Here is a 57,671-nt window from a genome sequence, read left to right as displayed (position 1 = left end):
ATCGCGTCAAGGGTGTCGAGGGCGCGACTGGGCGCCCCGCCGTGCAGCGGCCCCGACAGCGCGCCGACGGCACCCACCAGGCAAGCCGCCACATCCGCCCCGGTCGAGGTGATGACCCGGGCGGTGAATGTTGACGCGTTGAACCCGTGGTCAATGGTGGAAATCAAGTACTGCTCAATGGCCCGCGCACGTTCGGTATCCGGCTCCGAACCGGTGAGCATGTAGAGGTAGTTGGCCGCGTACGACAAGTCGTCCCGCGGTTCCACGGGTTCGAGGCCCTGGCCGAGCCGGTACAACGCGGTGAGCAGTGTCGGCACGACGGCGCACGCGGCGAGGGCGTCCGCGCGGCGCCGGTCGTCGTCGATGTCGTACACCGGGCGGAAGCCCTTCGATGCCCCGAAGAGCGACAAGGCGGTGCGCAGCCCGGAGAGTGGTCCCGACAGCGCGCTGGCGCGGGCGATGGCGGGCAGCGCGTCGCGGACCTCCCTGGGGAGGTGCCGCAGGGGCACGGTCCGCTCGGCGAAGGCGGCGCTCCGCTCGGCGTCCGGCAGCTCTCCGTAAAACATCAGGTGCCATACGTCCTCGAAGCCGCGGCTCTGCGCGAGGTCGACGGCCGAGTACTGCCGGTAGTGGTAGAAGCCCTCATATCCCCTCACGTCTCCGAGTTCGGTCTCGGTGACCACGACACCCGCGAGTCCTCGTGGGACGTCGACGGGCTCGGCGGGGGTGGCGGGGGTGGCGGTGGAGCCATTGATCGGCATGTTCTTCCTCGACTTCCTCCCAGAACTTGATTTGACTGTCTATGCTTGACTTAGTCTCTGTCAATATTGATTGCATCAATATGAAAATGCAGGCGTCGTGATGCGGATACGGTGTCGCCCATGACGGATCAAGGAACCGAGCACGACGGACGGCGGCGGCTGACCACCAAGGAGGCCGCCGAGCTGCTCGGTGTGAAGCCCGAGACCGTGTACGCGTACGTGAGCCGCGGGATGCTCAGCAGCCGCCGCGGCCCGGGGACACGGGGCAGCACGTTCGACACCAAGGAGGTCGAAGCGCTGGCCCGCAGGAACAGACGCGACTCCACCGCCCCGGCCACGGCCAACGAACTCTCCGTGCGCACCCGCATCACGCTCATCGACAACGACCGCTACTACTTCCGAGGCGTCGACGCCGCCGCGTTCGCGCTGGCGCACTCCTACGAAGAGGTCGCCGAGTGGCTGTGGACCGGCGTCCTGCGCCCCGGAGTCCGCTTCACCGCCCCCAGGGAGACCGTCTCCGCGGCCCGCCGCGCCGTCAACGCCCTGCCCGAGCACAGCGGACCGACGGACCGGCTGCGCGTGGCGGCCATCTCAGCGGGCGCCGCCGACCCCCTCCGCTTCGACCTCTCCGAAGACGCGGTCATCGGCACCGCGCGCACGCTGATCCCCACACTCGTCGCGGCGCTCCCGCCGGTCCTGCCGACCCACCGGGACGAAGGCCCGCTCGCCCGGCGGCTGTGGGCCCGGCTGAGCGGCGTCAAGCCCGACGAGGCCGCGCTGCACGCCCTGGACACGGCCCTCGCGCTGCTCGTCGACCACGACCTCGCCGCCTCGACGCTCGCCGTGCGGGTGGCCGCCTCGGCCCGCGCCCACCCCTACGCGGCGGTGTCGGCGGGACTCGGCGTCCTGGAGGGGCCCCTGCACGGCGCGGCCAGCGGTCTCGCCCACCGCATGCTCCTCGACGTACTCGACCGGGGCAGCGCGACGCCCGTGGTCGCCGACGAACTGCGCGCGGGCCGCCGCGTCCCCGGGCTCGGCCACCGCCTCTACCCCGGCGAGGACCCGCGCGCGCAGGCACTGTTCGGCCTCCTGGAGACGATGCCGAAGGCGGGCCCCGCCCTCGCCGCGGCTCGCGACGTGGTGGCCACCACCGCCCGCCACACGGACCTGCGCGCCAACGTCGACCTCGCCCTCGCCGTCCTGACCGCCTCGTCCGGTATGCCGGCGGAGGCGGGCGAGACGATCTTCGCGGTGGCCCGCACCGCGGGCTGGATCGCTCACGCCCTGGAGGAGTACGACGAGCGCCCGCTGCGCATGCGCCCCAGCGGCCAGTACGTCGGACCGCGCCCGCCCCGGCCGATGCCCGCGGCTCCCCCCGCGGACTCTTCCGAAGAGGTGTAGACCGTTCGGGCCTGAGTGCGGTTAGGCTCGCCTATGTGAGTACGTGCGCGACCGCCTCGCGGGATATGGACGAGCCTCTCGCGGGGACCGCGGCGACCGCCAGGACGTGGCTCCTGGTGGAGCAGCCGGGCCCCTGGGGCGCCAAGGCGCTGACGTCCAGCCACCTCCCTCCCGAGGTCGGCCGCGCCCTGGAGAGGGCCGCCGAGGGCACCGGCGTGCGTGTCGCGCTGATCCGCCGCCCCGGGCGCCATGCCGACTGCCACGCATCGAGGCGGCACGAGGTGTACGTGGCGCACACCTCCCCCGGGCACACCTGGGTGCGCTCCGAGGTGGTGGAGGACCCGCGGCGGTTGCTCGACCTCGACTTCACGGCTCTCGGCACGGGCGACCACGGCGGTTTCGGCATCCCGCACACGGGCGCCCCGCTCGCGCTCGTCTGCACCAACGGCAAGCGCGACCGCTGCTGCGCTCTTCTGGGCAGACCGCTGGCTGCCGAGCTTGCCGCCTCCGGCGAAGAGGGAGCGTGGGAGATCACACATCTGGGTGGCCATCGTTTCTCACCCACCCTTCTGGTCCTGCCCTACGGCTACGCGTACGGCAGGACCGGGACACACGCCGTCAAGGAGATCCTCGAAGCCGTGCGGGCGGGCCGTGTGATCGCCGAGGGCTGCCGGGGCAACTCGGCATGGGAGCGGCCCGGCCAGGCCGCCGAGCTTGCGGTGCGCACCACGACGGGCGAGGACGCCGCGGGGGTGTTGGCCGTCGTGGCCACGGAAGGCGCGGCTCCGCGCTGGGAGGTGACCGTGGCGCACACCGACGGCCGCCGTTGGCGGGTCACCGTGGCCCAGGGGACCTCTCAACCGCCCCGCCCGGAGAGCTGCGGCGCCGCTCTCGGGACCCCCGCGCGGATGGACGTGCTGGCGGTACGCCAGGCCCCGGAGGGCACTGCCCAGGAGGACTCGACCGGCCGCCCCTCTGACCTCGCCGCGTCTCCGTACGAGATCCCCACCACACTCACTTCGGAGTAGCCCGCCGGCGGCCGTACCGTTCGTACACATGAGCCCGACCTCCCGTGTGCGACGCCTCCGTCTCGGCCTGCCGCGGCGCGTGTTCTCGCAGGTGCTGTTGATGCAGCTGGCCATCGCCGCCGGGGTCGCGGTGCTGGCCACCGGGCTCTTCCTCGCGCCGCTCAGCGATCAGCTCGACGACCAGGCGATGCGCCGCGCGCTGGCCATCGCCCAGACGACCGCCGCCCACCCGGAGATCGCCGAGGACCTGGCGTCCTCGCGCCCCACGGGCGACGGCCCCGTGCAGGCTGAGGCCGAGCGGATCCGCCGGGCCAGCGGCGCCGAGTACGTCGTGATCATGAACAAGGAAGGCATCCGCTGGTCCCACACGGACCGCACCCAGATCGGCAGGCTCGTCTCGACCGACCCCAGCGAGGCGCTCGCGGGGCGCGAGGTCATGGAGATCGACGACGGCACGCTGGGCCGCTCGGCCCGCGGAAAGGTGCCGCTGCGGGACTCCGGGGGTCACATCGTGGGCGCCGTCTCCGTAGGCATCGAGTACGACAGTGTGCGGGCCCGTCTGATCCACTCCATCCCCGGGCTGCTCGCCTACGCGGGCGGGGCGCTCGCCGTCGGCGCGATCGCCGCGTACTTGATCTCCCGCAGGGTGCAGCGGCAGACCCGCGACCTGGCATTTTCCGATATCTCCGCCCTGCTCGCGGAGCGCGAGGCGATGCTGCACGGCATCCGCGAAGGCGTTGTCGCGCTGGACAGCGGCGGCCGGATCCGGCTGCTCAACGACGAGGCGCAGCGCCTCCTCGGCCTCGGCACGGAGGTGGTCGGTCGGCCGCTCGACGAAGCGCTCGGCGCGGGACGTACGACCGACGTCCTCGCCGGCCGGGTCACCGGCACCGACCTGCTGACCGTCCGCGGGCAGCGCGTCCTGATCGCCAACCGCATGCCCACCGACGACGGAGGCGCCGTCGCGACCCTGCGCGACCGCACGGAGCTGGAGCAGCTCGGCCGTGAACTCGACTCGACGCGCGGCCTCATCGACGCCCTGCGCGCCCAGGACCACGAGCACGCCAACCGCATGCACACACTCCTTGGCCTGCTCGAACTGGAGATGTACGAGGAGGCCGCCGAGTTCGTCGGCGAGGTGGCGGGTGCCCATCGGGTGACCTCCGAGCAGATCACCGAGAAGATCCGCGATCCGCTGCTCGCGGCGCTGCTGGTCGGCAAGGCCACAGTGGCCGCTGAACGTGGCGTCGCGCTCTCCGTGCCGCGCGAGACCGCGCTGCCCGACCGGCTCGTCGACCCGGGCGGTCTCGTCACGATCGTCGGCAACCTCGTCGACAACGCCCTCGACGCCGCCGCGGGCACCCGCCACGCGCGCGTGGAGGTCGCCGTGCGCACTGAGGAGCGGGCCGTGGTCCTGCGGGTGCGCGACACCGGCCCGGGGGTTCCCGCCGAGCAGCGGGAGACGATCTTCACGGAGGGCTGGACCACCAAGGAGCCGCCGGCGCACGGCAAGCGCGGGATCGGCCTCGCCCTGGTGCGCAGGCTTGCCGAGCGCCAAGGCGGCAGCGCCCGCGCGGGGGAGGCGCCCGAAGGGGGCGCCGAGTTCACCGTCGTCCTGCCCGAAGCGCTCACGGAGCCCGCGTTCTCCACCACGGAGGGATACACATTGATCAAGGGCACGGAGGCGACGCCATGATGGAGGGGTTGGAAGGGACGTCATGATTGAAGTCCTTGTCGTCGACGACGACATCCGGGTCGCGGACGTCAACGCCGCCTATGTGGCGAAGGTGCCCGGCTTCCGCGTGGCGGCGAAGGCACACAACGCCTTCGAGGCGCTGCGGCTCGTCGAGGCTCTCCACGTGGACTTGGTGCTGCTGGATCATTACCTGCCGGACGAGACAGGTCTGTCGGTCGTACGTACATTGCGTGAGCGCGGCCACCAGACCGACGTGATCATGGTGACCGCGGCCCGTGATGTCGCCACAGTCCAGGCCGCGATGCGGCACGGCGCGCTCCAGTACCTGGTCAAGCCGTTCTCCTACGCGGGTCTTCGCGCCAAGCTTGACGCGTACGCGAGGCTGCGCCGCACGCTGGACGGCGGAGGCGAGGCCGAACAGGCCGAGGTGGACCGGATCTTCGGCGCGCTCTCGGCGACTCCGGTGCCCGAACTGCCCAAGGGGCACTCCCCCACCACCGCGGAGCTGGTCCGCAGGGCCCTGATGGCCGCGGAAGGGCCGCTCTCCGCCCAGGAACTGGCGGACCGCACCCGGCTGAGCCGGCAGACGGCACAGCGCTATCTGAAGCTCCTGGAGCGCACGGGCCGCGTCAGGCTCAGCCTCAAGTACGGCGACACGGGCCGCCCGGAGCACCGCTACGAGTGGGCCGCGAGCGTCTAGGCGGCCCTTGGGCGCGGCCCCCGTCCACTGCGGGGGAGCAGCCGGGGAGGGGTCGGGGAAGACGGGGAGAGGCCGGTGAGGGGCCGGAAGAATAATCGTTACGCCGCCCCGGCGCCGGTCAGCGACCGCACTTCCGTCTCCGCGTGCTTGGCCTCGTCCGCGGGTTCACGCGAGGTCACCGTGCCCAGCCAGCCCGCGAGGAACCCCAGCGGGATGGAGACGAGACCCGGGTTCTCCAGCGGGAAGTACTGGAAGTCCACGCCCGGGAAAAGGGAGTTGGGCCCTCCGGAGACCACCGGTGAGAGGAGCACCAGCGCGAGTGCGGGCAGCAGCCCTCCGTACACCGACCACACCGCGCCTCGCGTGGTGAAGTTTCGCCAGAACAGGGAGTAGAGCAGCATCGGCAGATTGGCGGACGCGGCGACCGCGAAGGCGAGGCCCACCAGGAACGCGACGTTCAGGTCGCGGGCCAGCAGCCCGAGACCGATCGCGACCACACCGATCCCGGCCGCCGCGACGCGCGCCACCGCCACCTCGCTGCGCGGTTTCGCATTCCGCCGACGCAAGGAGGCGTACAGGTCGTGGGCCACCGACGCCGAGGAGGCGAGCGTGATTCCGGCGACCACGGCGAGGATCGTGGCGAAGGCGACTGCGGCGACGACGGCGAACAGAACCGTTCCGCCAGTGGAATCCGCGCCGCCGCCCAGGTCGAGCGCGAGCAGCGGCACCGCCGTGTTCCCCGCGGCGTTCGACCCGCGTACCACCTCTGGGCCCACGATCGCCGCCGCGCCGAAGCCGAGCACGATCGTCATCAGGTAGAAGCCGCCGATGAGACCGATGGACCAGACGACCGAGCGCCGTGCGGCCCGCGCGGTGGGCACGGTGTAGAAGCGGGACAGGATGTGCGGCAGCCCGGCGGTACCGAGCACGAGTGCGAGGCCGAGGCTGATGAAGTCGAGCCGCGCGGTCCAGTCACCGCCGTACTTCAGGCCGGGTGCCAGGAACCGCTCGCCGTGACCACTACGGTCGGCCGCGGTCCGCAGCAGCTGGTCGAAGTCCCCGTGGAAACGCACCAGGACGAGCACGGTCAACGCGATTGCCCCGCACATCAGCAGGACTGCCTTCACGATCTGGATCCAGGTAGTGGCCCGCATCCCTCCCAACGACACATAGATCACCATGAGCGCGCCGACACCGACCACCGTCCAGGACTGCGCCACCCCGCTCGTCCCACCGAGCAGCAGCGCGACCAGCGAGCCCGCCCCCACCATTTGCGCCACCAGATAGAGAACGGACACGGTGACCGAGGAAGTTCCCGCCGCGATCCGCACCGGTCGCTCCCGCATCCGCGAGGCGACGACGTCGGCGAGCGTGAAGCGCCCGCAATTGCGCACCAGTTCGGCCACGAGGAACAGCACGATGAGCCAGGCGACGAGGAAGCCGACCGAGTAGAGCAGCCCGTCGTACCCGAAGAGCGCGATCAGTCCGGAGATGCCGAGGAAGGAGGCGGCCGACAAGTAGTCACCCGCGATGGCGAAACCGTTCTCCATCGGGGAGAAGAGCCGCCCGCCCACGTAGAACTCCTCGGCCGAACCGTGCCGGTTGCGGCTCACCCACGTCGTGATCGCGAGCGTGATGGCCACGAAGCCGGCGAACAACAGGAGAGCGAGGGTCTGGTGATCACCGGTCATCACTCGGCACCCCGCCCCTGCCTGTCGACCTGTCCCTGCTCCTGCTCCCGCTCCCGCTCCCGCTCCGCGACCTGCTCCCGCACCCGCTTCTGTTCGACCACGGTCCACCGCAGATCAAGGGCCGCACGGTCCCGTCGCAGGCGCGCGTGCCGGGCGTACGCCCAGGTCAGCAGGAACGTCGTGAGGAACTGGCCGAGCCCCGCCAGCATCGCCACGTTCACCGCTCCCGTGACGGGACGCGCCATCAGGCCCGGCGCCGCCGTCGCGGTCACCACGTACGCCACGTACCAGGTGAAGAAGACGGCGACTACCGGGAAGGCGAACCTCCGATACCGGCGGCGCACCTCCTGGAAGGCCTCGCTGCGCTGCACTTCCAGGTAGATGTCGGCCGCACTCGCGCTCCGCCGCTGTGTGCCGCCCCGGGGCGGCACCACGGAGGCCGGCGCGCCCGCGCCGTCCGGTTCCCCCCAGCCGGAGGCGAGCGCGTCGTACCAGGGATCCCTCAGATCGCCGGGGCGACCCGGGCCCGGGTCGGCCCGGCCCACCCCGGTGTGGGGCGCGTCGTGCATCTCCACCGAACTCTCCTTGTCCGCAGCCCTGTTCGGCCGCGTGCCCAAGGATGGGCAGATCGGGAAGATCTCTGACACGTCTCTCGGTGCTCTTCACCCCATCAGGTGAAGCCACGTCAGATATGAGCCCCTACGCGTCGATACGCGAGCGGTCCAGTGTCGCCGCGGAGCTGGTGATGAACTCCTTGCGCGGCGCGACGTCGTTACCCATGAGCAGATCGAAAACCTGCTCGGCCGACTCCAGGTCGGAGATGTTGATCCGACGCAGGGTCCGGTAGCGCGGGTCCATGGTGGTCTCGGCCAGCTGATCGGCGTCCATCTCGCCCAGGCCCTTGTAGCGCTGGATCGAGTCCTTGTAGCGCACGTTCTTGCGCTGCAATTCGAGCAGCGTCTCCCGCAGCTCGCGGTCCGAGTACGTGTAGACGTACTTGTCCTGGCCCTTCTTCGGCTGGCTCAGCTCGATGCGGTGCAGCGGCGGCACCGCGGCGAACACGCGGCCGGCCTCGACCATCGGCCGCATGTAGCGCTGGAACAGCGTCAGCAGCAGGATCCGGATGTGCGCGCCGTCGACGTCGGCGTCGACGAGCAGGATGATCTTTCCGTAGCGCGCCGCGTCGATGTCGAAGGTCCGGCCGGACCCGGCTCCTATGACCTGGATGATCGCGCCGCACTCGGCGTTCTTCAGCATGTCCGTCACGGACGCCTTCTGAACGTTGAGAATCTTGCCGCGGATCGGCAGGAGCGCCTGGAACTCGGAGTTCCGGGCGAGCTTGGCGGTGCCGAGCGCGGAGTCGCCCTCGACGATGAACAGCTCGCTGCGCTCCACGTCGTCGCTACGGCAGTCCGCGAGCTTCGCGGGCAGCGAGGAGGACTCCAGGGCCGTCTTCCGGCGCTGCGCGTCCTTGTGCTGGCGGGCCGCGATGCGCGTACGGGCCGCCGCGACGGCCTTCTCCATGACGGCACGCGCCTGCGCCTTGGCGTCCCGCTTCGTGGACGTCAGGAACGCCTTCAGCTCCTTGGCGATGACGTTGGCGACGATGCGGTTGGCCGCGGAGGTGCCGAGCACCTCCTTGGTCTGGCCCTCGAACTGCGGCTCCGCGAGACGGACCGTAACGACCGCAGTGAGGCCCTCCAGGGCGTCGTCCTTGACGATGTCGTCCTCGGCGACACGCAGCACCTTCTGGCTGCGCAGCGCCTCGTTCATCGTCTTGGTCAGGGAGCGCTCGAAGCCGGACACATGGGTGCCGCCCTTGGGGGTGGCGATGATGTTGACGAAGGACCGTACGGTCGTGTCGTACCCGGTGCCCCAGCGCAGCGCCACATCCACGCCCAGCTCACGGGTGACCTCGGTGGGCGTCATCTGACCGTGGTCGTCGAGGACCGGCACCGTCTCCTTGAAGGAACCCTGCCCGGAGAAGCGCAGGACGTCGCAGACCGCCTTGTCCTGGGCCAGGTACTCGCAGAACTCGCTGATGCCGCCGTCGAAGCGGAAGGATTCCTCGCCCTTTGAGCCGCCGTCGCCGAGACCGAACTCGTCCCGTACGACGATCGTCAGGCCCGGCACCAGGAAGGCGGTCTGGCGGGCGCGCTGGTGGAGGTTCTCCAGCGACAGCTTGGCGTCCTTGAGGAAGATCTGCCGGTCCGCCCAGTAGCGCACGCGCGTGCCGGTGCGGTTCTTGGGGATCTTCTTGACCTTGCTGAGCTTCGCCGACGGATCGAAGGGCGCCTCGGGCCCCATCTTGGCGAAGGCGCCGGGTACACCGCGCCGGAAGCTGATCGCGTGGGTGTGCCCCGCGCGGTCCACCTCGACGTCGAGACGCGCGGAGAGCGCGTTCACCACGGAGGCGCCCACGCCGTGCAGACCGCCTGAGGCCGCGTAGGAGCCACCGCCGAACTTGCCGCCCGCGTGGAGCTTGGTCATGACGACCTCGACTCCGGAGAGGCCGGTCTTGGGCTCGACGTCCACGGGGATGCCGCGGCCGTTGTCCCGGACCTCCACGGAGGCGTCGTCGTGGAGGATGACCTCGATGTGGTCGCAGTACCCGCCCAGGGCCTCGTCGACGGAGTTGTCGATGATCTCCCAGAGGCAGTGCATCAGGCCGCGGCTGTCCGTCGACCCGATGTACATGCCCGGGCGCTTGCGGACGGCCTCGAGCCCCTCCAGGACGAGCAGGTGCCGCGCGGTGTAGTTGGAACCGTCCCGGTCTGCTCCGGTCAGCAACGCTGTGGACGGCACGGACGTCTCGGCGGTCACGCGGTTCGCTCCTCGCTGAATTTCAAAGGGGGTCCTTTGGGGTAAGGACGCGGCTTCGGTTGCCCGTCAGAGGGTACCGAGGCCTGGTAGAGCCGTTGTAACGCCACCCTCGTCCAAACGCAGACTAGCCCAGGCTCGCATGCGTGTTCGATACCTCGATGGAGTGAAGCGCACGTCACGTTCCCTTCGAGGCATGAACCATTTAGGCTCCGGGCACGTCCTCATGAACAACCGGCAAGCCAGCCGGGAGGACACCGACCCTGACAGACAGCGCGAAACCGTAAGACACGTAAGAGACGCAATACGGCACATTCGCCGCCAACCGGCAACGTACAACCTCCTCAAAAAGAAATTTCGAGGAAAAGCCACGAGCGGGAACGTTTTCGGCCTGGTTGGATGTTGACCCTGGTACGACAGCTCGTCGAGCTAGAGAAGAGGCGACGTGACTACTGTTCTGACCCCCGCGAGCCCCCTGACGGCCGCTGATCGCTGCGACCGCTGCGGCGCCCAGGCTTACCTGCGCGTCGTCCTGCTGAGCGGCGGCGAACTGCTCTTCTGCGCCCACCATGGCCGCAAGTTCGAGCCGGAACTCAAGAAGATCGCCGCTGAGATACAGGACGAGACGGAGCGTCTCACCGCTGTTCCGGAGAGCGCCACTGAAGAGGACCGCTGACACCTCGCATCCACGACGAGCCAGCTCCGGCACACCAGGCCGGTGAACGGGCGGTGGCCCCTGCCAACCGGCAGGGGCCACCGCCCGCTCTCGTCACAGAGGCCTCCACGCCTCTTCTGAGCCTCCCGGAGGCCACATCGTCACCCCCGGGCGAGCGGCCGCCTCAGGGGAGGGCCAACAGCTCCCTGGGCAAGCCCGAGATCCGCGTATAGACACCCGGGCTCCCAGCACGCCCGCAACCGCTTCCCCAGGACACCAGGCCGATGAGCCGTCCCTGCGCGACCAGCGGCCCCCCACTGTCGCCCTGACAGGCGTCCCGCCCCCCCTCCTCCTCGCCGGCGCACAGCATGGTCTTGGTCTTGTACGTGCCGTCGGTACTGCCCGGGTACGCCCTTTCGCACACGGTGTCTGGCAGCACCTGCACCTGTGCCGCATGGAGCGTAGGGGCGTAGTCACCGGCCCCAGTGGTGTCCCCCCAGCCGTAGACATCCGCCCGCGTCCTCGGCTCGTACGCGGGGTCGCCCTCCCTCGCCATGGGGAGCACGTACCCCTCAGGGAGGGGCTCGGCCAGGGTGAGGGCCGCGGCGTCCCCGGAGTTGGTGTGAGCGTCGTATTCCGGGTTGACCCGGACACCAGCGACCGAAATCTCCTTGCCTTCCGAGGTCCTCAGATCTCCGCGTCCTGCGATGACCTTCAGGTCCTTGACGTCCTCCGGCGGCACGCCGAGTACGTCCTTGCTCATGCAGTGACCAGCCGTCAGGACCGTTGTAGGCCCGATCACCACGCCCCCGCAGAACTGGCCCGACCGGGTACCCCCGAACCGGTCACGACTGGAGACCGCCACCACCCACGGGCTGGCGGCCACCTCCACCGGCTTACCGCCGATGATCACACTGTCGGCCGACGCGGGCACCGGGGAAGCCAGCGGCAGGGCGGCGGCAGCGGCCGTCGTGGCCAGTACCCCCGTCCACGATCGGGCGAAGGGACGACGCATGCGATCTCCTCACTCTGAGCTGCGATGGCTTACCCAGAGTCAGTCAGTGCCGCATACCGCGCACCCGCGCGCGGAAGGCCCGAAGTCCTCGTACGAGGACTTCGGGCCTTCCGGAAACGCTCTGACAGCTGTCGAGGTTTAGTCGAGGTAGTCGCGCAGGACCTGCGAGCGCGACGGGTGACGCAGCTTCGACATCGTCTTCGACTCGATCTGACGGATGCGCTCGCGCGTCACTCCGTAGACCTTGCCGATCTCGTCGAGGGTCTTGGGCTGGCCGTCCGTGAGGCCGAAGCGCATGGAGACCACGCCCGCCTCACGCTCGGACAGGGTGTCCAGGACCGAGTGCAGCTGCTCCTGGAGGAGCGTGAAGCTGACCGCGTCAGCCGGCACGACCGCTTCGGAGTCCTCGATGAGGTCACCGAACTCGCTGTCGCCGTCCTCACCCAGGGGGGTGTGGAGGGAGATCGGCTCACGGCCGTACTTCTGGACCTCGATGACCTTCTCCGGGGTCATGTCGAGTTCCTTGGCCAGCTCCTCCGGGGTGGGCTCGCGGCCCAGGTCCTGGAGCATCTGGCGCTGGACACGGGCCAGCTTGTTGATGACCTCGACCATGTGCACCGGGATACGGATGGTGCGTGCCTGGTCGGCCATGGCGCGGGTGATCGCCTGACGGATCCACCAGGTGGCGTACGTGGAGAACTTGTAGCCCTTGGTGTAGTCGAACTTCTCGACCGCGCGGATCAGACCGAGGTTGCCCTCCTGGATGAGGTCCAGGAAGAGCATGCCGCGGCCGGTGTAGCGCTTGGCCAGGGAGACCACCAGGCGGAGGTTGGCCTCCAGGAGGTGGTTCTTGGCGCGGCGGCCGTCCTCGGCGATGATCTCCAGCTCGCGCTTGAGCTTGGGGGCGAGCTTGTCGGCGTTGGCGAGCTTGTCCTCGGCGAACAGGCCGGCCTCGATGCGCTTGGCCAGCTCGACCTCCTGCTCGGCGTTGAGGAGCGGGACCTTGCCGATCTGCTTCAGGTAGTCCTTGACGGGGTCGGCGGTGGCACCGGCCGCGGCGACCTGCTGGGCCGGCGCGTCGTCCTCGTCCTCGTCGGACAGCACGAAGCCCTGGGCGCCCTCCTCGGCGGGCTCGCCCTCTCCGGGCTTGCCGGCGGCGGGCGTCTCCTCGGTGGCCTCTTCGTCCAGAAGCTCGTCGGCGTCCTTCTTGGAGGCGGACTTCTTGGCCGTCGCCTTCTTGGCGACGGTCTTCTTGGCGACGGCCTTCTTTGCCGTCGTCTTCTTGGCGGCGACCTTCTTCGCGGGCGCGTCCTCGGCGGCGCCATCCGCGGTCGGCGCCTCAGTGGCGGCGGTGGCGGTGGGCTTCGCCGTGGCGGCCTTGGCCGCGACCGTCCTGGTCGCGGTGCGCTTGGCCGGGCTCTTCGCTGCGACGCTCTTGCGGGGGCGCTTTGGCTCCGCGGCACTGACCATCAGCGTCACACCCTCTTCCTCGAGGATCTGGTTGAGGCTGCGCAGAACGTTCTTCCACTGAGTGGCCGGAATCTGGTCAGCTTCGAAGGCACGACGCACGTCATCGCCGGCGATCTGCCCATCAGCCTTTCCCCGCTCGATGAGCGCCATGACAGAGACGGATTCGGCGATCTCCGGCGGGAGCGTACGGGATGTGCTGGCCGACACGAACAACCTCTCGGAACGTTGGAAAACGGCTTCCGGCCCCGTCCATTGTGGACCGGAGCCGACGACCGGCGGCTAGGGATTCGGGCCGACGGCGCGGGCGGGGGCCGGGGAGCTACACAGCGTCGCGAACGACGGCTGTATTCCCTCCTCGGCTATCACCTCTTAGGTCATCGCGCTGTTCCTTGGAGCGTTACGCCCAATCTACGTGGCCCGAGTCACACCCCGTAAGTACTCAAAAGCATCCAGATACGGCCAGAAGCGACCTATACGCATGCACGAATGATCCCCCGATGGCCCACGATGCAACCCTCACAATCGCGTCGCCGGACCCCACCGGGCTCCTGAGGAGCCCGCGGAGATCCGGCGACGCGTGGTGCGGCGGCGGAGCCGTCGTCGGCGCGGGGACGACGCGACGCCTGCCGTGGGGCGCGCGCACAGCGGACGGCTGGACGCGCGGTCAGTGCTCGCGTGGGGCGGGCACGACGCGCTCCACCTCCGGGTGGACGGTGAGCAGCTGCCGCATGGCGGCCTCGGCGCCGGCCCCGTCGCCCGTCGCGAGGGCGTCGACCACGCGCGAGTGGTGGACGAGCGAGGTCTCGCTGGGACGGTCACACCCGGTGACCGGCCCTCCGGAGACCTGCAAGGCAGCCGAGACGATGCCGGAGAGGTGCTCCAGCATGCGGTTGCCCGCGACCTGGATGAGCATCGAGTGGAACTCGGCGTCCGCGCGCGAGAAGGTGATCGAGTCACCCTGGGTCAGCGCGTGCCCCATGATCTCGACCATGTTGGCGAGGCGCTGCTGCACTTCCTCCCTGCCGTGCCCGGCGGCGAGGCGAGCGGCGAGCGGCTCGATCATCCAGCGCAGCTCACCCAGCTCTCGCCGCTGGTGGTCGCGTTGCGGCCCGAAGGCCCGCCACTCGATGATGTCCGGGTCGAGCAGGTTCCAGTCGCTGACGGGACGCACGCGCGTGCCGACGTTGGGCCTGGCGCTGACCAGGCCCTTGGCCTCGAGCACGCGCAGCGACTCGCGGACGACGGTGCGGGACACCTCGAAGCGCTGGCCGATCTCCTCGGGGACGAGTGGGCGGTCGGCTCCGAGGTCTCCGGAGACGATCATCTGACCGAGCTGCTGGACGAGCTGGCCGTGCAGTCCACGGCCACGGCTTCCGGAGGCGCGCCGGCTCACACGCCCCAGGTCGTGTTCGGCGCCGTCCCATGCGGGGGCGACGACCCGGTCGCCGGCGCCCGAGGGCTCGGCGAAGGGGTATCGGTCGAGGTCGCCCGGGCCGGCGAGACCGGAGTCGGCGGAGCGGGCGGTGGTCATCATGGTGTGCGCAAGGGTACTCACGGATCAGTTGTCGGCGTGGCCCCCAACTCCCTTGAGGTCTTTGGTGAAAAGCACACGAAAGGGTGATCGCTTACCCCGCCGCAATTGACGCCTTATCGGAAAGAAATGAGCGCCGTCCGGGGAGTTGCGCACACCCCCGGAACGGAAGGCGGCGGACGGTCGTCAACGGACTCTGCCGCGTACCGTCGTGAGCACATATGCGCAGAGCAGGGCGGTCAGCGACAACATCAGCGCACCGCCCACGGGTTGAGCGATCATGCGCACTCCCCCCGCCACGTACCGCTCGGCCCCGAAGGGCCATTGCATCAGCGCGAGATCCCGCAGCCGCCCCGGAAGTCCGGCCGCGGATCGCACAGCAGGTCCCTCAACGGCCTTTTGTACGAGCGGTACGACGATGATCGGCACCGCCAAGACCGCGGCCAGGCCGGCGGTCGTGGACCGGAAGACGCCTGCGGCCAGTACTCCCGCCCAGGCGCACCCGGTCACCAGGGCTGCCCAACTCGCGCTCAAGGAAAGCCAGTCCCCGGGAACTCTGATGAGTTCGTCTCCGTATACAAGGTGAAGCAGCGCGGCGTCAGCGCCCACCGTGAGCAGGCCCAAGAGCAGCGCCGTGGCGGCGGCGACCAGCAATTTGGCGACGAGGAGCCCGAGGCGACGCGGGACGGTCCCCCGGTCCGCGGCGAGGGCGGGATGCCGGAATTCATCCCCGAAGGCGAGGGCCCCGAGCAGCCCCGCGCCAAGGACCGCGGGGGGCAAGGGAAGTTCATGGGGCCAGGCGGCGAGGAGGCGTGGCTGGGGTGTGTGCCCGGACCGCGCCAGGAAGACGCAGATCAGGGCGGAGGCGGCAAGGACGGCGGCGGCGGTGAAATAGCCGGTCCCGACACCCGTCAGACGCCGCAGTTCGTACCGCAGCGGGCGGAGAGGGCCGCGGCCGGGACGGACGGTGATGGGCGGCGGCAGGGGGGAGAGGGAGTCCTGAGTGGTGTGAGGGAGAGGGAGAGGGGCCGCGGGGAGGAGTTCCGTTTCGTCTTCGACGAGGCCCTTGCCCGAGGGCTCGGCAGCAGCTTCTACGGACGTTTCCACGGAGACCTGACGCCCGTCCTCCTCGGTCGAAGCGGATGCCACCGGCCGCCCCAACGGCCCCGAGACTTTCAAAGGTCCCGCGTCAGCGCCTGAAGGCCCCGCGTCTCCGACCTCGTCGGCGAGCTGGTGGACGAGGATGCCGTGACGGTACGCGGCCTCCCCCACGTCGGCGCAGTTACTGCCGTACACGGAGAGTCGATTGCCGTCCTCCTGGACCACCTCGATCGACCGCTGCCCCGCGCGGGCCTCCTTGGCCAGAATGGCGGCGAGGCGGGCAGCATGAGGGCTCAGGACGGCGACGCGGGGGCGGAGCCGGGTCCGCGCGAAGTCGGCGGCCTCCTGGTCCGCGACGAGCCGTCCCGCCTCCAGTGTGACGACACGATCGGCGGTCCGCGCCGCCTCTTTGGGGTCGGCCGTGGTGAACAGGACCGTTCCGCCCTGGGTCGCGTGGGCGCGCAGGATTCCGTGCAGCCAGGCGCTTTCCCGGGCGGAGAGCCCGTCGGCCGGCCCGTCCAGGACGAGGGTGTGCGGGTCGGGGAGCAACGCGCAGGCCAGCCCGAGGCGACGGTCCATGCCGCGCGAGAGGGTGCCGAGGCGCTGGTCCCGGAGGCTGACGAGGCCGACGGCCTCAAGGACGTCGTCGGCGCGCAATACAGGCACTCCCGCGGCCGCGCACAGCATGCGCAGGTGTCCACGGACCGAGCGGGCCGGGTGCCCCGGAACATCGCCCAGGAGGACGCCCACCTCGCGCGACGGGTGGGCGATGTGGTGCATGGGGCGGCCTCTGAAGTACGTGATTCCGCGGCCCTGTTGGAGTTCGAGCATGAGCCGCAGCGCCGTGGTCTTACCGGCGGCCTCGGCGCCGAGCAGCGCCGTTACCCGACCGGCGCGCGCCTCGAAGGACACGTCGTCGACGGCGGGCGGTAGCTCCTGACGGGGATTGCTGGTCAGTCCGATGGCCTGGATCATCGCTTCTCTCGCAGGATGTGCGACCGCTCGGCGGCCGGGGCCCGTCCGCCGGATCGGGGACGGACGAACCCCGTGGGTACCGCAGCAAGATAACGCGATATTTCTGGCTTTTCGGGCAGGAGGTGGGCCACTGGTGTCCGCCGAGAGACGAGGACATCCGGAAAAGGCGGGGGCGGAGGGCGAGGGTGGAGGGCGAGGCAGACAGGGAGGGCGGAGGGTGAGGCCGACGGGGGTGCGTGGGTGCTCAGACCTCGGGGCGCAGCATCGGCGGGTTGAGCAGCGTCGCGCCTCCCGCCCGGAAGAGCTGCGCGGGCCGGCCGCCCTGCCGGGTCGTCGTGCCACCCGTGGGCACGAGGAAGCCCGGGGTGCCGGTCACCTTCCGGTGGAAGTTGCGCGGGTCCAGGACGACACCCCACACCGCCTCGTACACACGTCGCAGCTCGCCCACGGTGAACTCCGGCGGGCAGAACGCGGTGGCCAGCGACGAGTACTCGATCTTGGAACGGGCGCGCTCCACGCCGTCCGCCAGGATCTGCGCGTGATCGAAGGCGAGCGGCGCGGCAGGCTCGCCCTCACGGCCGAAGCCCGCTTGGTCGAGCAAGGTCCCCACCGGTGCCCAGCGCGCACTGTGCGCGTCGCCGCCCGCGCGAGGCGCGGGCAGGTCGGGGGCGAGCGCCAGGTGGGCGACGCTGACCACCCGCATCCGCGGGTCCCGCTTGGGGTCGCCGTATGTGGCGAGCTGTTCGAGATGCGCTCCGTTGGCCTGCGCCGGGGCGTCGGGGTCGTGTGCGCACAGGCCCGTCTCCTCGACGAGTTCACGCGCCGCCGCGGACGAGAGATCCTCATCCGGACGGACGAATCCTCCTGGGAGCGCCCAACGCCCTTGGAACGGCTGCTCGCCGCGCCGCACGGCCAGCGCGCAGAGCGCGTGACGGCGCACGGTCAGCACGACCAGGTCGACAGTGACGGCGAAGGGCGGGAAAGCCGACGGGTCGTAGGGGGACATGCCGCGATCATAGTCGTCTGCCTGACGATAAACACCTCCTTCGCCGATGGCTTCCGGTCCGGCTCTTTTTCCGCACGTATGACCTTCGGCTGGCTTCCGGCCTGACTCACACCCCCAACTGGAGTCCGTCGGCCGCTTCCTCGACCATGGCGAGGCCGAGCCGGCTCACCCGTACCGAGAACGGTTCACCCGCGACGCTCAGTGCCGTCAGTCCCAGCTCGCCCAGGGGGGCGCCGCGAAGCGGCCTCAGCGTCACCGTCCCGGCCGGCGCGTCGGGGCGGATTCCTGCCAGCGCCGTAAGGACATGCACCCCGGCGGCCGCGGCGGTCGCCGCCGGACGGCAGGCCGCCGGGTGCGGCAACGGGGCACTGCCTTCCGTCCGCTGCTCCCCCGCGTACATCTCAGGCAGCCGATGGCCGAAGCTTTCGGCCGCCGACAGCATGCCCCGCAACAGCGAACTCGCCTCCTTCTCGTACCCCGCTTCCGCCAGCCCCGTGACGGCGATCGCCGTCTCCTGCACCCGGACCGCCCCACCTCGGTGCCCGAACGGGTTGTACGCGGCCTCCTTGGCCCCGAGGCTCCGCAATCCCCAGCCGGAGTCCATGGCGGGACCACCGAACAGCCGGGCGAGTTGTTCCGTCTGGACCCTGTCGAGCAGCCCGGGTGCGAGCGCCCCCGCCCCGAGCAGGCCGGTGTCCAGAAGGTGCGCCGCTCCCCCGGTGAGGTGCGGTACGAGGCGGCCGTCACTCAGCCGGGCCAGGGCAGGTCTGCCACCGGCCCGGTCCTGCACCCAGAACTCCTCCCTGAACGTCGTCCGCAGCCGCTGGGCCCACTGCCGCAATCCGACCCCTCCCTCAAGGCCGTACGCATCGAGGAGGTCCGCGCCGAGCAGCGCGGCCCGATGAGCGTGCGCCTGGGTCTCACATCGCGCGAGCCCGCTCGGATGCGCGTCCGGCAGAAAGTCACTGTCACCGACCGCCGCACGCAGCCACCCCAGGCACTTCTGCGCCGCGGGCAGCAGCTTCTCCACCTCCTGCCCAGGCATCCCCCAGCGCCGCGCTTCGGCAAGGAGGGCCGGGAAGAGCAAGGTCGCCTCGGTGCCCGTGCAGCCGGGCGGCAGGTGCGGTCCCGCGTCCCTCAGCGGTCCCGGGATCATGCCTGACCGCGGTCCCGAGCCCGCGAGTTGACTTCGAGCGAGGGTCCGCAACGTCCCGGCGGCGAGCCGTGTACCCAATGGCAGCGCCATGCGGGCGGCGGCCAAGGCCTCGGCGGGCGCGAGCCCGCAGCGCCACGGCGCGCCCGCAGCCGGAAACATGTCGGTGGGGTGCTCCGGGTCCCGCAGCAGCAACGCCTGGAGGTCCTCGACGGCCCGGTCGAGCAGCGGCCTGACCCTGGGGTCGTCCCCGACGGCTCGTGCGGCGACGACGGAGCGCAGCGCGCCCTGCCCCGCTGCGCGGACCGGTCCGGCGCCATCGGGCCTCACCCGCAGTTCCACACTGCGGGAGGCGCCCGGCGGCAGGTCCACCTCCCAGCGCAACAACCCCGCGGAGGCCAGGGCGTCGGCAGGTGCCGGGTCGGCCGTGACCACGCAGTGGGCCGTGGCGGTGGACCATCGCATGCCGGAATCGTGCACGCTGGCGGGCAGTTCCGGTCCGGCTCTGCCGGACGCGACGGCCCCCACATCGGCTAGATCCGTGCCGAGCGAGACCTCGACGGGCAGCCGCAGGGGGCGCACGGCCGCGCTGTGCAGAGTGATCCGTTCCGTACCGTCCGCGTGGCGGATCCGCTCGATGACGATCTCCGGGTCGGGACCGCCGTCGGTCGGAAGACGCAGGGTCGCCATGAAGCGGGCGCTGTCCGCCGAGAGCATGCGGGCCTGTACGGCGACCGGCTCGCGGCCGGCCACGCGAAGCTGGCACCGGGCGAGGATCCGGCGCCCCGCGCGGTAGAACCCCTCCAGTCCGTGACCGGTCAGCTGCCCTCGTTCCGTGGAGATGGCGAAGGCGGGCAGGGCTACGCAGATCAAGGCCGTGTGCGCGGGCGGGAGATCCACGGGGCGGTGGGGCGCCTGAGCTGATGTGCCGGACGGGCGCGGTGCGCCAGGCCTGGTTACGGGGGCCCGAACGGGCCGCCGGGGCCCCTCTCTGTCGGACGCGGAAGACGGAGCGGAAACGGACATGGGGCGGCTTCTTCGGCGTTGTCTGCGCTACGAAAGGTCGGAGGCGGTACAGCAACGCGACCCGGCCACAGATACCGCCACTCAGGTGAACGGACCCGCCCTCCCCCAAGTCACGCCCCCACGGCGGGAAGCCGACCACATGGAGCCAACTTCCTATGGACGCCACTGCCCGGCGCAGCCGCGCCGCCCACCTGGCCCACCTGGCCCACCAGCGGGCGGGTGGCACGGGGTGACCGGGCGGCCCGGGCTGCGCGCTCATCGACCGTTCCTCGCACCGCGCCTGATGGTGCGCCGCCGATTCTGCGGGCCTGTGCCGGGGCCGCCTGAGGCGTGGGTGCCGGCGGGTCCGCCCGCGCCACGGGCGCCGCCCGGGCCACCTGCGGCGCGGAGGGCGTCAGAGCTTCGGGAGTTACCGCTTCCCGAGGAACGCGGGAGCCGACGACGTCGCCGCCGAGGGGTGCCTTCTCGCGCCGTCGAGCCGCCCGTCTCCAGCACCTGCTCCGCCCCAGGGGGTTCGACCTCGTCATCCGGTGACCCGAAGGCCTCCCTCGCGTCCGCATCGCCCAGGCCGTCTCGCTTCCTGCGGAGACAGCGGCGGACCGACTCCGGATCCATGCCTTCGTTGCATGCGTGGTGCAGGAGCAGGGCGAACGTGTACTCGCAGTCGGCCCGCAACGCCATGTCCAGGGCCTCCTGGCCTTCCGCCACGTCACCGAGGGACCAGGCCACCCACCCCGCGAGGGACAGTGGCGCCGCCGCATGCTCCTCGTACGCGCCGACGCAGCGTCGGGACAGCGCCCGCCAGAGGCGCAGGGCAGAAGGTGCCTCGTCTCCCTCCATCCACTCCGCCGCTCGATCACGGGTCGTCCGGACCTGGAGGCCGAGGATCAGTGCGGCCGCTTCATCGTGCGCGATCAGTTCGTCGTCCCTGTTGTCCGCCTCGAGCGTGCCGGAAACGGGCAGTGCGGCAGCCAGTCGCGCCATGACTCGGCGCGCCAGGTCGAGTGTCTCGGCGGCGGTCGCGTCCTCCTCGTTCAGAATCCTGGGGAGGAGAGTGAGGCCGGCGGCGTCCAGCGCTCGCTCCTGCTCCGCCACCGCCGCGGTCTCCCAAGGAGTGAGCCGCGCCCTGATCTCTCCCTGCGTAGCGACCGCCTGGACTCCCATGTACGTCGCGGCGGCCGCGAGGACCGAGGTGCCGGGCCTGAGCAGAGGGGTCCCCTCCGGTGGGCAGCACCGGGTGTCCGGACAGCAGTAGGTCCAGAAGCGGCCGCCCGAGATGCACACCACTTCGAAGACCGGGACGTCGAGGGCTCCGCACGCCGTGCGCAAGACCTGCGCCAACGGTCGGAGACGCTGCACGACCTGCTGTCCGGACTCCGATTCGCCGGGCTCCTGGCAGAGGAAGGCGACGATGCCGTCAGGGCGGGCTCCCCTGCGCTCACACCCGCCCACCAGGCACCTGGCCAGTTGCTGCGCGACGGACGCCCAGTCGCCTGAGCGCTCGGGAATCCCCAGCCGGACACGGCCGCCGAAACGCCCGCGCTCGCCGTGCAGAGCGATGAGCACGATGCTTTCCTCGGGCTTGAACCCGAGCAAGTACGGCAGGGCGTCCGCCAGTTCAGCCGGGGTGCGCAGGGTGACCAACGGGTCCTCGAACGGGTCGCCGCTGGGTGTATCGCCACCTGTTCCAATGGCGCCACCAGGGCTGACGGTGCCGTCGGGGACGCCGGCGTCAGCCGCGCCATTGGGGTTGGTGGACTTGATGGGGCCGGGGGACTTGATGAGGCCGGTGGATTCGATGCGGCTGGTGGACTCGATGGGGCCCGTGGATTCGATGGGTTCGACAGGGCCCGCCAGGTCGTTCGGACCGACAGGATCAGCCGGCTCACTCGACCCGACCAGGCCAGCCGGGTTTCCAGAGCCGGCGGAGACAGCCGGGTCCCTCGGGGCCGCGGGGCCAGTCGGGTCGCTCGGGGCCGCAGGGCCAGCCGCGTCGCTCGGGTCGATCGGTCCGATTGCTTCGCTGTGATTCGTCATGCGCCGACTGTCCCGCGGATCGCAAGATTCCGGTTGACCCTGTGGATAACCTCGATCAGGGGCACGCCAAGACTTATCCACAGCCTCGCGGACTCGTTCGCCTAATGTCCGACCCATCGGGTTGCATGGGGGCATGAGCAACGAAGATCTGCGCACGGCGGCCGACGCCGTCCTCGCCCGCCTCGTCGGCGGCTCCTCCCCTGAGTCCGGCGGGGCGCCCTCGTCGGGCGGTGCCCGGCTGCGCGAGGATCAGTGGCGCGCGATCGAGGCGCTCGTCGCCGAGAAGCGCCGGGCGTTGGTCGTGCAGCGCACGGGATGGGGCAAGTCCGCGGTGTATTTCGTCGCGACGGCCCTGCTGCGCGAGCGCGGCAGCGGGCCCACCGTGATCGTCTCGCCCTTGCTCGCCCTCATGCGCAATCAGGTCGAGTCGGCCGCGCGAGCCGGCATCCGCGCCCGCACGATCAACTCCTCCAACACAGAGGAGTGGGAGACCGTCCAGGCCGAGGTTGCCGCGGGCGACGTCGACGTGCTGCTGGTGAGTCCGGAGCGGCTCAATAACCCGGATTTCCGCGACCAGGTGCTGCCCAAGCTCGCCGCTGCCACCGGCCTGCTCGTGGTCGACGAGGCGCATTGCATCTCCGACTGGGGCCATGACTTCCGCCCCGACTACCGCAGGCTGCGCACCATGCTGGCCGACCTCCCGCCCGATGTGCCGGTCCTGGCCACCACGGCGACCGCCAACGCGCGCGTGACGGCCGATGTCGCCGAGCAGCTCGGCACCGGGGGCGGCTCGGACGCCCTCGTCCTGCGTGGCCCTCTGGACCGGGAGAGCCTGAGCCTGAGCGTCCTCCAGCTGCCGAATGCCGCGCATCGCCTGGCCTGGCTGGCGGACCACCTCAATGATCTGCCGGGCTCCGGGATCATCTACACGCTCACGGTCGCCGCCGCCGAGGAAGTGACCGCCTATCTGCGGCAGTGCGGGCACACCGTGGCCTCGTACACGGGCAAGACCGAGAATGCCGACCGTCAGCAGGCCGAGGAGGACCTCCTCGGGAACCGGGTGAAGGCCCTGGTCGCCACCTCCGCCCTCGGCATGGGCTTCGACAAGCCCGACCTGGGGTTCGTGGTCCACCTGGGTTCCCCCTCCTCGCCCATCGCCTACTACCAGCAGGTAGGACGCGCCGGCCGCGGTGTCGACCACGCCGAGGTGCTGCTCCTGCCGGGCAAGGAGGACGAGGCGATCTGGAACTACTTCGCCTCGCTGGCCTTCCCGCCCGAGGAGCAGGTGCGCCGCACCCTCGACGTCCTGGCCCAAGCGGGCAGGCCGCTTTCACTGCCGGCCCTGGAGCCCCTGGTCGAGCTACGCCGCTCACGGCTGGAGACGATGCTCAAGGTCCTCGACGTGGACGGGGCTGTCCGGCGCGTCAAGGGCGGGTGGATCTCGACCGGGCAGCCGTGGGCCTACGACACGGAGCGCTATGCCTGGGTCGCCAAGCAGCGGCAGGCCGAGCAGCAGGCGATGCGTGAGTACGCGTCGGCGTCCGGTTGCCGTATGGAGTTCCTGCGCCGCCAATTGGACGACGAGGGTGCGGCCCCCTGCGGGCGCTGCGACAACTGCGCGGGGGTGCGATTCGGCGACGAGGTTTCCCCCGCGGCGCTGGACTCGGCGCAGGGTGAGCTTGGGCGCCCGGGCGTCGACGTAGAGCCGCGGAAGATGTGGCCCACCGGCCTGGCCGCGGTCGGCGTAGAACTCAAGGGACGTATCCCGGCAGGCGAACAGGCCGCCCCGGGGCGGGCCTTGGGGCGGCTCTCCGACATCGGCTGGGGCAATCGTCTGCGCCCCATGCTCGCACCGCAGGCCCCGGATGGGCCGGCGCCCGACGACGTGGCCAAGGCCGTGGTGGAGGTGCTGGCGGACTGGGCGAAGGGGCCCGGTGGCTGGGCCTCGGGTGGGGGTGACGCACAGACCCGGCCGGTCGGCGTGGTGACCATGGCCTCGCACACCCGGCCCCAGTTGATCCAGTCGCTCGGCGCCCGGATCGCCGAGGTCGGCAGGCTCCCGCTGCTCGGCTCCATCGAGTACGCGCCGGGGGCCGACACCGGCCGGACCCCGAGGAGTAACAGCGCACAGCGGCTGCGCGCCCTGGACGGCGCGCTGGTGGTGCCTCCCGCGCTTGCCTCCGCGCTTCAGGAGGCCGACGGCCCCGTGTTCCTGGTGGACGACCTGAGCGACAGCGGCTGGACTCTGGCGATGGCCGCGCGCATGCTCCGCCGTTCCGGGGCCAAGGGGGTGTTGCCGCTGGTCCTGGCGGTGCAGGGATGAGGTGAGCGTCGAGGGGCCACGAGTTGGGCAAGGATATAAGCGACGCATCATCCAATACCGGCGTGCGGCCCCAATTGCTCGTTGCCGCAAGCCATGACGACGGGAAGAATTGGAATTGCTCCCCGCGCGGTTCCCGTGGCCCAGTAGGGCTGTGCCGCGGTGCGCTCCCCCAGTCCGACCCCGCCCCTCCGTTGGGGGCGCGTAGCCGAAGGGAGGACCGTGACCTTCGGATTCGCTCCGTCCGATGCGGCGTCGCTGCCGGAGTCCTCGACGCCGGCCGAGATGTCCGCCGATTCCGCCCACCGTCTGGCCCGGATGCTCGAACCCTCGGAGTGGTCAGCCGCGGGAATCCCGTTGCTGCGCAATCCGCGTGAGATCGTCAGCGGCCTGCACTTCCGGCATCAGCCGACGCCCGCGACGGCCGTCGTGGCCGTGCTGGATCCGGACGAACGGCTCCGGGCCAGCGCCTCGTTCAGCCGCCGTGCGACCGCGACGGACGGCTGGATCTTCCGTAATGCGCTGCTCGCGCAGTTGCGCCGGGTCATCCCGCACGACCTGCGGCGCCGCACTCCGGTGCGCACCGCCGTGCTGCTCTACTGCCGTGAGGGCGACGCGCGTTGGACGCAGGAGGACGGGGCCTGGATGTGGGGACTGCGGGATGCCTGCACCTTGCACGGGCTGCGTTGTGGGGCGTACATCACGCTGACGCGTGACGGCTGGCGGGTGCTCGGTGAGGGGCGCGGCGGCCGCAGACCGAGTACTGGTTCGCAGCCCGAGGCGTTCACTGGGGTCGACCCGCCGGCGCCGCGTACCGGAGGCGCCGCCTCGGACGTACTCCGTCGCGCGGCGGCACGCTGACACGGCACTCGCCGCACAGGCGCGGCACGCTGACACGGCACTCGCCGCACAGACCGCGGCACGCTGACACGGCACTCGCCGCATAGACCGCCGCCCGGAGCCCGCAGCCCGCGCGGCACGGCGGCTCGGATCTCCCCGCAGGGCTCCGACGGACGCCAGCACAGCCGTCGCCCCTGGCCCTCGCCCGTTGCGCCACCACCATCGTGCCGCTACAGGCCCGGAACCCAGTCTCGGCGCCATCCGGAAGCAGGCCCAGCCCACTCACGGCGCTGTCGCAGTCATCCGCAGGCCGAGCACAACCCCGGGCACAGACCCTGGCATAGCCGACGGTCACGTCGGCGCCCGGCCCACACCGGACGTCCGGTGCCGGGCACAGGCGTCGGGGACGCCGGGTGCCGGGCACGGACGTCAGGCGTAGACGCCGGACGGAGGCGTCAGACGCCCGCGCCCAGCATCGAGTTGATCCGCTGCGGGTCACCGCAGACGATCAGCAGGGCGCCTGCCCGGGTGAGGGCCGTCGGGAGCGCGGCGACCGAGGTCTCCTCGCTGCCGCCGTTGACGGCGACGACGACCACGGGCCGGGACGCCGCGCGGGTCAGCGCGGAGGCGTCGGCGTAGAAGACGTCGTCGCCCGCGTCGTGCTGGGACCAGTAGGCGGCCTCGCCGAAGGACAGCTCGTGCGTGGCCCACGGGTGCGGATCGCCGGTGGTGATCACCAGGACCTCCCCGGGCGCGCGCCCGGAGTCCAGCAGCAGGTCGACGGCTTCCTCGGCCGCGTCCAGCGCGCCCTCGGCCGAGGCCGGGATCAGCTGGATCTGCGGAACCGAGGCAGCGGGGGCTTTCTCGGTGGACGCTACGGAAGTAGTCGCTCCGGAAGCAGCCACTCCAGTAGTGGAGGGGCCGGGGACGGAGGGACCGGCAGCAGCCGGGGCGGAAGGCCCGGGCTTGACGGCCGTATCACGCGGCGTGCGCTGCGCGGGTGGCATCGGCCGGGCAGGACCCGGACGGCCGGGGCGCGGCGGAGCCGCGGGACGCGGACCGGGTACGGGGCGGGGGGTCGGCGCGGTGCGGCTGCTGGCCGGCGTGGCGCGGGGACCCTGGGCACTCTCGTGAATCTGAGGCTCCTCGGGAATGAGAGGCATGAAGTGTTGTCTATCAAACGCCGATGCGACTCGCGTCGGCGGGTGGCACATGAGTGCGATCGGAAGCGCCGGAAAAGGCGTCAGAACTCGAAGCCGAGCTGACCCTCAATTTCCGGAACGTTTCCGTCCGCCCAGCTGCGGGCCTTCTTGAGATGCCGCCACTGGGGCAGCGCATCAAGATACGCCCACGAAAGCCGGTGGTACGGGGTGGGTCCCCGCTCCGCCAGCGCGGCCTTGTGCACCGGCGACGGATAGCCGGCGTTGGCCGCAAAACCGAAGTCTGCATGTTCGATACCCAGTTCGGCCATCATTTTGTCGCGCCGGACTTTGGCGATGACCGAAGCCGCGGCGACGGCCACGCAGGACTGGTCCCCCTTGATCACCGTACGAACCTGCCAGGGGGTGCCGAGGTAGTTGTGCTTGCCGTCGAGGATGACCGCGTCCGGGCGGACCGGCAGCCCCTCCAGGGCGCGCACCGCGGCGAGCCGCAGCGCGGCCGTCATCCCCAGTTCGTCGATCTCCTCGTGCGAGGCGTGCCCGAGGGCGTGCGCCGTGACCCAGCTCTCCAGTTCCGTCGCGAGCGCGGTGCGCCGCTTGGGGCTGATCAGCTTGGAGTCGGTGAGCCCTGCGGGCGGTCGGCGCAGTCCCGTGATCGCCGCACAGACGGTGACGGGGCCCGCCCACGCACCGCGGCCGACCTCGTCGACACCGGCGACGATCTTCGCTCCGGTGGTGGCGCGCAAGGAGCGCTCGACGGTGTGAGTGGGTGCTTCGTACGGCATGGCGCCAATAGCCTACGCCGCCCGAGGTCCTCCTCGACACCCAGGTCCCCGGTGATTCCGGAGCCCCCGCCGATCCGCCCGGTCGGCCGTCGCGCCCGCCCGTCAGCGACGCAGCAATGGCACCATCACCTGATCGATCAAGGCCTCGAATTCCTCGTCCCGCCATTCGCTCCCGCACACCTTGGAGCGATACATCAGCATGGCCGGAATGACGTCGCAGACATAGTCGTCCGTTCCCCCGGAACGCACCTCTCCGCGCGCGATTCCACGGCGTACGACCTCCTTGATCAGCCTTACGCCCGGCTCGATGACCCCCGCGAAGATCACGTCATGGAAGCGCTCGGCCGTTACCGTGTCGCATTCGTGAAGCACGGCGCGGAGGGCGACTCCGGGGCGCGAGAACATCGCCTCGCGCATTTTCCCGCACAGCTCCAGAAGATCGTCCCGGACGCTTCCGAGATCGGGCGCGCTGTCGAACCCGGGCAGTCCGGCCCGCAGCGCGTCCACGACGAGATCTTCCTTGGAGGGCCAGCGGCGGTACACGGCCGCCTTCCCCGTCTGTGCGCCCGCGGCCACGCCCTCCATCGTCAGCCCGTTCCAGCCGACCGTGCTGAGCTGCTCAAGAGCGGCGTCGAGGATCGCCTGTTCGAGGACAGCACCCCGGCGCCGCGGGACAGCCGTCCGGGCGGGCGTGGCCGTCCAGCGCGAAGTAATCATCGTTCTCTCTCCGTTGAGCGAGCAGTCGTCGCACCGTCCCCGAGAAGCGGGTTCGGCGACACCTCACCCTCGACCAGCATGCCAGGCAGGCGGATTCCCTTCGACAGCCAAGTGCCCGGCCTCCGACTCGAGCGGCGATCGGGTCGACGATGTCGGCCTGATCCCTCTGCACCGTGTCCGGTATCCGCCGGGTGCCCAACTCGCTTCGAAAACGCTTGTGTTCACGGTCGGGCAGTCGATACCGTCCCCCATAGTGAACGGATGCGTTCACTAATTCACTTTCGGGGGAACGCTCGTGACCCATGATCAGATAAATACGCAATCACCCGCGCCCGAGCCCCATCGCGGCGCACGCCCCTCGCACCCCGGCATCGCCCTCACCGTGATCGCCGCGTGCCAGCTGATGGTGGTGCTCGACGCCACGATCGTCAATATCGCCCTGCCTCAGATGCAGACCGCGCTGGAGTTCTCCACCAGCGACCTGACCTGGGTGATCAACGCCTACGCACTCACCTTCGGCGGGTTGCTGCTGCTCGGCGGACGCGCCGGTGACCTGCTCGGCCGCCGCCGCATGTTCATCACCGGTATCGCCGTCTTCACGCTCGCCTCGCTCCTCGGCGGCTTCGCGCAGGAGCCCTGGCAGCTGCTCGCGGCCCGTGCCCTACAGGGCGTCGGCGGCGCCATCGCCTCGCCGACCTCCCTCGCACTGATCGCCACCACCTTCCCCGAAGGGCCCGAACGCAACCGGGCCTTCGGTGTCTTCGCCGGCGTCTCCGCGGGCGGTGGCGCCGTGGGCCTCCTGGCGGGCGGCGTCCTCACCGAGTGGCTCGACTGGCGGTGGGTGCTGTTCGTCAACGTACCCATCGGCGTGCTCATCGCCCTCCTCGCACCGCGCTACATCAGGGAGTCCGAGCGTCATCCCGGGCGGTTCGACCTGACCGGTGCGCTCACCTCGACCCTCGGTATGGCCTCTCTCGTCTACGGTTTCATCCGCGCGTCGGAGGAGGGGTGGCGCGACGACCTCACCCTCGTCTCCTTCGCCGCCGCGTTGGTGCTGCTCGCCGCCTTCATCTTCGTCGAACGGCGTACCTCGCAACCGATCACCCCGCTGAGGCTGTTCGCGGACCGCAACCGCTCCGGCACCTACGCGATCATGCTCAGCCTCGCTGCCGCGATGTTCGGCATGTTCTTCTTCATCGTGCTCTTCGTGCAGAACGTGCTGCGCTACAGCCCCATCGAGGCGGGCCTCGCGTTCCTGCCCGTGGCCGTGGCGATCGCCATCGGCGCGGGGCTCTCCAGCAACCTGCTGCCCCGCCTCGGCCCCAAACCCTTCATGGTGTCGGGGTGCCTCCTCACGGCCACCGGAATGGCCTGGCTCACTTTCATCGACCCGGACAGCTCCTATCTGGGCGGCCTGCTGGGCCCCATGCTGCTCTTCGGCATCGGTATGGGCCTCAACTTCGTCACCCTCACCCTCACCGCCGTGTCCGGCGTCTCCGACAGCGAATCGGGTGCCGCGTCCGGCATGCTCAACACGACCCAGCAGGTCGGCGGCGCCCTCGGCCTGTCCATCCTCACCACCGTGTTCAGCACGGCCGGCAAGGACGAGGGGAAGACTCAGGTCCAGAAGTTCCTTGCCGAAGGCACTCCTGAGCAGAAGGCCCTGTTCGCCAAGACCCATGAACTTCCCGCGCCGTGGAGCGACGCCGTCCTCACCCACGGCATCGGCAACGCCTTCATCGCCGCGGCCTCACTGGCGGTCGCGGCCGCGCTCGTCTCCCTCTTTGTCATCCAGGTCCGCAAGAGCGATCTGGAAGCGCTGAGCGGCAAGGCGGGCTCCTCGGCCATCTGACCATCACCGAGCGCGCGTTCGAAGGCTCTGCCTGGCGTGGGGCCTTCGACGAGCAGCTGCCGCCCGGCGGCTTGTATCAGGGGTAGGGGACGCCCGTACGCCCCTCATCACAGACTCCCCAGTCCACCGAGGGTGGCCGTGCCTCGATGATCCGCCGGGCCCTGGACTCGCCGAGGCTCATCGCGTACCACGGGCCGCGCTCCGAGCCGAGGCTCTCGGCGATGGGCTTGAGCGCGCAGGAGCGCCGCGGTTCCGGCAGCTTGTCGAGTGCCGGCACCGCGTCCGCGGACAGCTGGCGCGCGTAGTCAAGGTCGAGCTTGCCGGTGTCCTCGTACCGCTGCACATTGCGCTCGGCGATCATCGCGTCGGGTGACAGCAGACCGAAGGCGAGCACACCCGCCGCGGCGCTCACGGCGACGGCGCGCGGCAACCATCGTGCGCCCCAGACTCCGGCAGCCATGATCAACAGGATGATCACGCCGAGCCACAACTCCACGGCGACGACCGAGATCCTGAGCCTGGTCAGCCCGTACGCCTCTACATACATGTCCATACGGCGCACCGCGGAAGCCACCACGACGAGTGTCAGCGCGCAGAGCGAGCCGAGTACCGCGCGTACCAACGCGCGGTCCTTGGCACCGTCACGCGGGGCCCACCGCAGTGCGAACACGATGACGAGCAGCGTGAGGAGGGTGGCCAGGAGCAACTGCCAGAATCCCTGCCGGGCGTAGGCGGCGTAGGAGAGGCCGGTCTTGTCGAGGACGGCGTCATAGCCGCCGAAGAGCACCGCGAGCTGGACTCCGTTGAACGCCGCGAACAGTACGTTGAGCACGATCAACGGCAGTGCCCACTCCATACGACCGCGAGCCCTGCCGGGCTTCACCGCGAGCCGGTCCCACCGCAGGGGGGAGGCGGCCGTGTGCGCGGCGGCGAGCGCGCCGACGGCACCGACGGTCAGGAGCAGGACGCGCCAGGGGGCGCCGACCAGGGAGGTGTCCGGTATCAGATCGCCGAGCAGGTCGGCGAAGGCGGCGTCCGCGCTGGCGAACAGCGCGCCGAAGACCAGGAGCAGCCCGGCGGTCACCGCCGCCGCGCGCATCGCGGGTCCGGCGCCGCGCGCGCTGCCCGCACGCTCCCGCACTCCGCGCCAGCCCCAGACGATCCCCTTCCAGAGCGCGTCGAAGAGGCCGAGTGGACTCAGGAGTATCCCGAGCCAGGTCCGGCAACCGTGCAACGCGAGCGATCCGAGCGCTATCGAGGAGACGATCGCGAGGAACGTCGGCCATCCCGCGTCGCGCAGGGCGGGCACGACCAGCAGCGCGAGTCCGCCGACCGCCCACGTCAGCGACCAGGGGCGCGGCCGACGACCGGCCGTCCGGGAGGCGAAATAGGCGGCGAGCGCGGCCGGGACGGCGACGATCAGCAGATTGATCGCCAGACCGTCGCCGAGGAGCAGCATGCTCAGTACGCCGGTGGCGAGCACGGCCCAGAGCGTGGCCGCCCGCACGGGCTCGGGAGGCTCCGCCCGCAGATCAGCGAGGAGCGGGGCCTGCTCGGGCATTGGATAACCCCAGGCGCCATATGGCTGCTGCGGCCCTCCGCCTCCCCTCCCACCCGCCGGGTGCTGCGTCGGGCCCGGGGCCTGCGGCGGCACCTGTGACTGCACCTGCTCCTTCGGTTGCGCCCCAGGCTGAGGATCGGCCCGGTCATCGACGCGGCCGGTCGCGCCGCCCGCAGCCGCCTCGACGCCCTCACGGGGCCCTTGGCCACCCGACGGCTCGGACTCAGACGGCTCTGGCACCTGCGCCGCATCGCCTCCCGGCGGTCTGGTACCTTCAGCTGCTGTGTCGCCATCGGCTGATGTGTCGGACACGGGACCCCCTCCCGGCCGGTTCATCCGCGCGGCACGCGGCGTGGACAGGTGGCCGCAGGGCTGCCGGGACCGGCATCTCGTTCAACGCACGCACGTCAAGATCAACCGGCGGGCGGCATCAGCCTATCCGCGCGGCCGCCCCAGCTTCCGCCGCGAACACCGCTGTGGCACGACCGTGACCTCGGATCGCCCGGCCTGTCGGCAACGTCCGGAATCAGGCCTTCCCGACGGGCACCCAGCCGGGCAGCGCCTCGGTCCGCTCCAGCCACTCCACGGGCGGCGCCCCACCGTCCCCGGAAGCGATAACGCCTCCCACGATGGCGCAGGTCGTGTCCATGTCGCCACCCACCTGGGCGGTCTCCCAGATGGCCCGCTCATACGTCCCAAGGCCACGCGCGGCCGACCACAGCGCGAAGGGCACCGTGTCATGGGCCGTCGTGCGGCGCCCGCATCCCAGGACCGCGGCGACCGTCGCCGCGTCCCCGTAGTCGAGCATGTCCCGCGCCCTGCGCAGCCCCGCTCCCACGGCACTGCGCGGCACCAGCGCGATGACGCCATCGAGGAGCGCCTTCGGCGTGGGCGGCCCAGCGGGATCGGCCATCAGCGCCGCCGCAGCGGCCACCGCCATGGCGCCGACCACGGCCTCCCGGTGCTGATGCGTGGGGTAGGCCGAGATCTCCGCCTGGTGCGTCGCCTGCTCCGGGTCGTCCGCATACCAGGCACCGAGCGGGGCGATCCGCATGGCCGCGCCGTTGCCCCAGGACCCCTGCCCCTTGAAGAGCGCCGAGGCCAGCTCACGCCAGTCCCCGCCCTCACGAACCTGCCTCAGCAGCCGGTTCACGGCAGGGCCGTACCCGCGGTCGAAGTCGTGGTGCTCAGCGAAGGACTGGGCGAGCGCGTCCTGGTCGATCCGGTGGTGCTTGCTCAGGACGGCCAGCACGGAGCAGGCCATCTCGGTGTCGTCGGTCCACTGCCACGGGGCGTCCGGCAGCTGTCGGTGCTTGAGCAGTGGGTAGTGCGCGGGCACGAAGAACTGGGAGCCCAGCGCGTCCCCCACCGCCAGTCCGCGCAGGCTGGCCAGAGCGCGCTCCAGGCGCCGGTCGGGAGAGAAGTCAGCGGTCATCGCCCTGCCACTCTATCCGGTGACGCCGTACGGCTCCGGCTCGCGCCAGCGTTCAAACGGCCGGTCCAGCGCGTACTTGCCGTCCTCGCCCAGCACCAGCATCCTCATCTCCCCGTTCCCCGGGTTGGAGAGCGATTCGAACTCGGCCACCGACCAGTGGAACCAGCGCATGCAGAACAGCCGCATGGTGAGCCCGTGCGTGACGAGCAGGACGTTGGGCGGGTGGTCCGGGGCCTCGAAGCTCCGGTAGAGGCTTTCCAGGAAGGCCCCCACCCTGTCGTAGACATCGGCTCCCGACTCGCCCTGCGCGAAACGGTAGAAGAAGTGCCCGTACGCGTCCCGGTACGCCTTCTGTAGGCGCACGTCGTCCCTGTCCTGCCAGTTGCCCCAGTCCTGCTCCCGCAGCCGCGGCTCCTCTCGCACCCTCACCAGCTCGGGGTCGAGCCGGAATGCCTGGAGCGTCTCGTGCGTGCGGCGGTAGGGCGAGACGTAGACGCTCACCCGCTCCTGGCCGAGCACCTCGCGGAGCCGTTCTCCCACGTCCGTCGCTTGGGCCCAGCCCGTCTCGGTGAGTGCTAGCGCGTGATCGGGTTCGCGCTCGTACACGGTGTCGTCGGCGTTGCCCGCCGACTCGCCGTGCCGGACCAGGATGATGCGCCGCGGGCGTGCCATGCGGAAACCCTAGATCGGTGCGGAGTCGAGCGGGTCAGCCGGGTAGCCGTCCGGACTCCATCCGGCGTATTCGGCCGGTGAAACGCCGGCGCAGCAGCCGGTCGTGCGAGACGACGACCAGCGCGCCTGTCCACTGGTCGAGCGCCGCCTCCAGTTCCTCGACCAGGCCGAGCGCCAGGTGATTGGCGGGCTCGTCGAGCAGGAGCAGGTCCGCGGGCCTGGCGAGCAGGCGTGCGAGGGCCAGCCTGCGGCGCTGCCCGGCGGAGAGCGCCCCCACCGGGACGTGCAGGTCGCGGTCCCGGAAGAGGCCGTATGACAGCAGCACTTCCGTCTGTTCCTCCTCAGTCAGCCCGAGGCCCTTGCCGAACACTTCGAGGACGCGTTCAGCGGGTCGCGTTACCGGTATCTCCTGGGCGAGATAGCCGATCCTCCCTCTGCGGACGACAGTTCCCTCATCAGGCTCCAGGACGCCCGCCATAGTGCGCAGCAGTGTGGATTTCCCAGCGCCGTTACCCCCGTGGATCAGCAGCCGCTCGCCCGCCGACACGGTCAGCTCGTCCACGGCGAGCCGCTCGCCCACGCGCACATCCCGCAGGGTCACCAGCGCTCCTTCGGCGGCTCCCGTCGTGGGGCGCGCCGCGAACCTCAACGGCTCGGGGGGCCTGGGCACCGGCTGCTCCCGAAGCTTGCGCAGCCTCTCTTGCGCGTTGCGTACGCGGCTCGCGACCGAGGCCTGGACCCGGCCTCCTGCCCGGTCATACGCCATCTTGTTGTTGTCCTTCATCGCGCGGCCGCCCGCGACGGCGTGGGCGGTGGTGGCCATGAACTCCTGGAGACGGCTCGTCTCCTCGCACCATTGCGCGTACTCCTGCTCCCAGCGCGTGCGGGTGGCTGCCCGTTCGGCGAGAAGTCCCTGATAGCCGCCGCCATGGCGCACCACTGTCCTGCGGTCGGCGTCCACTTCGAGGATCGCGGTGGCGACCCGCTCCAGGAATGTGCGGTCATGGGAGACCGCGACGACCGTCCCGCGATGTGCCGTCAGGGCGCCCTCCAGCCAGTCCAGCGCCCCCTCGTCCAGATGGTTGGTCGGCTCGTCCAGGAGCATGACTTCCGGCGCGGCCGCGATCAGGCAGGCCAGACCCAGCCGTGCCTGTTCGCCGCCGGACAGGCTGCCAAGGGTCCTGTCCTTGCCGATGTGCCCGAGCCCGAGGCCGTGCATCGCCTTGTCCACGCGCGCGTCCGCCTCATAGCCGCCGCGCAGTTCGAAAGCGGTGAGCAGATCGCCGTACTCCCCCAGTGCCTTTCCGGTGGCGGAGCCAAGCCCGGCTTCGAGGTCGCGCAGTCGCCGCTCCATGGACCGCAGCTCGGCGAGCGCCGCGTCGATCGCGTCCCCGACCCGCCGGTCCGCGGGCAGCTGGGGAGTCTGCGCGAGCAACCCCGCCCCCTGCTCGGCGACGGTCACCACCTCACCCTCGTCGGGTTGTTCGTCGCCGGACATCAAGTGCAGCAGTGTGGACTTGCCCGCGCCGTTCTCGCCCACGACGCCTATGCGCTCGCCCGGCCTGATCGCGAGGGACACGCCGTCGAACAACATCCGCTCGCCACGGGCCTTGGTCACGCCATGCAGAGAGATCTGAGTAGGCAAGGGCACCCCCGGTTTCGAAAACCACTCCAGTCAAACGCAACCATCGTCGCGTTAATGTGAGCGTGACAGACTGCGCGAGCTAACGCAACATCGGTTGCGGTAAATTCCCCCGGGAGTGGGACGGACAGACGTCCCGGCACGGGGCGACGAACAACCGGCACGGGCGACGGAGAGGGGCGAGTCATGACCGACACACGTGGTGCCGCTGGTCAGAGCGGTCGAGTACGCGGCACCGAGCAGCGCGCACCCGAGGGAAAGGAACGGCAGGGAAAGGGACAGGACGGAAAGGAACGGCCGAGCCGGTCAGGCGGAGACGGGGGCGAGTCGGCGGAGGCGACGGCCGCCCCCGGCACCCGTCGCCCCGGCGGCCGCACGGCCCGCACCCGCGCCGCTGTCCGCGACGCCGTGCTGAGCGGTCTCGCCGACCACGGCTACCCCGGCCTCACCGTCGAGTACGTGGCCGACCACTCGGGCGTCCACAAGACCACGCTGTACCGGCGCTGGGGCGGCCTCGAAGGGATGGTCGCCGACGCCCTGGACATGGCGGGCGAGGACACCTGGACCGCGCCGGACACCGGCAGCCTGGAGGGCGACCTTCGCGAACTGGCCCGGGAAGTGGTCGACTCCTTCACCGACGAGGCGACGGCCGCGGCACCCACCGCGTTCATCGCCGCGGCCTTCCAGTCGGAGCGGGCCGCCAAAGCCCTCCACGCCTTCTATGCCGAGAGGTTCAGCCGCTGCGAGGCAGTCGTCGCCCGCGCGGTGGAGCGCGGTGAGGCAGCCCCGGACATCGACCCCGCGGCGCTCGTGCGCGCCGTATCGGCACCTCTGCTGCTGCGCGTATTCATCACCCGCGAACCGATCGACACGGCTCTCGCCGACCAGTCGGCGGCGGCTGCCGTCGCCGCGGCACGCGCGGGAGCGTTCACCAGGCGATGACGGCGGCCCCGGCCCGCGCTCGCCCGGGCCCGCCGGCTTCGCGGCGCGGGCGCGGCCCACGGCACTCCTGGGACAACCTGGCCCGCGCGAAGGACCAACGCCGTCCACGAAGGCTCCGCCTCACACCGTCCACGACGGTTCCAACTGCACGATGTCCCCGGCGAGCGCGGAGACATCGGCGTCCGTCTGCGCGCGCAACGAAAGACGCTCCACCCGTTCGACGCGGTACTTGCCGTGCTCGGCGGCGGACTGCCACATGGAGAGCACGAGGAATTCATGTCCGGGCGCCTCGCCGAAGAGCCCGCGCACCATTCCGGGCGATCCCGCCATCGCCGGATTCCAGACCTTCTCCTGCATCAGGGCGAAGTGCTCCACACGCGCTTCACGGACCCGGCAGTGCGCGACGCGCACCACGTCGGCGTCCGTGAAACGCGGCTCGAACCCCGTCTTCACGTCGAAACGGTGATCGAAGAGCTTGGCCTGAAGATTGTTGTACGTACCCCCCTGCGCGGCCGCCAGACGGTCGTGCGAGCGGGCCATGAAGGAGTCGTAGAAGGCGCGGCTCTCCCAGAAGGCGAAGACATGGGCAACGCCCGCCCGTTCTCGACTCCACCCCCCGCCCTGCCCCCGGAACCCCGGCTCACCCAAAAGCCCCGCCCACTTTCGCTGCCCTCGCTCGAACCCCCGACGGTCCACCACGGTGCAGCGAATCCACTTGACCAGCACCGCGCCATCGTACGGCGCGGCGCGCGGCCAGGGTCATGCTCCGGTGTAGTGCACCCTGATCAGCTCGGCCGAATCGTCGGCATCCAGCTCAATACCGAACTGCCGAGCGAGAATCCCCGCCAATTCGCCCACAGGAACGCTCCGTTGAACCACCGAGCCGTCCGGGTGCGTCACGCTCAGCTGATCGCCCACAAGCCTGCGGCGTGCCTCCGGAGCGGCCTTCTGCAACACCGGTTGCCGAATGAAGGACGACCGGGGGTGGGTCGACGTGTAGTGGTTCATCACTACGTAGTCGACGGGTAGACGCGGCTCAAGGGAGTAGGCGTACAGGTCGAACCACCCGTCGGAGCGCCACGTCCGCAGGACCAGCGGGCCTTTGTCGCCCTCGCGGTCGATCCGGTAACGCCACTCTCCTTGCCGCGCTTCCTCCCCGTCGCGCAGCCGGATCGGTTCGAGCAGCCCATCGGCGCCGAAGCCGACATCGCAGTGCCACTCCTCCCCGTCCGCCTCGATTTTGAGGAGCATGTGCGTCACCGCGCGCGTGATGGAGGCTCCGGCCCGCACGCGCGCCCCAAGTCCGGTGACATGGAAGCCGATACGTTCGAGGGCCGCCGCGAAGAGCAGGTTCTGTTCGTAGCAGTAGCCGCCCCGCCGCCTGCGCACCATCTTGTCCTGCAACGCCGCGAGATCTAGCGGGACCGGCCGCCCGAGCATCATTTCGAGGTTCTCGAAGGGGATCGCCGCCACATGCGCCCTGTGGAGCGCGCGCAGAGTATCCAGATCCGGTTTCGTCTCCCCCGTGTGCCCGAGTCTCGCCAGATAGGCGTCGAAATCGAGTTCTTCCCCGTTCCATGTCATGGGGCAATGATCTCCGCAGCCGCGGCGAGCGCCAATCCGCGCGCGCCGCCGTGCTGGTGCGCGCGCTCCTGACCAGGGGCGCTACGCCGTTGTCAGTCATGCGTCGTAGCGTGTGTGTGGGACATCCTGGCGGAACGGCAGCGCCAGGTCACGAGGAGGGGGAAGCTCAGTGAGCAGTGTCAGCAAGGGAATCAAGAAGGTCGAAGTCGCTCTCAAGTGGGACCCGAGCCCTGCCGGTTCCCCACCCCACGACCTCGACCTCATCGCCGCCACCTACACGTCGGACGCTCCGTACGGAAGCCCGGTCTACCTCGTGCACTTCGACAGTCGCTCCCCCGACGGCACGATCACCCTCAACCGCGACAGCAGGACGGGCCAGGGCTTCGGCTTCGACGAGGTCATGGTTTTGGAGCTGGACCGTCTCGCGCCCAGGTACGCGCGCGTGGTGGTGGGCGTCGCGATCCAACAGCAGGAGGAGCAGAGGGTGTTCGGCGACATCCCGAACACCGCGGTGAGGATCCGCGAGGGCTACACGGAGCTGGCACAGAACGATCTGGCCGGCGTCGCCGCGCACACGGCCTCCACCGTCGCCGAGTTCATCAGGGACGAGTCCGGGGCGTGGTCGTTCCGCGAGGTCATCCGCGGCTTCGACGCCGGTCCGACGGAATTCGCCTCCCTCATGGGCGCCAAGATCTGACCCCGGGCACGCCGAAATCTGACACCGGGCACGCCGAACTCTCGCACTGAGCACGCCGAAATCTGACACCGGGCACGCCGAAGGGGACCGGCACGGAGCCGGTCCCCTTCGTGAGCGGTCAGCCTCCTGAGCTGTCAGCAGGCCTCAGGAGGCTGATCCCCTGATCAGCTGCAACCGCTGGTGGAGCCGCAGCCCTCGCAGATGTAGCAGGAGCCTGCCCGCTGCATCTTCGTACCGCAGGAGAAGCACAGCGGCGCGTCGGCCTGGATGCCCAGCTGCATCTCGACCAGCTCGGCGCTGGTGTGCGCCTGCTGCGGGGCGGGCGTGGCCGCCTCGGTCTCGGCCTTCGGCGTGGCGACCGCCTTCAGCGACTCGGTCTGCCGCGGAGCCGACTGGGCCAGCCCCTCGACGTCGACCTCGGAGTCGTCCAGCGACGGCTCGTACGAACCCGTCTCCAGGTGACGCTGACGCTCCTCGGCGGAGTGGATGCCGAGCGCGGAGCGCGTCTCGAAGGGCAGGAAGTCCAGCGCCAGGCGGCGGAAGATGTAGTCGACGATCGACTGCGCCATCCGCACGTCCGGGTCGTCCGTCATACCGGCCGGCTCGAAGCGCATGTTCGTGAACTTGGAGACGTACGTCTCCAGGGGCACGCCGTATTGCAGACCGACCGAGACGGCGATCGAGAAGGCGTCCATCATGCCCGCGAGGGTGGAGCCCTGCTTGGACATCTTCAGGAAGACCTCGCCCAGACCGTCGTCGGGGTAGGAGTTGGCGGTCATGTACCCCTCGGCGCCGCCCACCGTGAAGGAGGTGGTGATGCCGGGACGGCCCTTGGGGAGGCGCTTGCGGACCGGACGGTACTCGACGACCTTCTCGACCGCGGCACGGATCGTGTCCTCGGCCTTCTCGGTGATCTCGGTCTTCTCCGCCTCCTTCTTCTTGGCGGAGAGCGGCTGGCCGACCTTGCAGTTGTCGCGGTAGATGGCGAGCGCCTTGACGCCCATCTTCCAGGCCTCGAAGTAGACCTCTTCGACGTCCTCGACGGTGGCGGTCTCCGGGAGGTTGACCGTCTTGGAGAGGGCGCCCGAGATCCACGGCTGGATCGCGGCCATCATGCGGACGTGGCCCATCGCGGAGATGGAGCGCTCACCCATGGCGCAGTCGAAGACCTCGTAGTGCTCGGTCTTCAGGCCCGGGGCGTCGATCACATTGCCGTTCTCGGCGATGTGGGCGACGATCGCCTCGATCTGCTCCTCCTGGTAGCCCAGGCGACGCAGGGCCTGCGGCACGGTGCCGTTGACGATCTGCATCGAGCCGCCGCCGACGAGCTTCTTGAACTTCACCAGGGCGAGGTCGGGCTCCAGGCCCGTGGTGTCGCAGGACATCGCGAGACCGATGGTGCCGGTCGGGGCGATGACGGACGCCTGGGAGTTACGGAAACCGTTCTTCTCACCGAGGCGGATCACGTCCTGCCAGGCCTCCGTGGCGGCGGCCCAGATCGGCGTGTCCAGGTCGTCGACACGGATCGCCGAGGCGTTGGCGTCGGCGTGCTGCTTCATGACGCGCTTGTGCGGCGTGGCGTTGCGGGCGTAGCCGTCGTAGGGACCGACGACCGCGGCCAGCTCGGCGGAACGCTTGTACGAGGTGCCCGTCATCAGCGACGTGATGGCACCGGCGAGGGCACGGCCGCCGTCGGAGTCGTACGCGTGACCGGTGGCCATGAGCAGGGCGCCGAGGTTGGCGTAGCCGATGCCCAGCTGGCGGTAGGCGCGGGTGTTCTCGCCGATCTTCTGGGTCGGGAAGTCCGCGAAGCAGATCGAGATGTCCATCGCGGTGATGACCAGCTCGACGACCTTCGAGAAGCGCTCGGCGTCGAAGGACTGGGTGCCCTTGCCGTCGTCCTTCAGGAACTTCATCAGGTTCAGCGAGGCGAGGTTGCAGGACGTGTTGTCCAGGTGCATGTACTCGCTGCACGGGTTCGAGCCGTTGATCCGGCCGGACTCCGGGCAGGTGTGCCAGGCGTTGATGGTGTCGTCGTACTGGATGCCGGGGTCGGCGCAGGCCCAGGCGGCCTCGGCCATCTTACGGAAGAGCGACTTGGCGTCGACCTCCTCGATGACATCGCCGGTCATCCGGGCGCGCAGGCCGAACTTGGAGCCGGACTCCACGGCCTTCATGAACTCGTCGTTCACACGGACCGAGTTGTTGGCGTTCTGGTACTGGACGGACGTGATGTCGTCGCCGCCCAGGTCCATGTCGAAGCCCGCGTCGCGCAGGGCGCGGATCTTCTCCTCTTCCTTGACCTTGGTCTCGATGAAGCCCTCGATGTCGGGGTGATCGACGTCGAGGATGACCATCTTGGCCGCGCGGCGCGTGGCGCCACCGGACTTGATCGTTCCGGCGGAGGCGTCGGCGCCGCGCATGAAGGAGACGGGGCCCGAGGCGTTGCCTCCGGAGGAGAGCAGTTCCTTGGAGGAACGGATCCGGGAGAGGTTCAGGCCGGCGCCGGAACCGCCCTTGAAGATCATGCCCTCTTCCTTGTACCAGTCGAGGATCGACTCCATGGAGTCGTCGACGGCCAGGATGAAGCAGGCGGACACCTGCTGCGGCTGGGGCGTACCGACGTTGAACCAGACCGGCGAGTTGAAGCTGAAGATCTGGTGCAGGAGGGCGTACGCCAGCTCGTGCTCGAAGATCTCGGCGTCGGCGGGCGAGGCGAAGTAGCTGTAGTCCTCGCCGGCCTTGCGGTAGGTCTTCACGATGCGGTCGATCAGCTGCTTGAGGCCGGTCTCGCGCTGCGGGGTACCAACGGCCCCGCGGAAGTACTTGCTGGTGACGATGTTGACCGCGTTCACCGACCAGAAGTCGGGGAACTCGACGCCACGCTGCTCGAAGTTGATCGAGCCGTCGCGCCAGTTGGTCATGACGACGTCACGGCGCTCCCAGACCACCTCGTCGTACGGATGCACGCCGGGGGTCGTGTGGATGCGCTCGATGCGCAGACCCTTGCTGGCCTTGGATCCCTTGGCGCGGGAACCTCGTGCCGGGCCGCTCGTCGTCTCGGTCATGCCGCCTCCCTGTTTCAGGCTAAAACGCCCTGAAGTGCCACGATCTTCCCGTGACACGGATGTGTTTCTGGCGTTGCGGGGCATCACGGAGGAGACCCGCAACAGGTCTGGTTTGCCGCCGGCCGGCCGATCGGCCGATCAGTCGGCGGCGGTGGCGGGCACCGGGACTTCGACAGTCCCTCCGGGCCCGCTGTCATTCACGACACGCTCTCCGCCCGCGCCGCGCGGCTCCGCGTCGAGCCGCTGTTCCCTCAGCTCCCCGATGGCGGCCTCGAAGTCCTCGAGCGAGTCGAACGCCCGGTACACGGACGCGAAGCGCAGGTAGGCGACGAGGTCGAGTTCCTGGAGCGGACCGAGTATGGCCAGTCCGACGTCATGGGTGGTCAGCTCGGCGCTTCCGGTGGCGCGCACCGCCTCCTCGACCCGCTGGCCGAGCAGAGCAAGAGCGTCCTCGGTGACCGGCCGTCCCTGGCATGCCTTGCGGACGCCATTGATGACCTTCGTACGGCTGAAGGGCTCGGTCACACCGCTGCGTTTGATCACCATCAGTGAGCACGTCTCCACGGTCGTGAAACGACGGGAGCAGTCAGGGCACTGGCGGCGCCTTCGGATCGACGTGCCGTCGTCAGTGGTGCGGCTGTCGACTACGCGGCTGTCGGGGTGCCTACAGAAGGGGCAGTGCATGGAACTCCCAACCCTCCTTCATGGCACGACTCATAAGCCTCAACGGGGCCCGTGGGGCCCTCGAAGCAGCCCCAAGCATAGGCGATGCCCAAGCCCCTGAGAGACCAGGGACCACAACTTCTGGGCTGCTGCCGCAATCCAACCACTAGATCTGGGGTTTGGTCGCTTTTCCGACCCCACGCGTGTCGCACGGCCCCGGAACGCCTCGGGCCTACGAAGCCGCCCCTCGCGCCGCTCGGGGCGGGGGTCGGTGCCGGGTTGACGGGGTGCCGGGTGGCAGTATGGGAGATCCACCGAAGGGCTCACGACCCCGGCGGTGAAGCGTACCGTAATGAACCGAATTGCCGTTCGGCACGGGCGTCGGCCATACACCTGGATCCCTGATCACGTCAGGTAATCTTCGATTTTTCACTCGAACGTGTGTTTGGCGCAACCTTTCGAAAGCAACTACCGTTGGCTAGCTAGGGAGAGAACATCTCGAGAGGGGCCGACCGACGTGACCACCACCGCAGACAGCGCCACCATCACTGCCCAGGACCGCTCCCAGAGCCGACTCGAGCCGGTGCATGCCATGAATGACGCAGCCACGAACCAGGAGGGGCCCAAGCCCACGCGCTCCCTGCCAGGGCGACCTCCAGGCATCCGGGCCGACAGCTCGGGGCTGACCGACCGGCAGCGCCGGGTGATCGAGGTCATCCGGGACTCCGTGCAGCGGCGCGGCTACCCACCGTCCATGCGGGAGATCGGTCAGGCGGTGGGCCTCTCCAGCACCTCCTCGGTCGCCCATCAGCTGATGGCTCTGGAGCGCAAGGGCTTCCTCCGCCGCGACCCGCACCGCCCGCGGGCCTACGAGGTGCGCGGCTCGGACCAGCCGAGCAGCCAGCCCACCGACACCACCGGCAAGCCGGCCGCTTCGTACGTCCCGCTCGTCGGCCGCATCGCGGCCGGCGGCCCGATCCTCGCCGAGGAGTCGGTGGAGGACGTCTTCCCCCTCCCCCGACAGCTCGTGGGCGACGGCGAACTCTTCGTACTGAAGGTCGTCGGTGACTCCATGATCGAAGCCGCGATCTGTGACGGCGACTGGGTCACGGTGCGCCGCCAGCCCGTCGCGGAGAACGGCGACATCGTGGCCGCCATGCTGGACGGCGAAGCCACGGTCAAGCGTTTCAAGCGCGAGGACGGGCACGTCTGGCTGCTCCCGCACAACTCCGCGTACCAGCCGATCCCCGGCGACGAGGCGACGATCCTCGGCAAGGTCGTGGCGGTGCTGCGGCGGGTATGAGACTCCGCCCCTGACCGGGCCCCGGAACCAACTGCGCCGGTTCCGGGGCCCTGCTGCGTCCGCCCCGAGCGCCGGCCCTGAGCCCGCCTCGGCACCGGGGCTCCTACGCCTCGGCCGCCTTCGCCGCCGCGTCGATCGCCGCCAGGGAGCGGCGCGCCTGATTGCGGTCCGTCGTGTACCAGAAGTCCGGCAGCGAAGCCCGCAGATAGCTTCCATAGCGCGCGGTGGCCAGCCTGGGGTCCAGCACCGCCACGACACCGCGGTCCCCGGACGCTCGTACGAGACGACCCGCGCCCTGCGCCATCAGAAGAGCCGCATGCGTGGCCGCGACCGCCATGAACCCATTGCCGCCGGCCTCGTCGACCGCCTTCTGGCGGGCGCTCATCAGCGGGTCGTCGGGGCGCGGGAACGGAATCTTGTCCATGATCACCAGCTGGCAGCTGGGGCCTGGCACATCCACGCCCTGCCAGAGCGAGAGCGTCCCGAAGAGGCAGGTCCGCGCGTCGGCCGCGAAGCCCTTGATCAGCTCGCCCAGGGTCTCCTCGCCCTGGAGGAGGATCGGCATGTCCAGGCGGCCCCGCAGCTCCTCCGCGGCGCTCTGAGCGGCCCGCATGGAGGAGAACAGGCCGAGGGTACGCCCGCCCGCCGCCTCGATCAGCTCGGCCAGCTCATCGAGCATGTCGCTGCGCGTGCCCTCGCGCCCGGGCCGGGCCAGGTGCTTGGCGACGTACAGGATGCCCTGCTTGCCGTAGTCGAACGGGGAGCCGACGTCGAGGCCCTTCCACTGCGGCGCGTCCTCGGACTCGGTGCCCTCGGGGGCCAGGCCGAGCGATGCCCCGACGCCGTTGAAATCGCCGCCGAGCTTGAGCGTGGCGGAGGTGAGGATGACCGAGCGGTCGGCGAAGAGCTTCTCCCGGAGGAGACCCGACACGGACATCGGCGCCACGCGCAGGGAGGCCCCGAAACGGTCGTGCCGCTCGTACCAGACGACGTCCCATTCGGAGCCGTTGGTGATGCGCTCCGCCACGTCGTGGATCGACTCCACGGAGGCGAGCGCCTGCTTGCGGACCGCGTCCTCGTCCTGGACCGACTTGTCCCGGGTGGAGCCGAGCGCGGTGATGACCGCGCGCGCGGCGTCACGCAGGGCCATCAGCGCGTACCCGAGGTCTTCGGGGATCTCCTCCAAGCGGCCCGGCAGGGCCAGCTCCATCAACCGCTCGAAGCCCTCGGAAGCGGTCTGGAGCTGGTCGGCCGCCTTTTCGTTGACGAGCTTGGCCGCGCGGCGCACCGCGCGGTTGACCTGCCCGGGGGTCAGCTCTCCCGTGGCCACGCCCGTGACGCGGGAGACCAGCTCATGGGCCTCGTCCACGATCAGCACCTCGTGCTGAGGAAGGACGGGGGCGCCCTCGATGGCGTCGATGGCCAGCAGCGCGTGGTTCGTGACGACGACGTCGGCGAGCTTGGCGCGCTCGCGGGCCGCCTCGGCGAAGCACTCCGCCCCATAGGCGCACTTCGAGGCGCCGAGGCACTCCCTGGAGGAGACGGAGACCTGGGACCAGGCGCGGTCGGAGACGCCGGGGGTGAGATCGTCGCGGTCGCCCGTCTCGGTCTCGTCCGCCCAGTCCCGCATCCTCAGGAGGTCCTGCCCCAGCTTGCTGGTGGGCGCGGCCGCCTCGAACTGATCGAAGAGGCCCTCCTCCTCTTCCTGGGGCACGCCTTCATGGAGCCGGTGCAGGCACAGGTAGTTCGAACGGCCCTTGAGCATCGCGAACTGGGGGCGGCGGCGCATCAGCGGATGCAGGGCCTCCACGGTGCGCGGCAGGTCCCGCTCCACGAGCTGGCGCTGGAGGGCGAGCGTGGCGGTGGCGACCACCACGCGCTCCCCGTGCGCCAGGGCCGGCACGAGGTAGCCGAGGGATTTGCCCGTGCCGGTGCCGGCCTGGACGAGCAGGTGGGAGCCGTCGTCGATCACCTCGGCGACAGTCTCGGCCATGGACACCTGGCCAGGGCGCTCCGTGCCGCCGACAGCGGTGACGGCGGCGTGCAGGAGATCGGGGAGGGAGGGCTTCGTCATAGCGCGACCACCCTACGGTGCCCCACTGACATTCCCGCGATCAAGGCTGATGGAGGGGGTTGGGCACGGTCCCGTGCACGGCGGCGTGGGGGCGCTGGGGGCGGTCGCGGTAGCCATCGAGGAGGAGGCGATTGCGGTTGAGGCACAGCCGCTCGATACGGGGTGTGAGCAGGTCGAACATCTCGTACCGCTCCTTCAGCTCCGGAGCGCGTGCCTGGTGTCGGAGGATCTCGGCGCGTACGGCGGCCCAGAAGTCGGCCTCCGGAACGCCCAGTTGCTCCTCGCACAGCGGCGCCAGATAGCGGAAGACTCCTACGAAGAGCCCGGAGTGGATGAACTGGGTGAGGAATCCGGGAGGCTCGGTGAGCAGTACGTCGCGCACGTCGTCCGGCATGGAGTCGTGCTCGGGCAGCGGCGTTGCACTGACGTTCACGTCGTCCACGAAGTCCTTCACCGCGAGCCGGACGGGCACGTCCTTGTCGTCGAAGACGACGATGGTGTTCTCCCCGTGCGGGGAGAACACCGTTCCGTAGCGGTAGAGGAAGTGCAGCAGCGGGGGCAGCAGGGCGGCGAAGAGCCTGCGCAGCCAGACGGAGGGAGTCAGTCCCGAGCGTTCGACGAGTTCCGCGACGAAGGCCTTGCCGTCCGGGTCGACGTGCAGCAGTGCGGCCAGCGTGCGTGCACGTTCGTCGGGCGCCAGGTGGCGGCTGATCGGCTCGCGCCAGATGGCGCCGAGCAGTTCCCGGTACTGGTACGGGACTTCGGACAGCCCGTCGTAGACCGGGTGTTCGACGGCCACCGAGGCCACCTCGCCGAGCAGGATGACCCCGCACTCGTCGCGCAGGAAGGGGTCGGCGTCGCGCAGCGCGTGCATCCAGGCCGTCACGGCCGGTGCCGCGACCGTGCGCTCTGTCGGGAGGCCCCGCCACACCAGTGTGTTGAGGACCGACAGCGGCAGCTTCACGGTGTGCCGGTCGGGGCGGGACACGTTGAGGAACGTACGGATGGACTGCTGGGGAAGGCGCAGGTCGCCGTCGCTGCCGAGCGGGACGATGGCGTTCGCGGCGACGGACGGAGCGAAGAGCGGCAGCACGATCTCGTCCCACTGCCAGGGGTGGACCGGGAGGTAGAGGTACTCCTGGGGGTCGAGCCCGCGCGCGCGGAGGAGGCCCGCGAAGGACTCCTGGGCGGCGGCGGTCAGCTCGCGCGCGTAGAGCCGCTGGGGGGTGTGCAGGCCGGTGACACCTCGGTAGACCGCGAGGTCGGTGTGGACGGCGATCCAAGGGAGCGTGGTGGAACGGCGGGCCTCGGGCGCCCAGCGGTCGGTGTCGCTCGCGGAGAAACCGATGCGCCCCTTGTTGAGGACGAGCCAGGGGTGGCCGATCTGGTGCCCCTCCAGTTCCGCGTAACCGAGGTCGGCGAGCCGTGTCGCGGCGAGCGCGGTGTGGTCGATACGGGTGTCGGCGCAGAGCGTGACGGTGAGTTCGCGGATCAGATGGCCGAGGGTGGCGCCGTCGAGCCCCAGGGTCCGGCGGGCGAGCGCGAGGAATCGGATCGGGTCGCTGAAGGGGACGGCAGGCGAGCCGCCCTGGGCCAGGGCGAGGCTGGCGGGGTCCACGTGCCAGCCGCCGTATGAGCCGCGGCGGGCCCGAAAAGTGAGACAGGGGCCGCCTTCGTCACCGGCGCGTGCGGAGGGCGCCGCCGATGCGGGCTGCTCGGGCGATGCGGGCTGCTCGGCCGACGCGGTGGTCCCGTCGGTCTCGGGCGTTTCGAGGGTGAGCCGGTACGCGCCGGGCTCGCCCCCTATGACTCGTACGGGCCGGATGATCTCCTCGTACGCGAATTCGCCGACCATCTTGGCGAGCAGACGGCGCCCGGCCGCGCGCCATCGGTCCTGGGTCAGTTCGGGCGGGTCGTAGAGCGCGGTGGAGGGGCGGCAGCTCGGGCTTGCGGACGGATTCGGCACGGGGACTCCTCAGGGAGGGAACCGGATCGGGACGAGCGACGTTCCATGAGTGACGGAGAGTGATCGGGTCAGAGCACTGCGCGCAGGGCCCGGTCACGGACCATGAGCGCCGCCCTTTTGCCGGGCAGGTCCACTTCGGCGGAGAAGCGGAAGCCGGCGCTCAGGAATGCGGAGACGGAGGGGGTGTTGCGCAGGTCGGGTTCTGCGAGGACGCGTGCGCACGCGGGGCGGTGGTCGAGTACGAGATCGGCGACGGCCCGGAGCAGCGAGGTGCCGAGGCCCCTGCCGCGGTTGACGACACCGCCGATGAGGAGGTGGATTCCGGTGTCGTGCGGGCGCGAGGGATAGTGCCGGGCCAGTGGGTCGAGGTCGGCGCGGTAGATCTCCCAGTAGCTCATCGGCATGCCCTCCAGCACGCCCAGACAGGGCACGCTGCGTCCGTCTCCGTCGAGCTGGGGACGCAGGTGGGCCTCCGTGACGGCCTCGGGTCCCGCGAGTTCCCAGAAGGCGGCCACGGCGGGATCGTTCATCCATCGGCTGATCAGCGGGAGGTCGCGTTCGAGGCGGACGGGTACGAGCTGGAAGACACCGGCGGCGGTGGTGGTCGGCCCCCACTCTCCGACGCCGCCGAGGAGGTCGTCCGGCGTGACGGCGCTCGTGGCCTGGTCCGGTGGGCGCTCCCCGTGGCCGATGTGAGCTGCCGGTGGCACGTGCTCTTCGCGCTCGGCGAGCAGGGCGAACAGCTCGTCGGGCAGGCGCAGATCGAGGGTGTCTGCGCCGTCGGCTCCGGAGGCCGCGGATTCGCTCCCGGCGTCGGTGCTCGCATCGGTGGGAGGCACGGGGTCGCTCCTGTCAGAAGAGGTGGGGCATGTTCCTCAGGGATGAAGGGGGTTGGCGATGGTGACGTAGACGGATTGGGTGTCGACCGGGCCGACCAGTTCGTCGAGTCCGTGCAGCCGGGTCAGCAGGTTGGCCTTGCACCGCAGTACGGGTGAGTCGAGCAGCGTCGTGGGCAGCGAGGTGCGCAGCCTGTCGGGTCCGGAGGCGATGTCGCCGAGGAAGCGCCGGAAGGCCGCGAGCAGCAGCCGCTCGTCGGCGAGGCGCTGGGCGCCGAAGGCTCCGATCAGGCCCAGGACGTTGTTGATGCCGAGGTAGTAGGCGAACCGCTCGTCGGTCACCTCGTCGGAGACGAAGGTGTCGCTGTGCCGGCCGATTCCGGGGAGCTGTCGGTCCAGCTCGGCGCGGCGGGACTCCCGGAAGTAGTAGCCCTGGTTGTCGCGGTAGCGGCCGCCCGCGGGCCAGCCGTCGGGGTCGAGCAGGAGGATCGTGTTCTGCTGGTGTGCCTCCAGGGCGACGCCCGCCTCGCTGTCGAGCCACAGCACGGGGCGGACGACGGTTTCCAGGTAGCGCAGGAACCACTCGGTGGCGACGGCTCCTCGGGGGCGGCCCGTCCGCCCGGCCAGCCTGGTGACGGTTTCTCCGAGCCGGGAGCGCATCAGGCGCCACTCCTGGCAGCCGGGAAGCGCCGACGGCTTGGGCGAGACGAGTCCGGCGACACAGGTGGCGTCGTCGCCGGGGCCGAAGGGGTTGTGCCGGATCATGACGTCGAGCCCGGTCACGGGGGCGCCGTCACGGTCGTTGACGGCGAGCCAGGCGGGGTCGCGGACCACGTCGAAGCAGGGGTGGGCGGACTGCCACCGCTCGGCGAGGCCGCTGCGCAGCAGGCGGTGCACCTCGACGCCCCGGTGGAGTTCCTTACGGAGGTTCTCCCGGCGGGAGTTGGTGATGCGCAGGCCGAGGGAGAGCTTGAGCATGGCGGCCGCGCCGGGGCGGTAGAGGGTGCGTACGGAGGAGGTGGGGTGCCAGGGGGTGCCGTGCGGGCCGAGGTCCTGGAGGAGTCCCGCGTCGAGGAGTTCGGCCGCCTCGGGACGGTGCCGCAGCTCGCGGATCTGCCACGGGTGGACGGGGAGGGCGACGTGCCCGTCCGGCAGCGGCAGTTCCGCTCCTGCCAGGCGGGCGGTGAGCTGGTCCGCCGGGACAGCGCGGCCTCGCTCGGTCCACGCCGAGTCGCAGGCGAGCACGGAGCGGTCGACGGCCAGCCAGTGCAGGGCGAGGCTGCCGCGCAACTCCGGTGAGTAGAGGCGGGCCTCGGCGTCGGACAGGCCCTCGCGGCTCTTGGGGGTCGGATGCAGGGGGTGCCCGAGGAGCAGGGACTGTTCGGCGGCGAGGAAGAGGTCGGGATCGTCGTCGGGGCGCTCGCGCCGGTCGGCGATGAACGTGGCGGTCCGGCGGACCGAGTCGGCGACCCGGCCGAGCAGGTCCGCGCCGTCCACGGACCCGGCCGAGGGCGTCGCCCCTTCCGGGGCGGTCGCCTCCCCCGGCTCGGCTTCCGCTTCCGGCTCGGGCTCCGCTTCCGGGTCGTCGGCTGTCGGCCCCGCGTCGCGGCGGGCCGTTTCGCGGCGGAGGAGCGCGGCGACGGTGACCGCGTCGACGGGTGGGGCGCTCGTCGGGCCGTCCTCCAGGTAGGGCAGGCCGAAGCGGTGCCAGCCGGTGGCCGACCAGTAGTGGACGGGGACGAGCAGGGCCGTGCCGCTGGCGTCGAGGGGGACGCGCAGGGGGCCGTGGTCCGGTGCCGGGAGGTCGTTCTCCCTGACCCAGCAGCGCAGGAGGTTCTCGACGGCCGCCGCCTGCGCGGCGATGTGCGGGTCGGGGTGCTCCAGGAGGTCCGTGGACGCGCCGCGCAGGTGCTCGGCCTCTTGGCCGCCACCCTTCTGCCGGGGGACCGTACCGGACTCCGCCACCGGTGAGGATTGCGTGCCGCACGCGCCTGGGGCGTGGGGGTCGGGGCGGCCTTCGGATGCGGGGGTGGCGTTCAAGAGGGGTTCCTTGTGAGGTTGTTCGGGCTCCGTTGTGGCGACGGGGCCGGGCACGCCCGGCGTCTCATGGCCGCGGGCGCCGTCCGGGTCCGTCTTGGCTATCCGTGGTGGGCACGCGCCGCGGTGGCCAGCGCGTCGGCGAGGCGGTCGAGGACCGCGGCCGCCTGTTCGTCGGTGATGGTCAGGGGAGGGAGGAGACGTACGACGCTGGAGTGGCGGCCGCCGAGTTCGACGATGAGCCCGCGGCGCAGGCACTCGCGCTGCACGGCGGCGGCGAGTTGGGGTGCGGGTGGGCGGGGGCGGGCGGCGTTCGGCAGGATCCCCGCGCCGCCTCCGGCGAGGGGATCGTACGGGGTGGCTGCCCTGTGCGCGCCCTCGCGGCCGACGGAGGCCTGGTCGGCGGCGCCTGGACCGGCGGGGGACCCGTGGGTGGTGCCGCGGTCGGCTGCCTCTCGGCTGGTGCCCGAGGTGTCCTCGGGGCTTCGCTCGACGGTATCGACGTGGCCGCTGAAGCCGACGGGACCGGTGGGACTGGTGGGACTGGTGGGACTGGTGGGACTGGTGGGGCCGCCGAAACCGGCGGGGCCGCTGAGGCCAGCGGGGTCTCCCGGCGCGGCGCAGCCGACCGGCTCCGCGGCCTCGACCAGTTCGACACCCAGCATGAGGCCCCGGCCTCGCACCTCGCCCACGCACGGGTGGGCCGCGGCCAGGGAGCGGAGCTGGGCGAGCATGCGGGCGCCGAGGACGGCGGCGCGTTCGGCGAGGCCGTTCTCACGGACGTAGGCGAGGGTCGCCGCGCCCGCCGCCATGGCGAGCTGGTTGCCGCGGAAGGTGCCCGCGTGGGCGCCGGGAGGCCAGACGTCGAGGTCGTCGCGGTAGATCACGACGGCTAGCGGCAGGCTCCCGCCGATCGCCTTGGAGAGCACCATCACATCCGGCACGACGCCGCTGTGTTCGACGGCCCAGAAAGTGCCGGTACGTCCGACTCCCGTCTGTACCTCGTCCGCGATGAGCGGGATCCCGCGCGCGGCGGTGATCTCACGCATCCGGCGCAGCCAGGCGTCGGGCGCCGGGAGGACACCGCCCTCGCCCTGGACCGGTTCGACGATCATGCCCGCCGGGGCCGGGACGCCCGACTTGGTGTCGTCGAGGAGGCTCTCGGTCCAGCGGGCGGAGAGTTCGGCGCCGTTCGCGCCGCCGAGGCCGAACGGGCAGCGGTAGTCCTGTGGATAAGGGAGGCGCGCGACGCGTACGTCCTGTGCGCCGCCGGATGCTTCGAGTGCCCCGGCCGTCATGCCGTGGTAGGCGCCGGTGAAGGCCAGCAGCCCCTCGCGGCCGGTGGCGGCGCGGACCAGTTTCAGCGCGGCCTCCACGGCGTCCGTCCCGGCGGGGCCGCAGAACTGGATCCGCGCGCGCTCGGCGAGACCGCGCGGCAGCGTGTCGAACAGCTCGGTGGTGAAGTCGTCCTTGACGGGCGTGGCCAGGTCGAGGACGTGCAGGGGTGCCCCCGAGTCGAGGACCTTCCTGATCGCTTCGAGCACCACGGGGTGGTTGTGGCCGAGGGCCAGGGTCCCCGCGCCCGAGAGGCAGTCGAGGTAGCGGCGCCCGTCGGCGCCCTCGATGGTCATGCCACGCGCCCGCACGGGCACGATCGGCAGTGCTCGCGCGTAGGTGCGCGCTGCCGACTCGCGCGCCGACTGCCGCCTCAGAATCCCCTCTTGTGCCGAGGAGTGCGCGGAACTACTGGCCGAGGGCCCGTCGACGGGGGTCTGCTCGGTTCGCCCGGGGTGCCCGGTCTGCGGTGGAGAACACGCCGCGGACACCGCCGCGGGCGCAGGCTCGGTCACGGCCACGACTGTTGGTCCTCCCGCTGTGGACGGGCGCGTCCGGTCCCAATGCGGCTCCCTCCGCCCTCCGAGAAGGACCCCCAGGAGCCTCATGTGGCCGCCCGCGCCGACGAGTTGGCAGGGGAGATGAACGCAGGCCGCGACTCCCCCGTACGTACCAACGACGCCGCCCCCGGAGGATCACGGGTTGTCGGAAGATCCTTGCCGTGACGGAACCGTTGCCCTTCCGTCGGCCGTCCCCAACGGCACCGGCATAGTGTGGGGTGCCGTTCACCAGCGACAGGTGCGCCGCTCCCCCGGTCGTGGGGGTTCCGTGCCGGTGTACGACGGGTGTTCAGCGCCCGGTTGTCCAGCACATTGAACGTTTTTCGAGGCCCAGGGGGAATCTCACGATGCGACCCATACGTCCGCTCTTCACTGCCCGCAGCGGGAGGAGCGCGCGCACCAGAACCTCCCCCGTGGCGGCCGCGGTGGCGCTCGGCGCGGCGCTCGTACTGACCGCCACGGCCTGCGGTCCCAGCGAGGACAACGCCGGCGGCGACTCGTCGTCGGCGCAGCCCGGTGACAGCGAGGGCGGCAGCTCCGGCGACGACAAGATCCAGATCCCGGCGGACCTCCAGGACCGGCTCAAGGAGCACGGGATCGACCTGGACAAGTGGAAGAACGGCGCCTGGAAGAACTGGGACAAGGACGACTGGCTGCGCGAGGCCGGGGACTTCGTCAACCCGATCATCGAGGACCTGTGGGACCCGGACCGGATGCGGGACGCCGACAAGAACCCGGACCGGAGCGTCGACGACAACGACATCTCCGGTGACCAGGGCGTCACCGACCCGACGCCCAAGCCCGTGGAGGCGGCCGCCGTGCAGGCGCCGTACCACGGCCGGGCCGCCGAGTCCGGAAAGCTCTTCTTCGACGGCCCCGAGGGCTCGATGGTCTGCTCCGCGACCGTCGTCAAGGACCCGGCCCACCCCGGCAAGTCCAACATGGTGTGGACCGCCGGCCACTGCGTGCACGCGGGCGCCAAGGGCGGCTGGTACCGCAACATGATCTTCGTCCCCTCGTACAACAACAGCGGCAAGTCGGCCGAGGAACTGCGGAACGCCCCCAAGGAAGAGGTGGCTCCGTACGGCGTCTGGTGGGGCGACTGGGCGCAGACCTCCGACCAGTGGATCGAGCAGGGCGGTCCGACGGGCGGCAAGGGCGCGCCGTACGACTTCGCCGTCATGCACGTGAAGCCCGAGAAGGGCAGCGAGGGCAAGTCGCTCGAGGAGACGGTCGGTTCGGCGCTCCCGGTGGACTTCAACGCCCCGGCGGTGCCCGAGATCAAGACGATGACGGCCACCGGCTACCCGGCGGCGCCGCCCTTCGACGGCCAGAAGCTGTTCCAGTGCGCCGACAAGCCGGGACGGCTCTCGCTCAACAAGCCCGACCCGACGATGTACCGCGTCGGCTGCACCATGACCGGCGGTTCGTCCGGCGGCGGCTGGGTCGCCCAGGGCCGGGACGGCAAGCCCGCTCTGGTGTCGAACACCTCCATCGGCCCGGTGACGGCGGGCTGGCTGGCCGGTCCGCGCCTGGGCAAGGAGGCCAAGGGCATCTACGGCGCGGTCAGCAAGAAGTTCGCCGACCAGTAGTCCTACGCGGCGGGGTCGCCGGAAACCTTCACGACCCCGCCGCCGTTCGTCCCCAATCCCACGGGCATAGTGGGGTGGTCGCGTCAGCGCGGATTCCGGTACTCCCCGGATCCGCGCATGACAAGTGCATGCCAAGCCCGGTTGGCCGGTCAGCCAGTGGGCCGGTCGGCCAGTGGGCTAGTCGACTGGTCGGCCAGTCCGCGACTTCGCATCCGCACGTTTCGTACATACACGTTCTATCGGGGGTAACAGCACCATGCGTTCCACTCGTGCGCCGTTCGCGCGCAGCCGTGGGCGGCGCGTCACACTCGCCGCCACCGGGCTCGCCGCCGCCCTGGCGCTCACCGCCACGGCCTGCGGCCCGAGCGACGACAAGGCGTCCGGCCAGTCGGACAGCGCCGCGTCCCAGGGGGCCGGCGGCTCCGACGCCGGTTCCGGGGGTGCCGACTCCAAGCTGCCCGGCGAACTCGCCGACAAGCTGCGCAAGCACGGCATCGACCCGGACAAGTGGAAGAACGGCGCCTGGAAGAACTGGGACAAGGACGACTGGCTGCGCGAGTCCAAGGACTTCGTCAACCCGGTCATCGCCGGGCTCTGGAAGCCCGAGCGGATGAAGAAGGCCAAGGACCCGAACAAGACGATCGCCGCGAAGGACGCGGCCGCCGACCAGGGCGCGACCGACCCCGATCCGACGCCGGTCCGGGCCAAGCCCGAGAAGACGCCGTACCACGACAACGCCGCCCCCGTCGGCAAGATCTTCTTCGACTCGCCCGAGGGTTCGATGGTCTGCTCCGGCACCGTCGTCAAGGACCCGCGCAACCCCGGCAAGTCCAACCTCGTGTGGACCGCGGGTCACTGTGTGCACGCCGGCAAGGAGGGCGGCTGGTACCGCAACATCGCCTTCGTGCCCTCCTACAACGACCTCGGCAAGTCCGAGGCCGAGCTGGGCAACGCCTCCCCGCAGGAGATCGCCCCCTACGGCCAGTACTGGGCGGACTGGGTCTCGACCTCCAACGAGTGGATCGACGGCGGCGGTCCGACGGGCGGCGCCGGCGCGACGCACGACTACGCCGTGATGCACGTGAAGCCGGAGCAGGGCGGCAAGTCCCTGGAGGAGACCGTCGGCAACGCTCTCGATGTCGATTTCTCGACTCCGTCCGCGCCGAGCGTCAGCTCGATGGGCGCCTGGGGTTACCCGGCCGCTCCCCCGTACAACGGCCTGATCATGCACAAGTGCGTGGACAAGCCGGGCCGTCTCTCGCTGTCGCCCTCCCTGCCGACGATGTACCGCATCGGCTGCACCATGACCGGCGGCTCGTCCGGCGGCGGCTGGTTCCGGATGGTGGGCGGCAAGACCCGGCTCGTGTCGAACACGTCCATCGGCCCGGCCGAGAACACCTGGCTGGCGGGGCCGCAGCTGGGCGCGGGCGCCGAGCAGGTCTACGACATGATGAGCAAGAAGTACGGCTCGCAGTAACCGCGCGCCGCACGTCCGGCATGGAAAAGGCCCGCACCCTGCGAGAGGGGGGCGGGCCTTCGCCGTGTGATGGTCAGCCGTGTGACGGTCAGCGGGTGGCCGGCACGTACGGACCGAGTTCCGCGGCAAGCTCCTCGTGCACCCGCGCCTTGAGCAGGGTGCCGTCGGCGGTGTGCTCCTCGGAGAGCACCTCGCCCTCGGCGTGCGCGCGCGAGATGAGCTGGCCGTGCGTATACGGAACGAGGGCCTCGATCTCGACCTCGGGCCGCGGCAGTTCGGTGTCGATGAGCCTGAGCAGCTCCTCGATACCGGCGCCGGTGCGCGCGGAGACCGCGATCGCGTGCTTCTCGTTGCGCAGCAGACGCTGGAGGACCAGCGGGTCCGCGGCATCCGCCTTGTTGATCACCACCACCTCGGGCACGTCGGTGGCGCCCACATCGCGGATCACCTCACGCACGGCGGCCAGCTGCTCCTCCGGCACCGGGTGCGAACCGTCCACCACGTGCAGGATCAGGTCGGAGTCACCGACCTCCTCCATCGTGGAGCGGAACGCCTCGACGAGGTGGTGCGGCAGATGCCGTACGAACCCGACCGTGTCGGCCAGGGTGTAGACCCGGCCGCTCGGCGTCTCGGCCCGGCGCACGGTCGGGTCGAGGGTGGCGAACAGGGCGTTCTCCACCAGGACGCCCGCGCCCGTGAGGCGGTTGAGCAGGGAGGACTTGCCCGCGTTCGTGTAACCGGCGATCGCGACCGAAGGCACCTTGTTGCGCCGGCGCTCCTGCCGCTTGATGTCGCGGCCCGTCTTCATCTCCGCGATCTCACGGCGCATCTTCGCCATCTTCTCGCGGATCCGTCGCCGGTCCGTCTCGATCTTCGTCTCACCGGGGCCACGGGTGGCCATGCCGCCACCGCCGCCGCCACCCATCTGACGGGAGAGCGACTGACCCCAGCCGCGGAGCCTCGGCAGCATGTACTGCATCTGCGCGAGGGCGACCTGCGCCTTGCCCTCTCGGGACTTGGCGTGCTGGGCGAAGATGTCGAGGATCAGGGCGGTCCTGTCGACCACCTTCACCTTGACGACGTCTTCGAGGTGGATCAGCTGGCCGGGGCTCAGCTCACCGTCGCAGACGACGGTGTCGGCTCCCGTCTCGAGCACGATGTCGCGCAGCTCGAGAGCCTTTCCGGAGCCGATGTACGTCGCCGGGTCCGGCTTGTCGCGGCGCTGGATGACGCCGTCGAGCACGAGCGCGCCCGCGGTCTCCGCGAGGGCGGCCAGCTCGGCGAGGGAGTTCTCCGCATCGTCAACCGTCCCGGAGGTCCACACGCCGACGAGCACCACACGCTCCAGACGGAGCTGTCGGTACTCGACCTCGGTGACGTCCTCGAGTTCGGTGGAGAGTCCGGCGACGCGGCGCAGAGCCGCGCGCTCGGAGCGGTCGAGCTGATCGCCGTCCCGGTCTCCGTCGATCTCGTGGCTCCAGGCGACGTCCTCTTCCATCAGGGCATCGGCCCGAAGACCTTCGGGGTAGTTCTGCGCGAAGCTCTGTGCGTCCTGGGAAGGGGAAGAAGAGGAGGTCATTGGGTCCTTACGTCGATACGTCGATGGAAATGCGGACGGATGCCTGATCCGCCGCGGACGGAGTGATCCGTCACAGTCGACAACGCCCGGGGCGGCCCGGAGATTCCCGGGTCGGGACCGGCCGCGCCGTCGACCTGACGATATTTGCACGACACGGCCCGTCTCGTCATCCGTGTTTTCCGCGACCAGGGGTGTTATTTCCCTTCCGGAGCCGCCGTACGCCAGTCCGGGTGGCCCGGCATCGGCGGCGTCTTCGTCCCGTACAGCCAGGCGTCGAAGAATCCGCCCAGGTCACGGGCGGCGTTCTGCGAGGCGAGCCGCACGAAGTCGGCGGTCGTGGCGTTGCCGTCGCGGTAGAGGGCGACCCACTGCCGCTCAAGGCGGTCGAAGGCGCGGTGCCCGATCTCCTGACGCAGGGCGTAGAGCACCAGGGCGCTCCCGTCGTAGACGACAGGGCGGAAAATGCTGATCTTCTTCCCGGGGGCGGGCCCCTTGGGACTGGCGGGCGGGCCGCCCGCGGCGCGCCAGGTGTCCGACCGGCGGTAGGCCTCCCGCATCCGGTCCTTCAGGGGCCGCTTGGCCTTCTCCTCGGCGAAGAGCGCCTCGTACCAGGTGGCATGCCCTTCGTTGAGCCACAGGTCCGACCAGGAGCGCGGGCTGACGCTGTCGCCGAACCACTGGTGCGCCAACTCGTGCACCATGATCGAGTCCACGTACCACTCCGGGTACTCGGGGCGGGTGAAGAGGTCTCTCTCGAAGAGGGAGAGCGTCTGTGTCTCCAGTTCGAAGCCGGTCCGCGCCTGGGCCACCAGGACGCCGTAGGTCTCGAAGGGGTAGCGGCCGACCTTCTGCTCCATCCATTCGATCTGGCCGGGTGTCTTTCTCAGCCAGCGCTCCAGGACCTTGCG

At 70.4% G+C, this 57,671-nt stretch carries 42 protein-coding genes (2 of these 42 cut by a window edge); 13 read left to right on the top strand and 29 right to left on the bottom strand.

All coding sequences use genetic code 11. The annotated features are described in order from the left end of the window. On the bottom strand, positions 1 to 761 hold the 5' portion of the coding sequence (locus tag IG54_RS0107125; protein ID WP_030778657.1) for a citrate synthase/methylcitrate synthase. The gene continues 424 nt to the left of window position 1, outside the view; 761 of the gene's 1,185 nt are visible here — the first part of the coding sequence; the start codon lies at positions 759 to 761; its stop codon lies beyond the left edge, outside the window. A 120-nt stretch (positions 762 to 881) separates the two neighbouring features. On the opposite strand from IG54_RS0107125, the gene IG54_RS0107120 reads away from it, so the two are divergent. The 4 genes from IG54_RS0107120 to IG54_RS0107105 are packed head-to-tail and all read left to right on the top strand — an operon-like array spanning position 882 to position 5,586. Beyond that, the gene (locus tag IG54_RS0107120; protein ID WP_106976961.1) at positions 882 to 2,162 is read left to right on the top strand and encodes a citrate synthase family protein; all 1,281 of its coding nucleotides are present in this window, start codon (positions 882 to 884) and stop codon (positions 2,160 to 2,162) included. 35 nt (positions 2,163 to 2,197) lie between these two features. Further along, entirely contained in the window at positions 2,198 to 3,190 is a 993-nt protein-coding gene (locus IG54_RS0107115) for a sucrase ferredoxin (protein ID WP_078593808.1), read from the top strand. Between the two features lie 28 nt (positions 3,191 to 3,218). Next, positions 3,219 to 4,886, top strand: a complete 1,668-nt coding sequence (locus tag IG54_RS0107110) for an ATP-binding protein (protein WP_051819320.1) — start codon at positions 3,219 to 3,221, stop codon at positions 4,884 to 4,886. Between the two features lie 22 nt (positions 4,887 to 4,908). Next, complete coding sequence (locus IG54_RS0107105) at positions 4,909 to 5,586, top strand: response regulator (protein WP_030778650.1); 678 nt, start codon at positions 4,909 to 4,911, stop codon at positions 5,584 to 5,586. A 98-nt stretch (positions 5,587 to 5,684) separates the two neighbouring features. On the opposite strand, the gene IG54_RS0107100 is transcribed toward IG54_RS0107105, so the two are convergent. The 3 genes from IG54_RS0107100 to IG54_RS0107090 form a co-directional block, all read right to left on the bottom strand. After that, on the bottom strand, positions 5,685 to 7,277 hold the full coding sequence (locus tag IG54_RS0107100) for a cation acetate symporter (protein WP_030778649.1): 1,593 nt from the start codon (positions 7,275 to 7,277) through the stop codon (positions 5,685 to 5,687). After that, entirely contained in the window at positions 7,277 to 7,846 is a 570-nt protein-coding gene (locus IG54_RS0107095) for a DUF485 domain-containing protein (protein ID WP_078593824.1), read from the bottom strand. The genes IG54_RS0107100 and IG54_RS0107095 overlap by 1 nt, the downstream gene beginning before the upstream one ends. Positions 7,847 to 7,976: 130 nt before the next feature. Then, the gene (locus IG54_RS0107090; protein ID WP_030778647.1) at positions 7,977 to 10,100 is read right to left on the bottom strand and encodes a DNA gyrase/topoisomerase IV subunit B; all 2,124 of its coding nucleotides are present in this window, start codon (positions 10,098 to 10,100) and stop codon (positions 7,977 to 7,979) included. Between the two features lie 442 nt (positions 10,101 to 10,542). Between IG54_RS0107090 and IG54_RS0107085 the strand changes: the two genes are divergently transcribed. After that, the gene (locus tag IG54_RS0107085; RefSeq protein WP_030778645.1) at positions 10,543 to 10,773 is read left to right on the top strand and encodes a DUF7455 domain-containing protein; all 231 of its coding nucleotides are present in this window, start codon (positions 10,543 to 10,545) and stop codon (positions 10,771 to 10,773) included. Between the two features lie 163 nt (positions 10,774 to 10,936). Here IG54_RS0107085 and IG54_RS0107080 read toward each other — a convergent pair whose 3' ends face one another. From IG54_RS0107080 to IG54_RS37710, 7 genes are all read right to left on the bottom strand, one after another. Continuing rightward, positions 10,937 to 11,767, bottom strand: a complete 831-nt coding sequence (locus IG54_RS0107080; RefSeq protein WP_030778642.1) for a S1 family peptidase — start codon at positions 11,765 to 11,767, stop codon at positions 10,937 to 10,939. A gap of 138 nt (positions 11,768 to 11,905) precedes the next feature. Further along, a complete protein-coding gene (locus IG54_RS0107075; protein WP_030778640.1) occupies positions 11,906 to 13,450 on the bottom strand; it encodes an RNA polymerase sigma factor in 1,545 nt (514 codons plus the stop codon). A gap of 451 nt (positions 13,451 to 13,901) precedes the next feature. Beyond that, entirely contained in the window at positions 13,902 to 14,792 is an 891-nt protein-coding gene (locus tag IG54_RS0107070) for a FadR/GntR family transcriptional regulator (protein ID WP_199809505.1), read from the bottom strand. 162 nt (positions 14,793 to 14,954) lie between these two features. Then, positions 14,955 to 16,844, bottom strand: coding sequence for an ATP-binding cassette domain-containing protein (locus tag IG54_RS0107065; RefSeq protein WP_030778635.1), 1,890 nt, complete (start codon positions 16,842 to 16,844; stop codon positions 14,955 to 14,957). Positions 16,845 to 17,088: 244 nt separating this feature from the next. Further along, the gene (locus IG54_RS0107060) at positions 17,089 to 17,850 is read right to left on the bottom strand and encodes an NUDIX hydrolase (protein ID WP_030778633.1); all 762 of its coding nucleotides are present in this window, start codon (positions 17,848 to 17,850) and stop codon (positions 17,089 to 17,091) included. 106 nt (positions 17,851 to 17,956) lie between these two features. Then, positions 17,957 to 19,903, bottom strand: coding sequence for a glycogen debranching N-terminal domain-containing protein (locus tag IG54_RS0107055; protein WP_037896592.1), 1,947 nt, complete (start codon positions 19,901 to 19,903; stop codon positions 17,957 to 17,959). Between the two features lie 381 nt (positions 19,904 to 20,284). Further along, positions 20,285 to 22,066: a DUF4192 family protein gene (locus IG54_RS37710; RefSeq protein WP_078593804.1), complete on the bottom strand. Its 1,782-nt coding sequence runs from the start codon at positions 22,064 to 22,066 to the stop codon at positions 20,285 to 20,287. A gap of 133 nt (positions 22,067 to 22,199) precedes the next feature. Here IG54_RS37710 and IG54_RS0107045 point away from each other — a divergent pair, with 133 nt between their 5' ends. Continuing rightward, on the top strand, positions 22,200 to 24,389 hold the full coding sequence (locus IG54_RS0107045; protein WP_030778626.1) for a RecQ family ATP-dependent DNA helicase: 2,190 nt from the start codon (positions 22,200 to 22,202) through the stop codon (positions 24,387 to 24,389). 219 nt (positions 24,390 to 24,608) lie between these two features. After that, positions 24,609 to 25,247: a hypothetical protein gene (locus tag IG54_RS0107040; RefSeq protein WP_030778624.1), complete on the top strand. Its 639-nt coding sequence runs from the start codon at positions 24,609 to 24,611 to the stop codon at positions 25,245 to 25,247. Between the two features lie 434 nt (positions 25,248 to 25,681). Here the strand turns inward: IG54_RS0107040 and IG54_RS40025 are convergent, their stop codons facing one another. The 3 genes from IG54_RS40025 to IG54_RS0107025 form a co-directional block, all read right to left on the bottom strand. Beyond that, the gene (locus IG54_RS40025; RefSeq protein ID WP_037896587.1) at positions 25,682 to 26,389 is read right to left on the bottom strand and encodes a hypothetical protein; all 708 of its coding nucleotides are present in this window, start codon (positions 26,387 to 26,389) and stop codon (positions 25,682 to 25,684) included. An 80-nt stretch (positions 26,390 to 26,469) separates the two neighbouring features. Continuing rightward, the gene (locus IG54_RS0107030; protein ID WP_030778621.1) at positions 26,470 to 27,171 is read right to left on the bottom strand and encodes a ribonuclease HII; all 702 of its coding nucleotides are present in this window, start codon (positions 27,169 to 27,171) and stop codon (positions 26,470 to 26,472) included. A gap of 102 nt (positions 27,172 to 27,273) precedes the next feature. Next, positions 27,274 to 27,888, bottom strand: a complete 615-nt coding sequence (locus IG54_RS0107025; RefSeq protein ID WP_030778619.1) for a TetR/AcrR family transcriptional regulator — start codon at positions 27,886 to 27,888, stop codon at positions 27,274 to 27,276. A 310-nt stretch (positions 27,889 to 28,198) separates the two neighbouring features. Here IG54_RS0107025 and IG54_RS0107020 point away from each other — a divergent pair, with 310 nt between their 5' ends. After that, positions 28,199 to 29,740 (top strand): MFS transporter, encoded by a 1,542-nt coding sequence (locus tag IG54_RS0107020; RefSeq protein ID WP_063756202.1) that lies wholly within the window; start codon positions 28,199 to 28,201, stop codon positions 29,738 to 29,740. Positions 29,741 to 29,816: 76 nt separating this feature from the next. On the opposite strand, the gene IG54_RS0107015 is transcribed toward IG54_RS0107020, so the two are convergent. From IG54_RS0107015 to abc-f, 4 genes are all read right to left on the bottom strand, one after another. Beyond that, positions 29,817 to 31,301, bottom strand: a complete 1,485-nt coding sequence (locus IG54_RS0107015) for a DUF4153 domain-containing protein (RefSeq protein WP_051819318.1) — start codon at positions 31,299 to 31,301, stop codon at positions 29,817 to 29,819. A 526-nt stretch (positions 31,302 to 31,827) separates the two neighbouring features. After that, positions 31,828 to 32,736 (bottom strand): ADP-ribosylglycohydrolase family protein, encoded by a 909-nt coding sequence (locus IG54_RS0107010; protein ID WP_030778613.1) that lies wholly within the window; start codon positions 32,734 to 32,736, stop codon positions 31,828 to 31,830. Between the two features lie 12 nt (positions 32,737 to 32,748). Next, positions 32,749 to 33,408: a histidine phosphatase family protein gene (locus IG54_RS0107005; RefSeq protein ID WP_030778611.1), complete on the bottom strand. Its 660-nt coding sequence runs from the start codon at positions 33,406 to 33,408 to the stop codon at positions 32,749 to 32,751. Positions 33,409 to 33,442: 34 nt separating this feature from the next. Next, on the bottom strand, positions 33,443 to 35,053 hold the full coding sequence (abc-f, locus tag IG54_RS0107000; protein WP_030778610.1) for a ribosomal protection-like ABC-F family protein: 1,611 nt from the start codon (positions 35,051 to 35,053) through the stop codon (positions 33,443 to 33,445). A gap of 183 nt (positions 35,054 to 35,236) precedes the next feature. Here abc-f and IG54_RS0106995 point away from each other — a divergent pair, with 183 nt between their 5' ends. Further along, complete coding sequence (locus IG54_RS0106995) at positions 35,237 to 35,992, top strand: TetR/AcrR family transcriptional regulator (RefSeq protein ID WP_078593797.1); 756 nt, start codon at positions 35,237 to 35,239, stop codon at positions 35,990 to 35,992. A gap of 120 nt (positions 35,993 to 36,112) precedes the next feature. Here IG54_RS0106995 and IG54_RS0106990 read toward each other — a convergent pair whose 3' ends face one another. Further along, complete coding sequence (locus tag IG54_RS0106990) at positions 36,113 to 36,718, bottom strand: YdbC family protein (protein ID WP_030778606.1); 606 nt, start codon at positions 36,716 to 36,718, stop codon at positions 36,113 to 36,115. Positions 36,719 to 36,751: 33 nt separating this feature from the next. After that, complete coding sequence (locus tag IG54_RS0106985) at positions 36,752 to 37,576, bottom strand: arylamine N-acetyltransferase family protein (protein ID WP_030778604.1); 825 nt, start codon at positions 37,574 to 37,576, stop codon at positions 36,752 to 36,754. A 112-nt stretch (positions 37,577 to 37,688) separates the two neighbouring features. Between IG54_RS0106985 and IG54_RS0106980 the strand changes: the two genes are divergently transcribed. Next, complete coding sequence (locus IG54_RS0106980) at positions 37,689 to 38,273, top strand: TerD family protein (RefSeq protein WP_078593795.1); 585 nt, start codon at positions 37,689 to 37,691, stop codon at positions 38,271 to 38,273. A gap of 164 nt (positions 38,274 to 38,437) precedes the next feature. On the opposite strand, the gene IG54_RS0106975 is transcribed toward IG54_RS0106980, so the two are convergent. Next, positions 38,438 to 41,341 carry a vitamin B12-dependent ribonucleotide reductase gene (locus tag IG54_RS0106975; RefSeq protein ID WP_030778601.1) on the bottom strand — a complete coding sequence of 968 codons (2,904 nt, stop codon included), beginning with the start codon at positions 41,339 to 41,341 and terminating at the stop codon, positions 38,438 to 38,440. A gap of 138 nt (positions 41,342 to 41,479) precedes the next feature. Next, the gene (nrdR, locus tag IG54_RS0106970) at positions 41,480 to 42,025 is read right to left on the bottom strand and encodes a transcriptional regulator NrdR (RefSeq protein ID WP_030778600.1); all 546 of its coding nucleotides are present in this window, start codon (positions 42,023 to 42,025) and stop codon (positions 41,480 to 41,482) included. 496 nt (positions 42,026 to 42,521) lie between these two features. Here nrdR and lexA point away from each other — a divergent pair, with 496 nt between their 5' ends. Beyond that, positions 42,522 to 43,307 carry a transcriptional repressor LexA gene (gene lexA / locus IG54_RS0106965; RefSeq protein ID WP_030778599.1) on the top strand — a complete coding sequence of 262 codons (786 nt, stop codon included), beginning with the start codon at positions 42,522 to 42,524 and terminating at the stop codon, positions 43,305 to 43,307. A 103-nt stretch (positions 43,308 to 43,410) separates the two neighbouring features. On the opposite strand, the gene IG54_RS0106960 is transcribed toward lexA, so the two are convergent. The 5 genes from IG54_RS0106960 to IG54_RS40020 all read right to left on the bottom strand — a co-directional run bounded on the left by IG54_RS0106960 (position 43,411) and on the right by IG54_RS40020 (position 51,932). Next, positions 43,411 to 45,381: an ATP-dependent DNA helicase gene (locus IG54_RS0106960; protein WP_030778598.1), complete on the bottom strand. Its 1,971-nt coding sequence runs from the start codon at positions 45,379 to 45,381 to the stop codon at positions 43,411 to 43,413. Between the two features lie 40 nt (positions 45,382 to 45,421). Next, the gene (locus IG54_RS0106955; protein ID WP_030778596.1) at positions 45,422 to 47,347 is read right to left on the bottom strand and encodes an IucA/IucC family protein; all 1,926 of its coding nucleotides are present in this window, start codon (positions 47,345 to 47,347) and stop codon (positions 45,422 to 45,424) included. 68 nt (positions 47,348 to 47,415) lie between these two features. Next, entirely contained in the window at positions 47,416 to 48,186 is a 771-nt protein-coding gene (locus IG54_RS0106950; protein ID WP_030778595.1) for a GNAT family N-acetyltransferase, read from the bottom strand. A 36-nt stretch (positions 48,187 to 48,222) separates the two neighbouring features. After that, positions 48,223 to 50,223, bottom strand: coding sequence for an IucA/IucC family protein (locus tag IG54_RS0106945; protein WP_030778593.1), 2,001 nt, complete (start codon positions 50,221 to 50,223; stop codon positions 48,223 to 48,225). Positions 50,224 to 50,321: 98 nt separating this feature from the next. Then, positions 50,322 to 51,932 carry a diaminobutyrate--2-oxoglutarate transaminase family protein gene (locus tag IG54_RS40020; protein ID WP_420712229.1) on the bottom strand — a complete coding sequence of 537 codons (1,611 nt, stop codon included), beginning with the start codon at positions 51,930 to 51,932 and terminating at the stop codon, positions 50,322 to 50,324. Between the two features lie 530 nt (positions 51,933 to 52,462). Here IG54_RS40020 and IG54_RS0106935 point away from each other — a divergent pair. Together IG54_RS0106935 and IG54_RS0106930 are read left to right on the top strand one after the other, a co-directional pair. Then, a complete protein-coding gene (locus IG54_RS0106935; protein ID WP_030778589.1) occupies positions 52,463 to 53,707 on the top strand; it encodes a trypsin-like serine peptidase in 1,245 nt (414 codons plus the stop codon). Between the two features lie 256 nt (positions 53,708 to 53,963). Beyond that, positions 53,964 to 55,184: a trypsin-like serine peptidase gene (locus IG54_RS0106930; RefSeq protein ID WP_030778587.1), complete on the top strand. Its 1,221-nt coding sequence runs from the start codon at positions 53,964 to 53,966 to the stop codon at positions 55,182 to 55,184. Between the two features lie 88 nt (positions 55,185 to 55,272). On the opposite strand, the gene hflX is transcribed toward IG54_RS0106930, so the two are convergent. Together hflX and IG54_RS0106920 are read right to left on the bottom strand one after the other, a co-directional pair. Next, positions 55,273 to 56,763, bottom strand: coding sequence for a GTPase HflX (gene hflX / locus IG54_RS0106925; RefSeq protein WP_030778585.1), 1,491 nt, complete (start codon positions 56,761 to 56,763; stop codon positions 55,273 to 55,275). A 194-nt stretch (positions 56,764 to 56,957) separates the two neighbouring features. Continuing rightward, on the bottom strand, positions 56,958 to 57,671 hold the 3' portion of the coding sequence (locus IG54_RS0106920; RefSeq protein WP_030778581.1) for a M1 family metallopeptidase. Its footprint extends 786 nt past the window's final position; only the last 714 of its 1,500 coding nucleotides appear in the window; its start codon lies beyond the right edge, outside the window; its stop codon occupies positions 56,958 to 56,960.

This window comes from Streptomyces sp. NRRL S-920, assembly GCF_000717945.1.
In the GTDB taxonomy this organism is placed as follows: Bacteria; Actinomycetota; Actinomycetes; order Streptomycetales; family Streptomycetaceae; genus Streptomyces; species Streptomyces alboniger.
Note: the sequence above shows the minus strand (reverse complement) of the source record. Positions and strands in the feature narration are given on the sequence as shown.

Excerpts from the sequence above, each read along its gene's own strand:
- IG54_RS0106975 (WP_030778601.1), bottom strand. The coding sequence starts at position 41,341 with ATGACCGAGACGACGAGCGGCCCGGCACGAGGTTCCCGCGCCAAGGGA.
- IG54_RS0107025 (WP_030778619.1), bottom strand. The coding sequence starts at position 27,888 with ATGATTACTTCGCGCTGGACGGCCACGCCCGCCCGGACGGCTGTCCCG.
- IG54_RS0107030 (WP_030778621.1), bottom strand. The coding sequence starts at position 27,171 with ATGCCGTACGAAGCACCCACTCACACCGTCGAGCGCTCCTTGCGCGCC.
- IG54_RS0107060 (WP_030778633.1), bottom strand. The coding sequence starts at position 17,850 with ATGTCCCCCTACGACCCGTCGGCTTTCCCGCCCTTCGCCGTCACTGTC.
- IG54_RS0107005 (WP_030778611.1), bottom strand. The coding sequence starts at position 33,408 with ATGGCACGCCCGCGGCGCATCATCCTGGTCCGGCACGGCGAGTCGGCG.
- IG54_RS0107100 (WP_030778649.1), bottom strand. The coding sequence starts at position 7,277 with ATGACCGGTGATCACCAGACCCTCGCTCTCCTGTTGTTCGCCGGCTTC.
- IG54_RS0107015 (WP_051819318.1), bottom strand. The coding sequence starts at position 31,301 with ATGCCCGAGCAGGCCCCGCTCCTCGCTGATCTGCGGGCGGAGCCTCCC.
- IG54_RS0106960 (WP_030778598.1), bottom strand. The coding sequence starts at position 45,381 with ATGACGAAGCCCTCCCTCCCCGATCTCCTGCACGCCGCCGTCACCGCT.
- IG54_RS0107120 (WP_106976961.1), top strand. The coding sequence starts at position 882 with ATGACGGATCAAGGAACCGAGCACGACGGACGGCGGCGGCTGACCACC.
- IG54_RS0107065 (WP_030778635.1), bottom strand. The coding sequence starts at position 16,844 with ATGATCCAGGCCATCGGACTGACCAGCAATCCCCGTCAGGAGCTACCG.
- hflX (WP_030778585.1), bottom strand. The coding sequence starts at position 56,763 with ATGACCTCCTCTTCTTCCCCTTCCCAGGACGCACAGAGCTTCGCGCAG.
- IG54_RS0106985 (WP_030778604.1), bottom strand. The coding sequence starts at position 37,576 with ATGACATGGAACGGGGAAGAACTCGATTTCGACGCCTATCTGGCGAGA.
- IG54_RS0107010 (WP_030778613.1), bottom strand. The coding sequence starts at position 32,736 with ATGACCGCTGACTTCTCTCCCGACCGGCGCCTGGAGCGCGCTCTGGCC.
- IG54_RS0107105 (WP_030778650.1), top strand. The coding sequence starts at position 4,909 with ATGATTGAAGTCCTTGTCGTCGACGACGACATCCGGGTCGCGGACGTC.
- IG54_RS0107045 (WP_030778626.1), top strand. The coding sequence starts at position 22,200 with ATGAGCAACGAAGATCTGCGCACGGCGGCCGACGCCGTCCTCGCCCGC.
- IG54_RS37710 (WP_078593804.1), bottom strand. The coding sequence starts at position 22,066 with ATGACGAATCACAGCGAAGCAATCGGACCGATCGACCCGAGCGACGCG.
- IG54_RS0106930 (WP_030778587.1), top strand. The coding sequence starts at position 53,964 with ATGCGTTCCACTCGTGCGCCGTTCGCGCGCAGCCGTGGGCGGCGCGTC.
- IG54_RS40025 (WP_037896587.1), bottom strand. The coding sequence starts at position 26,389 with ATGCCTCTCATTCCCGAGGAGCCTCAGATTCACGAGAGTGCCCAGGGT.
- nrdR (WP_030778600.1), bottom strand. The coding sequence starts at position 42,025 with ATGCACTGCCCCTTCTGTAGGCACCCCGACAGCCGCGTAGTCGACAGC.
- IG54_RS0107095 (WP_078593824.1), bottom strand. The coding sequence starts at position 7,846 with ATGCACGACGCGCCCCACACCGGGGTGGGCCGGGCCGACCCGGGCCCG.
- IG54_RS0107080 (WP_030778642.1), bottom strand. The coding sequence starts at position 11,767 with ATGCGTCGTCCCTTCGCCCGATCGTGGACGGGGGTACTGGCCACGACG.
- IG54_RS0107110 (WP_051819320.1), top strand. The coding sequence starts at position 3,219 with ATGAGCCCGACCTCCCGTGTGCGACGCCTCCGTCTCGGCCTGCCGCGG.
- IG54_RS0106935 (WP_030778589.1), top strand. The coding sequence starts at position 52,463 with ATGCGACCCATACGTCCGCTCTTCACTGCCCGCAGCGGGAGGAGCGCG.
- IG54_RS0106995 (WP_078593797.1), top strand. The coding sequence starts at position 35,237 with ATGACCGACACACGTGGTGCCGCTGGTCAGAGCGGTCGAGTACGCGGC.